Genomic DNA, 57,671 nt, shown 5'->3' with positions numbered 1-57,671 from the left:
CACACGGTGATCAGTATTGATCTGAGAAATCACGGCCTCTCTTTCCACTCCGAAGTCCATAACTATACCGATATGGCAAAAGATGTGGCTCAGCTCCTTCAGCACTTAAACGTTGAGCCATCTATTGTTATTGGTCACTCCATGGGCGGAAAAGTCGCGATGGCTCTTGTGGACATTGCTCCAAATGTAGTCAAGCAGTTAGTCGTTCTCGACATGGCGCCTGTAGCCTACACTACGAACCGCCACGATAATGTTTTTAACGGCTTACATGCTGTTATTAATGAAAAACCAGCAAATCGACAGCAAGCCATGGATATCCTAGCTCAACATATTGAACTCGATGGTGTAAGACAATTTCTCTCTAAATCACTGTACAAAAATGGCGATAAGATGGATTGGCGGTTTAACGTACCGAGCCTTTTTGAGAATTATGACCAAATTATTGGCTGGCAAGAAATCACACCAACAGATATCCCAACTTTATTTATCAAAGGCGGCGACTCTGACTACTTAATGCCAGAACATCAGCCGGCAGTGAAGCGACAATTTAACCATGCTAAAGCACACATTATCGCTGGCACTGGTCACTGGTTACACGCCGAGAAACCGACAGAAGTAATGAGAGTCATTCGAAAATACATTTCGAGTTAACAAATTCGAAAAGCAACACTAGATTATTGAAATAACCCTTCTTGTAGTGCATTAACTTTACCGTTTAACAGTGGTATAGTGCGCCCAAGATTTTTCGGCATGAAGGGCTAAAATGCTTTACGACTATATGGATATGCTCGAGTCTATTGGGCTCGATCTTCTTTTTGCTGCTATCTTTTTTTTCATCGGGATGGCGATAAAAGATGTGCTAAAGCAAGGCAATGTACCTGTTTTTGGTCGTCGTATTGTGTGGTTAGTCCTTTTCCTAGGCTGTGCTGGCTTTATTGCAAAAGGTGTAATTCAGCTAACTTGGGAAGGCTCAGGGTTAGGTTAAACCCTTAGTAACATCGCCAATAACAAACAATGTAAAGGTATAGACTCTATGGCAAGTGTAGGTATCTTCTTCGGTAGCGACACAGGTAATACTGAAGCCGTTGCAAAGATGATTCAAAAGCAACTAGGTAAACATCTAGTTCACGTTCAAGACATCGCGAAAAGCAGCAAAGAAGACATTGATAACTTCGATCTTCTTCTTCTAGGTATCCCAACTTGGTACTACGGCGAAGCACAATGTGATTGGGATGACTTCTTCCCTGAGCTTGAGCAAATCGACTTCTCTACTAAGCTAGTGGCTATCTTTGGCTGTGGCGACCAAGAAGACTACGCAGAATACTTCTGTGACGCGATGGGCACAGTCCGTGATATCGTTGAATCTAAAGGCGGCACAATTCTTGGCCATACCTCGACAGAAGGCTACGAATTTGAAGCGTCTAAAGCACTTGTTGAAGGTGACGAAAGCCAATTCGTAGGTCTATGTATTGATGAAGACCGCCAACCAGAATTGACTGACGAGCGTGTTGAAAGCTGGGTTAAACAGATCTATGAAGAGATGTGTTTAGCTGAGCTAGAAGGCTAATCAAATTGAATGATGCAAAGACCTCCACTTGGAGGTCTTTTTGTATGTATTGTCACACAGCATCGGTAAGTACTTCCTCTTCGCGATACTGAGGTTTCTTTCTTACATAAAGCTTGCGTTGAACCTCTGAAACCACATTCCCCTGTTTATCTTTTACATGAGTAATAAACTCAGGAAAACACTTTTCTCCATTCCGTGTCATTTGATAAATGTTTTCCAGCATCCCTTCAGTGACCTCAAATTCTGCAAACAAATCACTTTGCCCCGGCTTAATAAAGTTAATGCTTGCCTCTTTATCCCACACATAATATTCCTCTCGTAGAATCCCCATCAGCATCAACGAGTAAATAGGATCAGTTAAAGAGAAAATACTGCCGCCATATTGGGTGCGATTGGCATTTTTATTCCACCAGCGAAGCTTTAAACGTACCTTTACAGTACGGAAGTCTTGAGAAATATGTAAGATTTTAATACCCGCCCCCCAAAAAGGAGGCCAAATATTGAGTGCGAACTTTACAATTCCTGGTTTGTATATCTTCGCTAGTCGCCTATTCATCGCTATCCCTGCCCTCTCCAAGCTTAATGTTACACAATTGTAACTGGTCAGAGCTGTAATATAATGGACCTGTTTCTAATTTACAAAAAGATTCTATTAACCCTTTGAAGTTCGTGGTTTAATGTTCCGAACGCTTATCCTATAATGGTAGGAAGATTGAATTCTGTTAAATCGCTGCAGATGATCCAACGGGAAAGTATATGTCAGATAATAATCAGGCGCTGAAGGATGCGGGTTTAAAAGTAACCCTTCCGAGGCTAAAAATTCTAGAAGTACTTCAGCAGCCAGACTGCCAGCACATCAGTGCTGAAGATTTGTACAAAAAGTTGATTGATCTAGGTGAAGAAATTGGCCTAGCAACTGTTTACCGAGTTCTAAACCAGTTCGACGATGCTGGTATTGTAACTCGTCACCACTTTGAAGGTGGAAAGTCAGTCTTCGAATTATCGACTCAACATCACCACGACCACCTAGTGTGCCTAGACTGTGGTGAGGTAATTGAATTTTCTGACGATCTTATTGAAGAACGTCAAAAAGAGATTGCAGCTAAGTACAATGTCACACTAACAAACCACAGCTTATACTTGTACGGCAAGTGTAGCGATGGTGGTTGTAAAGACAATCCAGATGCACACAAACCGAAAAAATAAGGGTTTGTTAATTTAAAAAGTAAACGTCAGCACATGCTGGCGTTTTTTGTTTCTAGAAGTCAGTACCTTAGACGTCAGTACTTTGGTTACAGAACAAAAGCTACTAAACACCCATCTTTTTTCTCCACAGTTTTGCACATCTATATAGCACTCTGTGGGATTAGGTATAAAAAATGCCAGCGTTTGCTGGCATTTTTTCATCGTTCTCAGCATTAATTGAGATTATTGATTCTCAATTTTTGCCCAGGTATCACGTAGACCAACCGTGCGGTTGAATACTAGATTATCTGCTGAAGAGTCTTTCGAGTCTGCACAGAAGTAACCCATACGTTCAAACTGGTAACCTTTTTCTGCTTCTGCAGAAGCTAGGCTAGGCTCGACGAAGCCATTGATCACAACTAATGATTCAGGATTGATAGTAGAAGCAAAATCTTCCGCTGCGCCTGGGTTTGGCACCGTAAATAAACGATCGTACAGGCGAATTTCCGCTGGAAGAGCTTTATCAGCTGACACCCAATGAATAACGCCTTTCACTTTACGACCATCTGCTGGGTTTTTACCTAGCGTATCTGCATCGTAAGAACAGAAGATCGTTGTGATGTTGCCTTCGGCATCTTTCTCAACGCGCTCAGCTTTGATCACGTAAGCACCACGTAAACGAACTTCTTTACCTAGCACTAAACGCTTGTACTTTTTGTTCGCTTCTTCACGGAAGTCTTCACGCTCAATCCACAATTCACGCGTGAATGGCACTTCACGCACGCCCATTTCTGGTTTATTTGGGTGGTTGGCAACTGTCAAGTTTTCTACTGCGCCTGCTTCAAAGTTTTCGATAACAACTTTAACAGGATCCAGTACAGCCATTGCACGCGGAGCGTTCTCGTTTAGGTCATCACGAATACAAGATTCTAATGAACTAAACTCGATCATATTTTCTTGCTTCGTTACACCAATACGCTTACAAAACTCACGAATAGATGCAGGTGTGAAGCCACGACGACGCAGACCTGAGACAGTCGGCATACGTGGATCATCCCAACCATTAACCAGTTTTTCAGTAACTAGCTGGTTAAGCTTACGCTTAGACATCACTGTATATTCAAGGTTTAAACGACTGAACTCGTATTGATGTGGACGGCTTTCGATCGTGATGTTGTCTAGAACCCAATCGTACAGACGACGGTTATCCATGAATTCAAGCGTACAAATAGAGTGCGTAATGCCTTCTAATGCATCAGAAATACAGTGCGTAAAGTCGTACATTGGGTAAATGCACCACTTATCACCAGTTTGGTGGTGCGTAGCAAAACGCACACGGTATAAAACTGGATCGCGCATGACCATGAATGAAGAACCCATGTCGATTTTAGCACGAAGACACGCTTTACCTTCTTCAAATTCACCAGCGCGCATTTTTTCAAACAACGCCAAGTTCTCTTCAACAGAACGGTCACGGTATGGACTTGGTTTACCTGGCGCCTTTAGTGTGCCGCGGTATTCACGAATTTGCTCTGGACTTAGCTCATCTACGTACGCTAAGCCTTTGTTAATCAATTCAATTGCATATTCGTAAAGCTTATCGAAGTAGTTTGATGAGTAACATACTTCACCACTCCACTCAAAGCCCAACCAGTTTACATCTTTCTTGATAGACTCAACGTATTCGATGTCTTCTTTTTCAGGGTTTGTATCGTCGAAACGCAGATTACATTGACCCTGGTAGTCCTGAGCAATACCGAAGTTCAAACAGATAGACTTAGCATGACCGATATGCAGGTAGCCATTTGGCTCCGGCGGGAATCGAGTATGCACGCTAGTGTGTTTACCATCCGCTAGATCTTTATCAATGATCTGGCGAATAAAGTTTGATGGACGAGCATCAGCTTCACTCATCTATAGCACCTCAAAAATATTAGTATTGTCAGAGAAAACGGAACCCTGTATCCAAGTATGGTTTCACAGAGTACATTGTTCCTAATGATCCACAATTCTAAGCAATTAGACAACAAGAACTCGCTCTAAAACGACAATATTTATCGAGTTAGCGTGAAAGCAAAGCAGATTCAAAGGGCCTAAACGAAAAAAGGCCTCCTGCGGAGGCCTTTTGCGATGTTGTAGTATCAATTGTTTGCAATACCAATAACAAACAATCACACCACTATTAAACAGTTAAGCTGGTAGCTGAACACCACTTAAGTCTTCATCTTTAGATACATTCTTCATCTCACCAGCAACAATCTCTGCTAGTGGACCAAGAATAACTTGTAGGTTGTTTGTACCTAGCTTCACAACTCCCATAGCTCCAAGATCTTTCAGAGTTTTCTCATTGATAACGCTCATATCTTTCACAGAAAGGCGCAAACGAGTAATACAGGCATCGATAGAACTTAGGTTGTCATGACCGCCAAGTGCTTTCAAGTACTGACGAGCAAGCTCTGAAGAATTGCTTGATCCAGCCACGTTAGATGAAGCTTCTTCATCATCTTCACGTCCCGGTGTTTTAAGGCCAAACTTAACAATCACGGTACGGAACACGAAGTAGTAAACCGCAAAGAAACCAAGACCTTGTACAATGAGCATGTACCAGTTTACCGCTAGCGGGTTACGAGTCGACAATACTAAGTCGACTAAACCAGCAGAGAAACCGAAACCTGCAATCCACTGCATTGATGCCGCGATATAAACTGATAGACCAGTCAGCGCTGCGTGAAGAACGTACAGTCCTGGAGCAAGGAACATGAATGCAAATTCAAGTGGTTCTGTTACACCTGTAAAGAATGAAGCAAACGCAGCTGCAATCATGATAGATGCCACTTTCTCTTTATTCTTTGATTTCGCAGTATGGTACATCGCTAGAGCAGCGCCTGGTAAACCAAACATCATGATTGGGAAGAAGCCCGCTTGGTACATCCCCGTAACACCTACCGTTGCCGTGCCTTCAGCTAATGATTTCGCACCGCCAAGGAAGTTTGGAATGTCATTAATACCAGCGACATCAAACCAGAACACTGAGTTTAGTGCATGGTGCAGACCAACAGGAATTAGAAGACGGTTGAAGAATGCGTAAACACCTGCACCTGCTTCACCCATACCTTGAATGCTTTCACCAAAACTTACCAGACCGCCGTAAACTGATGGCCAAACGTACATCAGGATGAACGCAATAACGATACCAGCAAAAGACGTTAGGATAGGTACAAGACGCTTGCCAGAGAAAAACGCCAGTGCTTTGTGCAGCTCTACGTGAGAAAAACGGTTGTACAACTCAGCAGAAACAATACCAACCAAGATACCGACGAACTGGTTATTGATTTTACCAAATGCAGCAGGTACTTCACTTGGGTCAATGCCTTGAATTTGTGATACTGCACCAGGGGCCAAAAGCGTTGTGACAACTAAGAAGCCCACGAAGCCTGAAAGTGCAGCGGCGCCATCTTTGTCTTTAGACATTCCATAAGCAACACCAACAGCGAACAATACTGACATGTTGTCAATGATCGCTGCACCAGCTTTAATAAGAAATGCAGCAAGTGCATTGTTTGCGCCCCAGCCATTTGGGTCGATCCAGTAGCCAATACCCATGAGTATTGCTGCTGCAGGAAGTGTGGCAACCGGCACCATAAGCGCCTTACCCACCTTCTGGAAGTATCCGAGAATGTTCACCTTAAGTTCCCCCTATAGGATTAGATGTTATGTTGAATGACTTATTTCAGCCGTCCAATTTAGTCATCCTAAGTTTATGATATTAATTTTGCTCCGCAAATTAAAAGCTCACCGTTTGTGATCATAATCACCACAATTTGCCCTTTCGGAAGGTTTTTGCTAGCGAGATCATAAAACTTATTTTATTATACGAAAAAATGGCGTTTTAAAGATAATATTCTCGCACTTTATGCAAGGCAGAATCAGTGTTATTTTGGTATCTAGGCGGGTAAATCACTGTAACTTTGCTCTGAAAAAGAATCATAAAAAACCATACAATTATTACTTTTCAGTTAGTTACTATGACAATAACATCGATAAAACGCGACTTGCTGTATGTGACTCGTTATCTAATTCAGTGATACAAACTAAGTACCCATATGACTGAAGCAGTCTCTACTTAGATAACGATATAGAAATTGAATTCTCATCTATAAGGACTAGCTGACTATGTACGCGCTAAGTAACTGTAAAATTTATACCGGTAGTGATGTTCTTACCGATCATGCGGTCATCATCGAAAACGATCTTATTCAATCTATTGTGCCGGTTTCTGAGCTACCTCAAAGCATCGAAGTAAAAGACCTTGCAGGCGCTAATCTAAGTCCAGGCTTTATCGATCTGCAGTTGAACGGTTGTGGCGGTGTAATGCTAAACGATGCAATTACCCCTGAAACCATGCAAATCATGCACCAGGCAAACCTCAAATCTGGCTGTACTAGCTTCCTGCCAACACTCATTACATCATCTGATGAAGATATGCGAACTGCAATTGCCGCAGCTCGTGAGTACCACAACAAATATCAAAATCAATCGCTTGGTTTACACCTCGAAGGTCCTTACCTTAACGTCGCGAAAAAAGGCATCCATAACGTCGATTTTATTCGCCCATCAGACGAAAGCATGATCGACCTTATCTGCGCAAACGCCGATATCGTAGCGAAAGTAACACTAGCACCTGAGCATAACGACCCAGAGCATATTGCGCGATTAAAGGCTGCTGGCATCGTGGTTTCAATTGGCCACACAAATGCAACCTACGCCGAAGCACGTAAAAGCTTTGAAGCAGGCATTACTTTTGCTACACACCTCTTTAATGCAATGACACCAATGGTTGGTCGTGAACCAGGAGTTGTTGGTGCAATTTACGATACTCCTGACGTTTATGCTGGCATTATTGCTGATGGTTTTCACGTCGACTACGCAAACATCCGAATTGCTCATAAAATCAAAGGTGAAAAGCTTGTTTTGGTGACGGATGCCACAGCTCCAGCAGGTGCTAACATTGATCACTTTATTTTTGTCGGTAAGAAAGTATATTACCGAGATGGTAAGTGTGTTGATGAAAATGGCACGCTAGGCGGCTCAGCTTTGACAATGATTGAAGCAGTTCAGAATTCAGTTGAGCACGCGGGGATCGCTTTAGACGAAGCTCTACGAATGGCCACGTTATACCCAGCAACAGCAATTGGTGTTGAGGATCGCCTTGGCCGAGTTCGAAAAGGGATGGTTGCAAACCTGACTATTTTCGATCGTGACTTTAAAGTAAAAGCGACGGTTGTTAACGGACAATACGAGCAAAATTAAGCATGAATGGCGGACAGATTGGTAATGTAGATTTAGTAAAACAGCTTAACAGCGCTGCGGTATATAGGCTGATTGATCAGCAAGGTCCTATCTCCCGTATTCAAGTCGCGGACGTGAGTCAGCTCGCGCCTGCTAGTGTTACCAAAATAACCCGCCAACTTTTAGAGCGCGGCCTTATTAAGGAGGTCGCCCAACAAGCTTCAACTGGTGGTCGTCGTGCGATCTCTTTGACTACTGAAGTCAAACCTTTTCATTCGATTGCCGTTCGCTTAGGTCGAGATTACGTACAGTTCAGTTTATACGATTTAGGTGGTACCGCGCTGGCAGAAGATCAGCATGAACTGCACTACACTAACCAAGCAGACTTAATCGCAGGACTTATCGATTTATTAAAAGATTTCGTAAGCCGATGCGAAGACAAAATTGATCAACTCATCGCTATCGGCATCACTTTACCGGGCCTTGTTAACCCAACAACTGGCGTGGTCGAATACATGCCTAATACCGATATCGATAATCTTGCTCTCGGTGAAATTGTTGGAGAGAAGTTTAATACAGCATGCTTTGTTGGCAACGACGTACGTGGCATGGCGTTGGCTGAGCACTACTTTGGAGCAAGCCAAGACTGCCAGGATTCTATTTTGGTTAGCGTCCACCGCGGTACTGGCGCAGGTATTATCGTTAACGGCCAGGTTTTTCTTGGTTTTAACCGCAACGTCGGTGAAATTGGTCATATCCAAATTGACCCGCTTGGTGAGCAATGCCAATGTGGAAACTTTGGCTGTTTAGAAACCGTAGCTGCAAACCCAGCGATTATTCAACGAGTGAAGCAACTGATTACTCAAGGATACGAATCAAGCTTAACCGACCTTGAAAACATCACAATTGAAGCGGTATGTCAGCACGCAATGAATGGTGATGAACTTGCGAAACAGAGTTTAGTGCGAGTGGGCAACCAGCTAGGTAAAGCGATTGCGATTACGGTTAACTTATTTAATCCACAGAAAATTGTAATTGCTGGCGATATTACTGCAGCACAAGATATTGTTTTCCCTGCAATTCAACGCAACGTAGAGAATCAATCTCTTAAAACTTTCCATAACGACCTCCCTATCGTGGCTTCTCACATTGATAAGCAGCCAACGATGGGCGCATTTGCGATGATTAAACGCGCTATGCTAAACGGAGTTTTGTTACAAAAGTTACTGGAAGACTAAGTTTATACAACCAATTGAGTTACAATCTCGGGCTGTGTTTTCACAGCCCGTTTTTGTATATCAGGAATACAGCTCAACAGTATGGAAATTATTCTAATTACAGCCGCTTTTTTAGCTGGTTTTATTGCGCTTAAATGCAGCCTCCCTCCCCTCGTTGGTTTTCTACTAGCTGGATTTGGCTTGCATGCATTTGGTTACCAAAGCAATGACGTTATTGTCACTCTCGCAGATCTTGGTGTTACTCTTCTTCTGTTTACTATTGGACTCAAACTCGATGTAAAAACCCTGCTGTCCAAAGAAATATGGGGAGGGGCAACCGCCCACAACATACTCTCTACCGCTTTTTTTGCCCTAGCGTTATCCGGCTTAAAACTACTGGGCTTGACTTCGCTAGCCAGTATGGACGGCAGCCAAATCCTGCTTTTAGCTTTTGCACTATCGTTCTCTAGTACCGTTTTTGCCGTAAAAGCATTGCAAGAAAAAGGCGAAATGAACGCGACCTACGGCACACTCGCGATCGGTATCTTGGTTATGCAAGATATTTTTGCCGTAGTATTCCTGACTGCTTCAACCGGAAAAGTCCCAGAATGGTATGCCATCGGTTTGTTCGCACTGCCTTTCCTTCGTCCCCTATTCTATAAGCTGCTCGATAAAGTTGGCCACGGCGAAATGCTGGTGCTATTCGGTATTTTCTTCGCGCTTGTTGTCGGTGCTGGGCTATTCGAGTTGGTCGGGATGAAACCAGACTTGGGCGCGCTAATTTTAGGCATGCTACTCGCAGGTCACCCAAAAGCCTCAGAACTATCCAAGTCATTATTCAATATGAAGGAGCTCTTTTTAGTCTGCTTCTTTTTGAACATTGGTTTATCCGCCTCATTGAGCGTGAATGGCGTCGTTCTCGCCCTGCTATTTATCTTACTGCTACCAATCAAAGGACTCTTGTACTTCGTCACTATTAATCATTTTAAGTTTCGAGTACGTACCTCTTTGCTCGCCTCTTTATCACTATTTAACTACAGTGAGTTTGGTCTTATTGTTGCTGGGTTGGCCTATAAAATGGGCTGGATGCCAAGTGATATGCTTGCTGCGATTGCGGTTGCGGTGTCGGTATCCTTTGTAATTTCCGCGCCACTTAACCGCCTTAGCCATAAAATTTATCAACATTCAGGTAAGTGGCTGCAAGAGACAGCGGTAGAAAAGCTCAATCAACGCGACCAACTCATCAACCCAGGTCATGCCCAAGTATTGATCTTAGGTATGGGGCGTATTGGAACGGGCGCTTATGATGAGCTACGTTCACGCTATGGCAAAATTTCATTGGGTATAGAAATTCGTGAAGACGCTGCACATCATCATCGTTCAGAAGGAAGAAATGTGATTTCTGGTGATGCCACCGACCCGGATTTCTGGGAGCGAATTTTAGATACAGGTCATGTAAAACTGGTTCTGCTTGCAATGCCACATCATCAAGGTAACCAAACAGCACTTGAGCAGCTTAAACGCAGAAAATATAAGGGGCAAATTGCCGCTATCGCCGAATACCCAGATCAATTGGAAGGCTTACTTGAAAATGGCGTTGACGCAGCATTCAATATTTATAGTGAAGCTGGTAGCGGTTTTGCTCGACACGTCTGTAAACAACTTCAACCTAAATTCACACCAATTAAATAAGCAACAGCACTGATATTTTTCGGAAGGCTTTCTATTGATAGAAAGCCTTTTTTGTATAGTTTTTATACCAAACCTTGATCTCATTCACCAAAACAACGGTTGAGTTAAATATTTTCCATACAACAAGGCCTTTTATCATTTTTTTAATCACAAAACGTTGCTTTTTTTATTAGTAATGGCAAATTTAAACCATACCGATTAGAAATTGTTTAGTTTAGTAAGGATGTAGTATGTGTTCAGTATTTGGCATTTTAGACATTAAAAGCGATGCAGCCGCATTGCGCCCTATCGCATTAGAGATGTCGAAAAAACTTCGTCACCGTGGCCCAGACTGGTCTGGGATTTACTCTTCAGAGCGTGCTATTTTAGCGCACGAGCGCTTGGCGATTGTTGGTCTAAATAGTGGTGCACAGCCGCTATACAGCCCTGATAAGAAGCTCATCCTTGCCGTCAATGGTGAAATCTACAACCATAAAGAAATTCGTGCTCGTTACGAAGGAAAGTACGAATTTCAAACCGATTCAGACTGTGAAGTCATTCTTGCACTTTACCAAGATATGGGTGCAGATCTCCTTGAAGAACTAAACGGTATTTTCGCTTTTGTGCTCTACGACGAAGAAAAAGATGAGTATTTAGTCGGCCGTGACCATATTGGTATTATCCCTCTTTATCAAGGTCACGATGAGCATGGTAACTACTATGTGGCATCAGAGATGAAGGCTCTTGTTCCAGTATGTAAAACAGTAAGTGAATTCCCTCCTGGTAGCTACTACAGCTCTAAAGATACTCAGCCAACACGTTACTATGTTCGTGACTGGAACGAGTACGCAGCAGTACAAGGTAACAGCACTAGCAAAGAAGAATTGACGGAAGCGCTAGAAGCGGCTGTTAAACGCCAACTAATGACTGACGTGCCTTACGGTGTACTTCTTTCAGGCGGTCTAGATTCTTCTATTACATCTGCGGTAGCAAAACGCTTTGCAGCGATGCGTATTGAAGATGATGAAAAGTCTGAAGCTTGGTGGCCTCAACTGCACTCTTTTGCTGTTGGCCTAGAAGGCGCGCCTGACCTGAAAGCCGCTCGCGAAGTTGCCGACCAAATTGGTACCGTTCACCACGAAATGACGTACACGATTCAAGAAGGTTTGGACGCGATTCGTGACGTGATTTACCACATTGAAACGTATGACGTGACGACTATCCGCGCATCAACACCTATGTTCTTAATGGGTCGTAAGATCAAAGCGATGGGTATCAAGATGGTATTGTCTGGTGAGGGCGCTGACGAAATCTTTGGTGGCTACCTTTACTTCCACAAAGCGCCAAACGCGAAAGAGTTCCACGAGGAGACTGTGCGTAAACTGCTTGCTCTGAACATGTTCGACTGTGCTCGTGCTAACAAGTCGCTGGCAGCATGGGGAGTTGAAGGACGCGTACCTTTCCTAGATAAAGAGTTCATTGATGTAGCAATGCGCTTGAACCCAGCAGACAAGATGTGTGGCAACGGTAAAATGGAGAAACACATCCTTCGTGAGTGCTTCGAGCACTACCTGCCAGAATCGATCGCATGGCGTCAAAAAGAGCAGTTCTCTGATGGCGTTGGCTACAGCTGGATCGATACGCTGAAAGAAGTAGCAGAACAGAAAGTGACAGACCAGCAGATGGAAACAGCTCAATATCGATTCCCATACAACACGCCAACGACAAAAGAAGGCTACGTGTACCGTGAAATCTTTGAAGAGTTATTCCCACTTCCATCAGCAGCAGAGTGTGTACCAGGAGGCCCTTCAGTAGCGTGTTCTTCAGCGAAGGCGATTGAATGGGATGAATCGTTCCAAAACTGTGTTGACCCATCAGGTCGTGCAGTACAGACCGTTCACAACGACTCATACTAATTCTCTACGATAAAGATAAGGGTTGGTTCGTCCAACCCTTTTAAAACAGACAAAAAATTAGATACGATCAAAAAGAGGTGCTTTTGCACCTCTTTTTATGTTTGATGGAATTAGGCTATTTTAAATCTAAATCACTATTGTCTATGCTGACAGGCACACGCTTGGTGATCATCTGAACTAGCATAATTGAGCGTTTCTCACCATCTTGTTCTTGGAAGATGGCATCTATGCCCGCAAATTGACCGCTTTTAACTCTAATTTGATCGCCTGGTTTTGGCATACATTCAGAAACGGTATTGTCATTACAACACTTTTCTAGCTGCATCAATTCGAAGACCAAGTCACCTTGAACTTCTTTCGGTTGAGCACCAAAACGCACAAAGTCAACAACACCTCGAGTAGAGCGGACTGAGGTGAAGTTTGGCCCTTGCTCATAATCAAAGTAAGCGAATACGTAACAAGGAAACAGCGGTTCCTCGACTTTTTGTCTTTTACCGCGCAAAATCTTCTCAACTTCTACAGTTGGATAAAAGCACTCTACACCTTGGTTTTCAAGGTGTTGTTTCGCCCTAACCTGCTCCCCACGTTTACAATAAAGTAGATACCAACGTTTCATCTTTTTACTAGCCAATTCTATTTTGTTTTTATCCTAGCATTAAGCCAAAGTTGAGTCATTGATATTCAGTTTATCTATAAAAGTATGATTATACATCGCTCGCATTAACGAAATTTTTCAGCAACTTACGATAAAGAAGTCCATAGGCAAAAATGGAAATTAAGTTTGTAACACAACCAATACACCATCATATAATCTGCAAATCCAACCAAAAACAGCCACTTAACAAACAAAAATAGTTGAATGGCAAAATTTTATTATTTGTCACTCGTTGAATTGCATTGTATACGTAGAAGTCGTTAAAAAATGTAATAACTATTATTAGAAGAGCTTATGTCAAACCAACATCAATATTTTGGTCATCCACGTGGCCTGTTCTTATTGTTCGGTACTGAACTGTGGGAACGCTTTTCTTACTACGCAATGCGTGCCATTCTCGTGCTTTACCTTACTGATACAACAATGAATGGCGGCCTTGGCTGGTCAACCAAAGACGCATTAGACCTATACGGCATATACACAGGGCTTGTGTATATCACGCCTCTTATCGGTGGTTACCTAGCAGATAACTATTTAGGTCAACGTCGCTCAATTTTGCTTGGTGGCGCGTTAATGGCCATCGGCCAGTTTACTCTTGCACTTCCTGCTGATGCTTTAGGTATTGGTTCGCTACACAGTTTCTATTTAGGTCTTGGCCTACTTATCACTGGTAACGGTCTCTTTAAGCCAAATATCTCAACCATGGTTGGCGACCTTTATCAAGAAGGTGACAACCGTCGTGACGGCGCATTCACTATCTTTTATATGGGTATCAACTTAGGTGCATTACTTGCCGGCGTCGTTTCTGGCTCTGTGACAACCTCTTACGGTTGGAAAGCAGGCTTTGTTACCGCTGGTGTGGGTATGCTGGTTAGCCTAGTGATGCAAATGGTACTGGCTCAATCATGGCTTGGTGATATTGGTCGCGAACCAGCGGCGAAACGAGATCTAAATAACAAAAACGCCACCACGAAGCAGCCACTCACCAAAGAAGAAGTGAATCGACTAAAAGTAATTCTGGTCATGAGCTTGTTCACTATTGTCTTCTGGGCAGGCTTTGAACAAGCAGGTGGCCTGATGAACATCTACACTCAACAATATACTGATCGCATGATTGGTGGTTTCGAAGTTCCTGCTGCGTGGTTCCAATCACTAAACCCATTTTTCATTATTACTCTAGCGCCAGTTCTGGCTGTCCTTTGGGTAAAATTGGGTAAACGTGAACCTACTTCGCCAGTGAAATTTGCGATGGCACTATTTTTCTTGGCGATTGGTTTCCTTTGTATGGTTGGCGCAGTGCTAGAACAAGGTGGAGATACAACAGTAAAAACATCGATGTTATGGTTGGTCGGCGCTTTCTTCTTCCACACATTAGGCGAGCTGTGTTTATCACCAATTGGTCTTTCATTGGTGACTAAATTAGCACCGCTTCGCTTAGCTTCACTTATGATGGGTGCATGGTTTGGCTGTAATGCGATTGCTAACTATGTTGCGGGCTATGTGGGCTCTCACGTAGGCGAGTTAGGCGCTATGGCTATCTTTAGTGGTATTGCGGTCAGCGCAACCGTAAGTGGCGTAATTTTGCTCCTATTCTCTAATACACTCGTTCGCTGGATGCATGGCGCTGAAAATACGCACAGCACGGCAGAGCAAGTAGAAGAGCAGCAAGTACAAGTTGCTTGATCGCTCAACTAAACGTAGAAAGGGTCGCTATTGCGACCCTTTTTTGTATCTAAAGTTTAGATTGAACTAACTCAACCATCATCTCGATATGAAGTTCACTATCGTTCAAACAAGGGATGTAGGTAAAGTTTTCGCCACCAGCTTCAAGGAAAATCTCTTTACACTCTTCCGAGATCTCTTCCAACGTCTCTAAACAATCTGACGAAAATGCAGGGGTCACAACATTAATATTTTTCACACCCTTTGCAGGAAGTGCCTCTAGGGTCTTATCGGTATAAGGTTGAAGCCACTCTTCTCTCCCAAATCGGGACTGATACGTCATGCCAATTTGTTGTTCGCTTAAACCTAACGCTTCCCCAAGCAAGCGAGTCGTCTCTTCACAATGCTGTGGGTAAACATCACCATTGTCAGCATAGCGTTTTGGAATACCATGATAAGAACACAGCAGGTAATCTCCCTGACCATTCTTTTGCCAATGTTCACGAACTGAATGCGCTAACGCTTCAATATATTTCGGGTGATTGTAATAATCACGAATAAAGCTAAAGCCTGGCATCACCGGCAGGTTTTTAAATGCTTTAGTGATTCCGTCAGAAACCGCTGCCGTTGTTGTGCCCGAGTATTGCGGATACAAAGGTAAAACAATGACTTCATCAACGCCTTGCGCCAATAGGGCTTCAAAGCCTGATTGCAAACTTGGGTTACCATACGTCATACCAAGCTCTACAGGTATATCAAGCTTTTGTGCTAACTTTTCCGTTTGGCGTTGAGAGTACACCATCAACGGCGAGCCCTCTTCCATCCATACTGATTGATAGAGTTTGGCAACTTTAGGAGCTCGGATAGGAAGGATAACGCCGTGCAATAGTGGACACCAAAGCCATCGAGTCATGTCTACCACTCGGTGATCATGAAGAAACTGACTTAAAAAGCGCTTTACGGCAGGAGCGGTTGGTGCGTCAGGAGTTCCCAGGTTAACTAGGAGTACACCCTGTTTATTATTCTCTTTCATAACATCCTATTCATGGTAAACGGCTTGGTTCATATATTTAAGTAACCTCGAAGTAACGAATAGCCGAGCTGAAGTTAATTAGATATATGTTTACGAGTAAACTAAAAAAAGCGACCACTTGGGCCGCTTTCAATATATCAAAATATTAAATTTTTGACTTCAGCAAATTAAGATAGTGCTTTCTCAATATCCGCACTAACTTCAGCTACTTGCTTAGTACCATCAAACTTAAGGTACTTAGTCTTGCCTGCTTCAGCTTCTTTGCCGTAGTAGTTGATTAGCGGTGCAGTTTGCTCGTGGTAAACACCTAGACGAGCACGTACTGTTTCTTCTTTGTCGTCATCACGAACAACAAGATCTTCACCAGTTACATCATCTTTACCTTCCACTTTAGGCGGGTTGTAAACCACGTGGTAAGTACGACCAGAAGGAAGGTGAGCACGACGACCAGCCATACGCTCAACAATCACATCGTCTGCAACGTCAAATTCGATAACGTAGTCTACGTCTACGCCCATTTCTTTTAGGCCGTCAGCTTGAGGGATAGTACGTGGGAAACCATCTAGTAGGAAACCGTTTGCACAGTCTTCTTGAGCGATACGCTCTTTGATAAGACCAAGGATGATTTCATCAGAAACTAGCTGACCAGCGTCAATAACAGCTTTAGCTTGTTTACCAAGCTCTGTACCTGCTTTGATAGCAGCACGAAGCATATCACCAGTAGAGATTTGTGGAATACCGTATTTTTCCATGATGAAGTTTGCTTGTGTGCCTTTACCTGCACCTGGAGCACCTAGAAGAATGATGCGCATGATTTATCCTCTTTAATATTTAAGATTTATACCGAAGCTCACAATAGCTGACCTCTTAGACATCAAACCTGAGAAGCACCTGCAACGATAAGTTTCGGTATAACGTATATAGGCGAGCAAAAATACACGCCTTATTACTCACATTCAAGTCGCAGATTCTATCACAGGTTCTCTGAGCAAAGAGTGTATTAAGACTAAAGAATGTTAACAGTACCCTCTTTCACGCTCTATTGATTATTAACTCAGCACTTGAGATGCAAAATTTTGCGACAACAAACAAAAAGCTCGCGAAATGCGAGCTTTTTGATTTGCAGAGGTTATTACACCTTAGTCAAAAGTTGATTAACGGCTCCTAAGAACTCTGTTGGATCCTCAATAGAGCCTCGCTCCGCTAGCATTGCCTGACCAAGCAGAACTTCAACCCAGCGACCAAACGCTTCTTCATCGGCTTCGTCAGCCATACGCTTAACCAATTCGTGCTCAGGGTTTAGCTCAAAGATGTATTTCACTTCCGGCACAGCTTGACCAGCTGCCGCAAGAAGCTTCGCCATTTGAGTGCCCATTTCGTAATCGTCCGTTACCACAACAGCAGGCGTAGATGCGAGTTTGAAGGTCGTACGAACTTCTTTCACACGATCGCCTAGGTAAGACTTCGTGCGCTCTACAACCGACTTGAACTCTTCTTCGGTTTCTTTTTGCTTCTCTTTTTCTGCTTCATCTTCAAACTGACTTAGATCAAGCCCAGCCTTAGTGATTGACTGGAACTGTTTACCATCAAACTCAGTTAAGTAGTTCATCAGCCACTCATCAATGCGGTCGTACATCAAGATAACTTCAATGCCTTTCGCTTTGAACTGTTCTAAGTGAGGGCTGTTTTTCGCAGCTGCATAGCTGTCTGCCGTCAAGTAGTAGATCTTATCTTGACCTTCTTTCATGCGCTCAACGTAAGACGCCAAGCCCACAGTTTGCTCAGAAGAGTCCACTTCAGTTGAAGCAAAGCGCAATAAACCTGCAACTTTCTCTTTGTTTGCAAAGTCCTCCGCAGGGCCCTCTTTCATCACAAGACCAAACTCTTTCCAGAATGATTGGTATTTCTCTTCGTCATTCTTGGCCATACGCTCGAGCATCGTTAGCACGCGCTTAGTACAAGCATTACGTAGAGACTGAGTCACTTTATTGTCTTGTAAGATCTCACGCGATACGTTTAGCGGTAAATCGTTTGAGTCTATTAAACCACGTACGAAGCGTAAGTATGACGGCATAAATTGCTCTGCATCGTCCATAATGAATACGCGCTGTACGTAAAGTTTTAAGCCTGATTTGTGGTCGCGGTTCATCATATCCCAAGGTGCTTTCGATGGGATGTATAGTAAGCTCGTGTAGTCGTTTTTACCTTCTACACGGTTATGACTCCAGACCAATGGATCGGCAAAGTCATGTGATACGTGCTTGTAGAACTCTTGATACTCTTCTTCTGAAATATCAGATTTGTTACGCGTCCACAGTGCTTGGGCTTTGTTGATTTGCTCCCACTTTTTCTCATCTGTTTCCTTGCCTTCGTCATCACGAACGACAGTTTGGATTGAAATAGGAATGCCGATGTGATCAGAGTACTTACTGATAACGTCACGTAGACGCCACTCATTCAAAAACTCTTTACCCTCTTCACGCATATGAAGAATGATGTCGGTACCACGTGACTCTTTGGTAATGTTTTCGATGGTGTACTCACCTTCACCCGCTGAGTGCCATTGTACCGCTTCATCAGCGGCTAGACCCGCAGCGCGAGTGCGCACGGTAACGGCGTCAGCAACGATAAATGCCGAGTAGAAACCAACACCAAACTGACCAATAAGCTGAGAGTCTTTGCTCTGCTCTTCAGATAGCTTTGAGAAAAACTCAGCTGTACCAGATTTTGCGATTGTTCCTAAGTGCTCAATCACATCATCACGGCTCATACCGATACCGTTATCAGAAATGGTTAAGGTATTTGCGCTTTCATCAAACGACAGTTTCACGCAAAGGTCTGCATTACCTTCGTATAGATCTGGGTTAGATAACGCCTGAAAGCGCAGTTTGTCTGATGCATCTGATGCGTTAGAGATCAGCTCGCGCAAAAAGATCTCTTTATTTGAATAAAGAGAATGGATCATTAAATGCAGTAGTTGTTTTACTTCTGATTGAAAACCACGAGTTTCTTTATTTTGAGATACGGTTTCGCTCATGTGTGCTCCATAACATCTAAACTAATTGGCTTTTTCATAGGGACAAGTTTGTGACTTTCCCCTTGAAATCACCTTACCGAGATGTCATTTAACATGTGGCTGACAAATGTAAATTCAAGGTCAATATTGCTAAAAACGGTGTTTTTTTAGAAAATTTTAATTATCCTACCCGTCTAAAAGCATCTAAAATGTCGTGCGCACTCCAAGCGCCCCGGTAATTTTGTGACATAAATCACCATAATTACAACATCATCCATCTAAGAAGAACTAAATGACTAACATTGGCACCAAATTTCTACTTGCTCAAAGGTTCACCTTTGATCCAAATAGTAATTCGCTCGCTGACCAACAAAACGGCAACGACGTTGTACGATTAGGAAGCAACGAAAGCCGTATACTTCTGATGTTGGCAGAGAGACCAAACGAAGTTTTAACCCGTAACGAGCTTCACGAGTTTGTTTGGCGTGAGCAAGGTTTTGAGGTGGATGACTCAAGCCTGACTCAAGCGATTTCTACTCTGCGTAAGATGTTGAAGGATTCAACAAAATCTCCAGAGTTTGTTAAAACGGTACCTAAACGTGGCTACCAACTCATTTGTTCAGTGGAACGCTTGAGCCCATTTTCTACTGACTCTAACACTGACGTTGAAGAAACCGCTTCTGAACACGAAGCGCCAGCAGTGGAGTTAGAAGCGAGCGATACACCACCAACAGAGATAGTGACCGATACTACTGCTGATATTGAGCCTCAAGTAGAGCCGACTAAAACTCAGCCGAAGCCAGCATCTAACACGATTAACTGGCTACCGCGTGTCATTATCTTTTTGTCTCTGCTGCTTCCTGTTTGCGTATTGTTATTCACGAACCCTGCGGAATCCCAATTCCGTCAGATTGGTGAGTATCAAAGTGTACCGGTGATGACACCTGTAAATCACCCTCAAATCAACAACTGGTTGCCTTCAATAGAGCAATGCATTGAGCGCTACGTGAAGCACCATGCAGAAGACTCGTTGCCAGTGGAAGTGATTGCCACTGGTGGACAAAATAACCAGCTGATTCTGAACTACATTCATGACAGTAACCACTCTTACGAGAACGTAACACTGCGTATTTTCGCAGGTCAAAACGATCCAACAGACATCTGCAAATAAAGGAGGCCAATATGAAGATTAAATTAGCATCTGCGGTTTTGGCCGTATCCGTTCTTTTCAGTAGTTGGTTGTATTGGGGAAGTGACCTAAAAGTGGAGCAGCTCCTCACAGCAAACGAATGGCAGTCGACCATGGTGACAGTCATTACAGACAGCTTGCCTGACGATACTGTCGGCCCACTACGCCGAGTTAATGTTGAATCAAACGTGAAATATCTCCCTAATGGTGACTATATTCGCGTAGCAAATATCAAACTATTCGCTCAAGGTTCAACCGCAGAATCAACGATAAATATCTCGGAAAAAGGCCGCTGGGAAGTAAGTGACAACTATTTGTTGGTCTCGCCTTCGGAGTTTAAAGATATTTCATCTTCTCAATCAAAAGACTTTTCCGAAGCACAGCTACGTTTGATTACTCAAATTTTTAAGCTAGATGCGGAGCAAAGTCGTCGTATTGACGTCGTGAACGAAAAAACACTATTGCTCACTAGCTTGAACCACGGTTCTTCGGTACTGTTTAAAAACTAATTTTGATTGGATGATAAGGGGGCAAGACGCCCCCTTTGTTTTGCTTATGGATTGGCTAGATACCCTTACCCTTTTTTTCGGTTCACTAATCGCCAACACGCTGGCTTCACTTTCCGGTGGCGGAGCAGGCTTGCTTCAATTCCCTTTACTCATCTTTCTCGGCTTACCGTTCTCCGTTGCGCTAGGCACACATAAAGTGGCTTCGGTCGCTTTAGGCTTAGGCGCAGCAAGCACGCATTTAAGATCAGGCACTATTAAATGGAAAATCGCGCTCTACCTTATCTTGTCCGGTAGTATTGGCGTGATTTTAGGGGCTAACTTAATTGTACAGATCCCTGATGGTATCGCGGAAAAGATGCTCGGTACGATGATCCTAGCGCTAGGTATCTACTCGCGATTTAAGACATCGCTAGGCCAAGCTGAAGTAATACGCAACCGTCATCCTATTGGTTGGGTTATTGGTGGAATTGGCTTACTGTTTATCGGCATCATTAACGGATCTCTTACCGCAGGTTCTGGTTTGCTCGTGACACTATTTTTGGTGCGCTGGTTTGGTTACGACTACAAACAAGCCGTTGCTTACACCATGATTTGTGTCGGCCTGTTTTGGAATGGCATTGGAGGCATTGCCGTCGCACAGGCAGGGACCCCTATTCACTGGGCTTGGCTGCCTGTTTTATTGTTAAGCTCATTTCTAGGCGGCAGTTTAGGCGCATGGGCCGCGACTCGATACAGTAACAGAGTGATTAAAGTTGCATTCGAAATTCTCACGTTTGCCGTGGGCATCAAGTTGCTGGTTTAAAAAGATTAAAAGGAAAGTTTCATGGATAAAGCAATCATTGATATTTATTACTGCCGCCAGTGCAACTGGATGTTGCGTTCAACTTGGCTATCGCAAGAATTACTGCATACTTTTAGCGAAGAAATAGAAACAATCAGCTTACACCCAGACACAGGTGGTCGCTTCGAAATTTTCTGTAATGGCCAACAAATTTGGGAACGGAAAAAAGACAGCGGCTTTCCTGAAGCCAAGGTGCTAAAACAGCGCGTTAGAGACATTATCGACCCAGAACGCGATTTAGGACATTCAGACACAAAATAGGGAGCAATTCGCTCCCTATTTTTTTACTTAGTAAAACCGTTAAATCATGGTTTGTGCTAATACTTCGCCTTCTGGCGTTTTTACCGTTAGCTTATTGTCTTCTAGAGTACCAAAGCTTCTCGGTAAGCCATTACGTGGGAATGTCATCGAGCCTGGGTTGAATATAATGGCTCCGTCTTGCATCTCTGCGACGGGAACATGTGTATGACCGTGGGCGATGATATCACCTTCACGCAGTGGCGGCCGTTTTTCAGAGTTGTACAAGTGACCATGAGTCAAAAAGATTCTCTTGCCAGATTCAAGTAGCACCCATGAGTAATCCATCATCATTGGAAACTTCAATAGCATTTGGTCTACTTCACTATCACAGTTGCCACGTACAGAAATAATTTGATCACTGTATTGGTTCAATAAGTCTGCTACCTGTGGAGGGTTGTAGCCTTCCGGAATAGGGTTTCGCGGCCCATGGTTTAGCGTATCTCCTAGCAAAATCAGGTGGTGCGCACCAGAAGCCAAAAATAGATCAATGGTTTCTTTAGTTGCTGGCAAAGAGCCATGCAGGTCTGAGGCAAAAAATAGTTTCACGACATCGTCTCCTCAAAAAGTATGAGGTCATTCTACGGCATTTTTTTAGCAGCTCAACCTACGACGGTTTGAATACTACTGATAGCGCAATGATTCAATGACCATAGGCAAAACATAGAACCATGCTGCATACGCTGTTCCAACCAACACCAGTATCCAAAACACCATCGACATAAATTTTGATTTGGCTAGATGGTGCAGCGGATCGGGCTCTCCGCATCCTGGACATGCATGAGCGCGTTTTGAGATTTGTTTCTCACACACGGGGCAAGAGACTAAAGGCATGATACAGATTCCTCGACATTAGGCTTAGGGCGCAAAGAATAATGGTGAATTAACACATATGCAACCTAACATATATTAAATATTTTAGTTCTTTGTAACAGTCGCTGACTTGAGAAAAAATTCGTTGATTTTTCATTTATATCAACCTATTACACTTCTTCTCGCACCATACCATTGATGACAATATTGTTATAACTCACCATCCCAATGACCTCGCCACTTTCAATGACCGGCGCTCTGCTTATGCCAAATCGCTCAAACAAACGGGCACAATATTTTACGTTCATATCTGGTTCGACACACAAAGCGGGCTTGGTCATGATTTCATAAATATTTGTGCGCTGAGGAGAACGATTATTCGCCAGCACCTTTTTGGCGATATCATTCATCAACACGATGCCATATTCATCATTATCATCTCGCTTTTTCACCACCAGCGCTTTGACTTGGTATTTTTTCGCTAGCGTTATGCCTTCGTATACGGTCATCAGTCCATCAACCATTACATACGTTGCCGCCATAACATCTCGAACTCTAATTATCGTTTGATCACTCATAATTCATCCTCGACTACTTTGGTCAATGTCTCGACTTGATGCGCGACACCGACTGCATCTTCAATATCGATCTGAACAGCAATCCCCTGTCCCGACTCTCTGTCAAATTCACCAACCTCATTAATGGTCTCTAATATGTGTCGAGATAGATGTTCCTCGACCACAAACAGCAGCACATCTTTTTGCACTTCTAGCGTTAAACCAAAAAACGTTCGCTTTTGATTTAAACCTTGCCCGCGAGCATTGTTAATAACTGTTGCACCGGTCGCACCAGCATCGCGTGCAGCGTCCAACACCTTGTCTGTTTTGCTGTCTTCCACAAACGCAAGTATCAATTTAAAGCGCATTTTCTTCTTCCTCCGAGACGTTTTTATTCAGCCACTGGGTTATTTGCGCATAGCCCATCACAGATATCATAGGAAATAGACTGGCAAACGCGATCAAGCCAAAGCCATCAATCATTGGGTTTCTTCCAGGGACGGTCGAAGCAAGCCCTAACCCTAATGCAGTTACAAGTGGGACAGTGACGGTAGAAGTTGTTACGCCTCCAGAATCGTAGGCGAGTGGAACAATAAGCTTAGGAGCGTAAAACGTTTGAATCACAACGACGATGTAACCCACGATGATGTAATAATGAATGGGATCGCCCACGACAATCCGGTAACTCCCTAATGCAATACCAATTGCCACCCCAAACGCAACGGCTACGCGCAAGCCGTTAATACTGATACTGCCTCCAGAGACTTGGTTTGCTTTTATCGCTACAGCGATTAAAGAAGGCTCTGCAATCGTGGTACTAAAGCCTATAAAAAAGGCGAAGGTGTAAACCCAATAATAGTCGACCCACATTAAGGCTTTCCCTACCGATACTTTGAACTCTTGTAAAAACTCCGGCGCCGTTAATTGCACAGCCATCGTCTCCCCAAGTGGAAACAACGCCATTTCTAATCCAAGTAAAAAAAGAGCTAACCCGAAAATCACATAAACGAACCCAAGCAAAACTTTCTTAAGGTTGCTAACAGGACGCCTTAACACCGCTAACTGAAAACCAAAAATAATGCTGGCGATGGGAACGACGTCTCGAACGGTCGATAACAAAGTGTCTAGGAAATGATCAATTGAAATCATGTTACGACCATTCCGTAAACCATCACAAACATCATCGGTAACAGCGAGGCAAAAGCGATTAAACCAAAGCCATCCACCATAGGGTTACGCCCTTTAATAGAAGACGCTAAACCGACACCCAGTGCAGTGACCAAAGGTACTGTTATGGTGGACGTGGTTACACCTCCGGAATCGTAAGCAACGCCAATAATGGCTTCAGGTGCAAACCACGTCAGTATTACAACGCCGACGTAGCCGCCGATGATCATGTAATGAATTGGCCACCCTTTTAAGATGCGCAGAACGCCAATAACGATAGCGATCCCCACAGAAAGTGCCACCGTTACTCGTAGCCCTTGTCCATAATCCTGCATGGATTGCTCTGAGTTTGTGATCATCCCTCCTTCTGCCGCAACTTCTGATGCTTCTTCTGCTACGGCCGTTAATGCAGGCTCGGCGATCGTGGTGCCAAAGCCTAGACAAAACGCAAAAACTAACAACCAGAATACGCTGCCTTTTTTTGCAAAGGCTTGAGCCATACTCTCTCCGATAGGAAAAAGACCAAGTTCTAGGCCAAAGATAAAAAAGGTTAATCCTAAAACGACAAGCAACAAGCCAAAAAGAATGGAGACCAGGTTGGGCAGCGGCTCTTGCAAAACGACTAATTGAAAAAAAGTGATAACAATGATGATGGGTAATAAGTCACGAGCACTATTGAGGAGCGCTCGAAAAAGCGCAACAAATGCTTCCATGCCTATCCTCCTTGATTGTGCAAACTGATTACGCTCGTTCCAATGAGCGATAACTTCTAGTCTGGCATAGATTTCACTCTTCTACCGTGAATGCACTAGCGCCATCTATAACATTTAGTTACATATTTTCTAATATGTGAAGTTAATAGTATCTCTGCCAGCTTGTCACTATCCCAGAAATAATGGTGTTGAGATGATCAAGCTAAGCACAAAACGACTATAATGTTCTAATACGTGTACATTCAAAGAGATAACATGAAGATATTACTCACAGGTGGCACTGGGTTTATTGGCTCGGAGTTGCTCAAGCTGCTATCAACTCACCAAGTTATGCTACTTACACGCTCTCCAGAGCGAGCAAAACAACGCCTACAGCATGCTGATCTGGGTAATATCGAATACCTTGACTCGCTCGAATCGTTCGCCGATCTCAATCACGTTGATGCCGTCATTAATCTTGCAGGTGAGCCTATTGCGGATAAAAGGTGGACCAGCGAGCAAAAAGAAAAAATCTGCAAAAGTCGTTGGAAAATTACCGAGCAAATTGTTGAGCTGATCCACGCAAGTACCGAACCTCCCTCTGTTTTTATTAGTGGCTCGGCAGTTGGCTACTATGGTGATCAACAAGATCATCCGTTTGATGAGTGCTTACATGTTAATAGCGACGACTTTCCTCACGAGGTTTGTGCAAAGTGGGAGCAAATAGCTAAGCGCGCAGAGTCGGAACAAACACGGGTTTGTCTACTGAGAACTGGCGTGGTACTCGGCCTTAATGGTGGTGCGTTGGCAAAGATGCTATTACCTTACAAGCTTGGCGTAGGCGGCCCACTTGGGAACGGTAATCAGTACATGCCTTGGATTCACATCCTAGATATGGTCCGCGCCATCATGTACTTGCTTGAAACACCACATGCCCACGGTGCATTCAATATGTGCGCCCCCCACCCTGTGACTAATCGTATATTCAGCGGCACACTAGCTAAAACGCTAAAACGTCCGCATATCTTGTTCACGCCTAAATGGGCGATGGAACTCCTAATGGGAGAATCTTCCTGCTTGTTGTTTGATAGCATGAGAGCCAAACCCAAAAAACTCACCGAACTGGGCTTTAAATTTAGCTACTCCAGAATAGAGCCAGCACTCAAGCACTTGCTTCATGACCGGAGCTGATGAATGATGGCTCCAATCAATGTTTCTGAGTCTTAAATTAAATTATGAAAAAGTCGATTCTTATTACGGGTTGTTCAACCGGCATCGGTTACGTGTGCGCTCACGCCCTACAAAACAAGGGATTTAATGTCATTGCATCTTGTAGGAAAGAACAAGATGTCCAGCGCCTAATTAATGAAGGGCTAACCTGCATCAATCTAGACCTAAATAGCCCAGAAAGCATTTCTTCGGGCGTGAAGCAAGCGCTAGAGTTAGCAGAAGGTAAGCTTTACGCAGTGTTCAATAATGGTGCCTATGGTCAGCCCGGAGCACTGGAAGACTTACCCACCGAGGCTCTTCAAGATCAATTTCAGACCAACTTTTTTGGTTGGCACCAGTTGGTCAGAGAGGTGCTTCCTCATATGCGCCAGCAAGGCGAAGGACGCATCATACAAAACAGCTCTGTTCTTGGTTTTGCCGCAATGAAATACCGTGGTGCCTATAATGCATCAAAATTTGCCTTAGAAGGCTGGACAGATACGCTCAGGCTAGAGCTTGCGGATACGAATATCAAAGTGGCATTGATAGAACCAGGGCCGATCGAAACTCATTTTAGAAACAATGCATTACGAGCCTTTGAGAAGTGGGTTGATATTGAATCTAGCCCCCATCGTCATGCTTATGAAGGACAAAGAGAGCGACTCAACAACGACAAGTCTAATAATCGATTTGTTTTACCTGCAGAGTCTTGCATCGCACCAGTTCTTCATGCATTAACTAGCGTTTCACCGAAAATTCGTTATCGAATTACTACACCGACTAAATTATTCGCAGTCTTGAAAAGACTATTACCAACCCGTGCACTTGATAAAATTTTGCGACAGGCTGCATAAAAAAGTTTTGTCGAAATGTAATTTCATCGTAACAATGTGATGTCATTATGAACATGTAGGTTAAAAAAACCTCAACTAAACGAATCAATTTCTACGCAATTCAGCGGGGATTCTTTCGCCCAAAGTGATTGAGTTGCTTAGATTTGGTATCGCCACCCATTACGTTTTGTAGCAATGTTTATACTACTGCGAGGCAACAATGACATTAAATCGGCTTAACTGGCTTAGTGTGGGTGTAGTGTTGACCATGTTCATCCTATTTTGATACCGCACTAACAAATAGCATTAGAATTGCGCTGCTTCGGCAGCGTTTTCTTTTTATCTAACACCTGAGCAGCAATAACCTCACTCTGTTACCTCACGTTTTCTCAAAATAGAATGATTCATTATTGATGGTGAATGTCGCTTGAATTTCACCTAAATCAACTCCATATCTAATATCAACGACAAGACACAAGGCAAGGATACTCTGATGCAATCCCCATTTATCGTTGAGATAACAGAACAGAACTTTCGCGAAACGCTTGAAGGTTCAATGAACACGCCCGTTTTGATCCACTTTTGGGCCAACGCTCAGCCAGAAAGCGCACAGATACTCCCTGAGTTGCAATCTCTTGCTCAACAGTACAACGGTGCATTTACGCTTGCTCTACTAAATTGTGAAGATCAGCCCGCTTTAGCGTCTCAATTTGGCGTGCAAGTATTGCCAACTATCGCGCTGTTTATAAATGGTCAAGCCGTCGATGGTCTGGGAGGCCCCCAGCCAATTGATGCCATTGCTACCATGCTACAAAAGCATTTGCCAAGCCCAGATGAACAACTATTAAAACAAGTCAGTGAACTTCTTCAGCAAGGTGAGCATGCTCAGGCTTTGAGCATCATCCACACTTTGCCGCCAGAGCTGCAAGAGCGTGGTGATGTGAAACTCGCGATGGCTGATTGTTTGCTAGAAACCAAACAATTTGATATTGCCCAAGAACTACTGAACGCTATCCCTCTCGAGTATCAAGATAACTACTACAAGAGCCTAATAGCCAAGCTCGAGCTGCATTTGCAGGCTGCAGATAGCCCTGAGTTACAGCGACTAGAACAAGCATACGCAGCAGACATGGCAAACTTCGAACTCGCTTGTGAATTGGCGGTACAATACAACCAAGTTGGTCGGGATGAAGAAGCGTTGGAACTGCTGTGGAATATTCTTAAAAAAGACTTGGGCGCCCAAGACGGTGAAGTGAAGAAGACTTTTATGGATATTCTCAGTGCGCTAGGTCAAGGTAACGCATTAGCAAGCAAATATCGTCGCCAGCTTTACTCAATTTTGTACTAAGCGTCGCATTCTTCTAGGAAGAAGACAACAAAGGCCGGGATTTCCGGCCTTTGTTTTTTGTTAGAAGTCGCTATACAACGTTGGTGCTACTGGCGGATACTCTATTGGTTGCCAACGATCATTAAAGGTGTACTTGGCATAAAGCATGAAATGGTTTGGTGTATAAAACTCAGAACGTTGTACATCGACTAACGCACCAAGATACCAACGTTTGCTGACTCGCTTTTCCACCGCCGCTTGCAACGACGTACCAAAACCACCACCTTTGTCTGACTCCGCTACTGTCGATAAGTATGGCGCGTCTTCCTTAGTCCAAGAGTTAGAGACGGATGCACTCAATTGATATGACCAAGAACTGTTGTATCGGCCATAAAAGTTGATAGGTAAAGACACCGAGAAGTAACTTTGCGGACTGTAGTAGCCACCGTGACCTAGCGTGTACTCACCCAGATTTTTGTCGTAATCAAGGTACATTAAGTTCGTACCTATACTTAAACGCTGGTCATCCGTTGCAATTAACTTGTAGTACGCTCCACCTAGCACGCCTAAACGAGTGTTGTCCTCAACCTTTTCACCAGTCAAAACATGATACTGCAAGCTACTCCAAAAACCGTAAGGGCCACCAATGTCCCAACTTGAGCTCAACTTCACACCAGTACGAGCAACTCCGCCCCATTTAGTCCCTTGAGGGTCAGTCGTGCCGCTAGGGACAGACATTCCAGCATAAGAAAGCGCGCTACTGGTCTCAGGGCGACGCGAAGCTTCTGCCGTCCAACCGAACTCACCCAGGTCCCCATTGATGCGCACACCCCCAACCCATGTGGTATGGTCGAAACCAATTGGTGTCGTGCCGATATCGACCAACCAATCTTCAGCCTGCCAGCCCACTCCAAATGCCATACCTGATGCGTCATTTTGGAACGAAGTGCTGTCAGAATCGGTGGTTTTTTCATAATAGTCCAACTGACCTGAATCGATAGAAACATAATCGGCTTTTAGCAACAGGTGCCCATCCCAGCTCTCTATCGGGATTCGGGCTTCTATGGGCACTTGATTCGAAGTATTACGGCCATCTCGTGCACTGTAATCCCAGCCAATCATGACATGCCCATCACTCCGATCATGCAGTTTATCGATGTCCGATTTGACGTTACGAGTCAACCAGTAGTCGTCAGCAGTATCATATAGCTCGCGTAAGCTTAGGGGTTCTTTTTTCGCCTCTTCAGGTTCACGATTTTTATCCATTCGGTCACGATTTAAGGCTTGATAGGCGCGTGTTTCAGCTAAGGCCCACTGTTGATTTATCATTGCTATAGACATGCTATTGCGAAACGCTAATGCATCAGCATCAGGCATCGCATCCAACAACTGATTTAGCGCATTAGCGTCATTCCGATAGCCTTGTTGATTAAACACCGCGACCACTGTCATCAACTGTGCCGCAGTTAAGCTATCGCGCTTTTTATTCAAAATGAGGTGCATGTCGTGATACGTCGCTTCATCTCCAGTCAAAGCACTGGCTTGCAACATGCCAATTTCTGCTTGAGTTTTAAATGGCTCAGGCTTTAAAGAAACTTGTTCATACAAATCCAACGCAAGCTTAGGCTGTTGATTAACCAGCATCAGATCCGCTTGACTCAACAGTCGACGGGTTTTGAGTTCATCAAGCTGTAATGCTTCCGAAGCACTTAAATCTTGTCTTGCGGAATTTAATGCTAAGTCCGCGTACCAACGATCAAAATCTTCAAAGTGATTCAAGCTTACCATCATGCTGCCGTAAGCCAGTTTGTCATCGGTTGACCAATCTTCTGAAAGCGAAATGTTTTGGAAAATCCTCTCAGCTTCCTTAACTTCATCAATGTCTAACCACGTACTCACTAGACGAGCGAGCGGTTGAATTTGACCTTGATAATCCGACTCTAGCGCACGTAATGTCGCCATTACTGATTCGGGAGAAGCTAAGTAACGCGTTTGAATGTCTCTCAACTGAGCATCAAGCTTCAAGCGGGTTAAATTGCGCTGCATTGCGTCTGTCATGTCATGTTGTGCGATACTCTCTAGCTCAGCGATGGCCTCATTCACGTTGAAGTCCTGCGCGAGATAAAGCGCGTAAGCAAATTTCATTTCAGGGTCATTACTAGATGTAGCCCAATCGGACATCAGCGTATCCGCGCGTACTTTGTCGCCCATTGAATGAACCACGTCAGCAATATCAAGCCTTAACCATGGGGAGGTTGGCTGTAGCGCAATCAATTCCTCTACGGACGCTTTCATCGTTGCCTGATCATTTTGAGCGATTGCGATCCGCAGACGAGTCAAAATAACTTCCGACTTGATGCTCGCTATTTTTTCAGCGACCACTTTCTGCTGTGGGGCTGAGTAACTGCGCGCGAGTGCTTCCGCGCCAGACCAATCTTGCTGCTGAATGCGAACATCTAAGCGACCACGCAATGCAGAGCTATTGCTGCTATCCAGTTGCAAAGCTTGTTTGAAAACCTTCTCTGCCGCGGCATAATTTTCTTGTACCAGATACAAAGAGCCTAATGATGAATAAGCATAAGGTTGGGATTTATCTACTTGAATCGCTTTTTGATAAGCGCTTTCTGCTTGCTTAAACTGGCCTTTTTCGACCAAGACATCACCTTGATCAAGATACGCCCAATATTGAGAAGTCTCGATTAGCGCTGCCCATTTTGAGGCCGAGTCAGGATTATGATCTAAGTGCTGAGCCTGTTTAAAGTATCCGAGCGCTTTTTGTTGCTGCCCTCTACGTAGATAAACCTTACCCATAGCACCAAGCAATTCAGGATCTCGCGGACGAGTCGTCAACGCATAACGCAGCTGAGCTTCTGCTTGGTCGGTTTTATCTTCCTCGAGCAACGCTAACCCTTTGAGCTTGGCGAGATAAGTGGGGTCTTTGCGTAGTTCCTTTTCCTTTTTCCAGCGATCTTTCGCGCTTTGATTCGCTCTTTGTATCTCCATGTCAGACGGGTAGTAGCTAGCTAAGATGGCATATTGCTGAACAACTTGATCTGAAATAGGCAATTGATCCAATGCACGCAACCACGACGTTGCCGCATTTGTTCCAACCGAAGGAGCAAGCGCTAACTTTTTATAGGTATCGAGAATCCATGGATCAGCAGGATTCTCTTTGCGAATGTGGTTGGCTAACGCGAGTTGAAAAGACGGAACACTAGGATAATTTGCATTTAAACGTTCCAGTCCCTGTTTTACCGAGCTCCAACTGCCTGGCAAATTACTTTGCAACTGTAGGAATTCCAGTTGTAACGCTGGTGATGGCATTCCATTTGGGAAAAGGGCTTTGTAAGCTTGAATCGCTTCATCGTAACGACCAGATTTTGCAAGCAACTGAGCGCGCTGATAATCCGCTCTTTTCTCTCCCTGAATAGCCATAATCGATGACAAGTTTTTCGCTTGAGTCGAATGAGGCGCCTGTCTGATTAAGCGCTCAAATACCGGTTTTGCTAATTCTGGCTGCTTACGTTTCAGATACATATTCGCTTGATAGAAAAGCCCCGTTGGATTGCTTTCTTCAATCGCGAACAGCCTCTCCAGAGTACTCTCGACAATATCATCTCGGCCAATCGCATCCGCCAGTTTTAGCTGCTCAACCAACCACTCAACCGAGTCAACTCGTGCTAATGATGTGGAAAATTGAACCAGCTCGATAGGCTTGTAGACCTGTGCGAGCTGCGACTTTGTCAGAGGTTTTGAGCTAAAGCTTTCTGCATGCACAGTGCCGACGCCACCAGCCGCCAAAGCAACCAGTGGAATCCACCATAACACGTATCCTGTTACTGACATCTCTCGCTCCATACAGGAAGCAATTCACCTTGCACACCAAAACGGTAACGTTCTTCATGCCAACCAAGCCCAAATAGACTTAATACGTTGTCGTAATAATGATCGTTTTTGTCCACCACAAGTTCATTTTGAGCACGACGAAACTGCGTCTCCAACAGCGCAGATTCACCAGAAGCCGCGAGTAACGGAAGAGCCGCAGCAGAAAAACCTGCGCTTCCTGCTTGGGTATATTTACCCGTTTCAGTATTTACTTCTCTCGCTGGCGCACCAAGGGCTTTGGTTGCCGCGACAAACGGCTGCATTTTTTGTACTAATACTGCTTTTTCTGAAACTTGGTCATTTAGCATACCCGCCCAAAGATAAGTGCGGATCGCGTTGTAACTGCCCATCGGCCCTGTAACCACATCTGAGCTATAACGACCATTTCTCAATACTGCCCAGTCTGGGCTAAAGCCAGCTGGCATCGTTTTCTCTAGCATGTGAACACTTGCCTTATACATTGAGTCCCAGTTGTATTGCGGGTACAGCGACTGCATACGAGCAATCAGTTGTAACGGAACATAACTCGGATTCACACGGTACTGGCCGTCGGCATCAAAGCCCGTTGGAGCTGGCAACAATACCGTTCCAACTCCCGCTATGTTGACGGTTTCTTCACGTAAAATACGACTCGCGATCAGATGTCCAAGGGTCTGATAGTAGTAGTTATTCCATAATCTCCCCGCCTCAACAAGGGAGTAAGCTATCCACAAATCAGAATCTGACGCTGGGTTAGAATCCAAGACTCCGAACTGACCATTTTCTTTTCTTCCCCACAACCAAGCAGGAAGCCTTGCTGTCAAATCCCCACCAGCCAAATGTGATTGAGTCCATTTTAAAACCTGATCGAAGGTTTTAGGGTCATTGGCAACCAAGGCAAAGAACAATGCGTAAGATTGGCCTTCCGAGGTTGTAATCATACGCTCGTCACTGCCATCAACGACTCGGCCTTGCTCCATGTATACCGACTTAAATGTTTCCCATTGTGGCCACTCGCAGGTGTTAGCCCACAAGTAAGGAGACACGAACAACATAAGGAACGAGATGAGTTTTTTCATTATTCCTCTTCCTCAGTTTTTTCTAAACGTCTAGACGCGACTTGACGTAATACGCGCCAAAGCACAATGGTTACGATCACCACTAGCAAGGCGGCAAAGCACGCAACGATGACTGGGTGATTAGAGAAGTGATACCAAACGAGCTGCCACACAGGAAGCTTACCGACATAGTAGTGCGAACCCACGTTGTAGCTTGCTACTTCGTTATTTCTCAACGTCACCACCGAGCCAAACATGTGCTCCACTTTACCGGAGTCAGCCAACGCGCGATCAACCGACGAAAAATCTGACGGGTGAGCCGCCATAATAGAAATGACGCTGCGTTTTTTCGTAAATGGCGATTCTGCACCATAAATAGCAGCAAAAGAGCCTTCTGCCTCGACAGAAACATAATCTGCGGCGGCTTGACGAGCATCACTTGGACTCATCCAGTTCATTCCGAGCTGCTTTTCATTTTTGCTTGGTAGGCGAATTTGTCTCTGACCCTCTTTAACCACTAAGTTAACTTGGTCAGGATTATTAGCGGCTTCTTCTAATGCATCCACAACACCAATCGTCAGGATATCTTTATTTTTTAGTTGCTCAGCATTCCATTTATCTGTCAAAAGCACCTGAATACCTGGGTACCCAGAGTCACGTCCCAATGACCCCATGACGTTTAAGAAGGTTTGCAACACTTCTTTTGGAGCACTCTCTGGAACAACAATCGCAGTTTCTGACAAATCGGCCATGCGTGTGTAAGGGAAGCCAGAAGTAGCAAAAGCGCGCATATTTGGCATTTCGATGTAGTGAGGGAAACCACTAAAATCAACCGTAGAGTCACCATCAATGACCGCGTATTGCTTACTTGGCTGCGTCACCTGACATTGCCCATCAGTCACCGACGCAAAACCAAACTCAAACTCGATTCGGTTTTGACTACCCACCTTAAAAGCCGGAATGCGAACAAACGTATCACCACTTAGAATGCCATCATCTAACAAAGGAACACGTATACGGTTAGATTCTCCACCTTGACCTTTTGTGGTTAGGTTGAACGCCTCAATGAATTGGTCATTAATACTCAAAGTCAGACGAGAGCCGGAATGATCCGCAGCAGGCGGTGAATAACGATAGTTAAGAACCATCGGTATACCACGGCTTTGCCAAGTAAAGAGATCGGGTGGTAAACGCAAACTTACGTTGATTGGTGGAGGCGTTCGGCCTTCCACTTGCAGCATGCTTTTTTGTTCGACTAACTCAGACAATGCAACAGGACGAGCCGTACTCACCCAGTTTGGCGCATCGTACGGGACTCGTGGTTTGATTTGTTTGACTTCATTAATCTTCGCGATTGGTCCAGTAAGAAGTTGGTTTCCCAACGCCAAACCTTGCACCGCAATGTTAAGATCCTTACTGTCACGGCCTGTCACCAGAAGAAGCTTCACGTACGGGTCTGTTGGATGAGTGATGACTTGAAGACGAGGGCCATCCGTGTCTGGAAAATCTCTCAGAAACTCAGGTTTGTTGTCATTGGTAACAAAGACAATGGCGTTGCGCTTAGGTAACGTGTCGACACTAAAAGGGAATTGAGCACCACGCCAACCCGCAAGAGCACCAAAGTAAGAGCTCAAGACACCGGCAGCCTTGACATCATCTAAATCGTATTTGCTACCCATCACGACAGGCAGATCTAACTGGCTGAAATCACGGACATCAAAAAAAGGAGCCGGTAACAAACTCAAGTCACTTTCCAGCACTGTCTTTTGAGCAAGCATCTCAATTCGACTACTTTGGCTAATCTCAGCCCAAATGCTCGAGTCATTGGGGTTAGCACAGTCTTTCTGAGTATTCCCTATTAACTCAAAGCGAATTTGGTTGTAATTACTAAAGTAACGAGTGTCCAGCGGCATAGATAAGCTCAACTTTTTGCCTTGCTGGCCATCGACGATTGACGCTACTCCCATAAGTTCGTTGTTCAAATACACTTTGACGTGAGAAACCAAAGAGAGCAACGCTGGCGAAGGTGTGATATCAAAGTGCAACTTTGCTTTAGATACCACCTCATCGAGTCGCGAACCGAAACCAATATAAGCACTGGCCTCACTACCTTGGATAGCAATTGAACCACTGTAACCTAATTGACTAAATGGGATGACGCGCTTAAACACGGTCGAATCTTCAGCATCTTGCTGTGCCAAAGGCGTTGCTTGTTGCTGACTTACTTCTTGTGCCGCGAGACTGCACGACATACACATGAGAGTGATAGCCGTTGTCAACGCTGTTAGTTTTTTATTATTTAGCATGACTTGAGGTCCTGATTGGGACATAACGAGGTCTTAGTGACCAAATAAATTCGATACAAAATAAAAGTGCATCCACACTGACCTGAACAAACTTAGGACAATGTTGCAGCAAGCGTTTGTATCCATTAAAGCCGACTTGCAGTACAGCCTGCATACTCGATAGAGGTTTATCTGATTGATAACCTTGTTGCCATTTCGCCCATGTATCTGCACGTGCAAATGTACATTGGACGTATTGGATTCGTTGTTGATGAGACAATTCGTTGAGTTGTAAACCAAATATCCCCTTATGAGCATAGGCAACCGTCATAGGGAACACGAATTCTTGGCCACCTCGATTGAGGATCACTTCTAAGGTTTGACCGAGTAAGTAAGCACAGGTTGGTTCATCGACCCCGTCAATTTCTATGCGCACGCCCCCCAAAGAGAAATCCTTCATCTGCGCTTGTATTAAATGCCCAGAATTAAGCCTAACCGCGACAGGAATCGCCACCTCTACTCGGTGATCTTTTCGCACTTGTTTAGCTTCTACTGCAACCGCAACGGCAGCACCTAAAATCAACAGGTTGTACATCGTCCATACGAGATTCACGATAACTGTACCGATTTCATTTTGAGGCCCCCACCCCATTCGGTAAATCCCTACAGCGAAGCCCAAAATGTTGAGTGCAACCAAAACCAAATATGGTCGAGAGATCACCCAATCGTAGTGAGACTTTTCAACCAAACCGCCTTTTGCCGTTACGTTGAATGTCCCTTTATGGGGCGCAAACAAAGCCACCGTTGTTGGCCTTGCGATATACCAAGCAAGCACGGTTTCGTATACCTCACCCCAAAACGAATAACGGTAGTCACCCTGCATACGAGAGTTGGTCATGCTGGCGTGAATCATGTGGGGTAATACGTACAAAATGATCGCCAGCGCTGGTGCATAAATCACGTAGGAATGCAGCAACAAATAAGCCAAGGGTGCGATCAGGAATACAATCCTCGGGATACCAGATAGAAAGTGCAGCATGGCATTGACGTAACAAAGCCGTTGAGAGAGCTTAAGCCCCTTTCCAGTCAATGGGTTATCTACCCTAAATATCTGCGCCATCCCGCGAGCCCAACGAATGCGTTGCCCAACATGTGCAGACAATGTTTCTGTCGCCAAACCAGCAGAAATCGGCTGCTTAAGATATGCAGAACGATAGCCTAAACGGTGCATGCGCAGAGACGTGTGCGCATCTTCCGTCACGGTTTCGACTGCAATACCACCGACTTCCTCTAAAGGCTCTCGACGTAAAATAGCGCACGAGCCACAGAAGAAAGTCGCATCCCATAAGTCGTTACCATCTTGAATCAGGCCGTAAAACAAGTTGCCTTCGTTTGGCACGTTACGAAAGTTCGATAAGTTACGCTCAAAAGGATCCGGTGAGAAAAAATGGTGCGGTGTCTGAATAAGCGCCAACTTTGGATCTTTCAGGAACATCCCCATTGTGAGCTGAAAAAATGCTCGTGTAGGAATATGGTCACAGTCAAAAATCGCAACAAACTCACCGCTGGTCTGCTTCAACGCATAGTTAATGTTACCGGCTTTCGCATGTTCATTCGTTGGGCGGCGGATGTAGTTCACCCCTACACTTTTGGCGAAATCTCGGAAGCTACCACGCTTGCCGTCATCCAGAATGTGGATGTTAAGTTTGTCTTTCGGCCAATCGACACCTAACGAGGCATAAACCGTCGCTTTCACAACATCGAGATCTTCGTTGTAAGTAGGGATCATCAAGTCAATGGTTGGCCAAGTTGACTGATCCGGTGGCATCGATACTGGTTTGCGATTCAATGGCCAGATATTTTGGAAATAGCCAAGCATTAGCACAATCCAAGAATACGTCTCAGCTAGAAGTAAAACGCCCCCTAGAAACAAAGCAACAGGATCGTCCCAGTTCAGGGTAGACGAATAACGCCACCACAAGTATCGACATGAGGCCGTAACCGACAAGATGATCAAAAGCATGGTAGGAAAACGACCCGGCATGCGACGGACCATCATCGCTAATGCCCAGAGTAACAGCACAAAGACAGTCTGAGCCTGATAACCAAATGGCACCGTAAAACAAAGCAAAGCGATTAACACCACGAAAAACAGCAAAGTGTAGTTCAACGCCATCGCGGACTTACTTGCTTTAATACGCTCTCGAACTTGTGGATCTTTGATGTTGTTCGCTGTCTGTTCTAACCAGCGGACGCCTTTTGCAACCAATTCAAATGGCAAGTAGAACGCATTGCGAATTTGCTCGGCTAAAGTCATCGCTAAGCTGCTGGTTTTTTTGGACCATGCTGTATTTACGTTTTGCCTGAAGCAAAGCAACCACACGCTTTGGATAATAAAACGTACAGGATCAAACCATCTTGGCGCAGCAAAATTAACGTTTGGATAGTAAACCAAAGGCAGTTTCCATGAGGGAACACCCGAAATAACCGGCTTTAAAAATACAAAACTCAATGAAAACCAAAAAGACAAAGCACACTCACCAACCCAGTTTGTTTTACAATTCCAGGCTTGCTCGTAAGCGTTCTTCTGCAGTCTGAATTGATCCACTACCCAACGTTGGAAAATCAGATTAAGACTTCGCATAAATTAGCTTTGGTCCTGAGCGCTTGATAACGCTGATACACACCAAAAAGCAAAAGACTGAAAATCTTTTGCGGCTTGGCTCGATGGCGAATAGTGTTGAACGGTCGTCAGGTTTGCCACACATTCAAGCAATGCCGTATCTCGATGAATCGAAACAGGAATCAAGGATTCGCTAAGTTCCTTTTTCAGCACCAACATGAAATCACGACCAATTTCGGTTTCTGGCTGATACTTATTCACCAAAAAACGTAATTTGTCAGAGCGAAGCAATCTCGATAGCTCTTCATGTTGTAGCCAAGATTGAAGAGTGAGATAACTCAGGGCGTCTGCCGTTACCACCACCACAATCATATCCATTGAGTCGACAAAAGATCGCACTTCAGGATCAGTAAGCTCTGCTAAGTCGGCGTGAAAAAGCAGCCACTGCTCACCACGGTTTTCGCTCACTTGCAACGTCATTTCACCTAGCATTGATAGATAGTGAGAACGCTCATTAAAAAACGCTTTTAACTGCTCAGAATTCAGATGGCCAAACGGTAAAAAAAGTGCACCTTGTGGGCTTTCATAACCAGCCTGGGTCCAAGGCTTATCTAAAAGAAGTTGTTTCGCCCAGCCTCCTTGCTCTTCCCTCGGCAAGCCAAGATGAGCTTGCAGTAAACTGTTAGGCACCACCTCAATGGCCAGTACCTGTTTGTTTATCTTAACTAACGCTTGTGCCAAATTCGCAGCGACGGTCGTTGAGCCACAGCCGCCTTTTAAACTAACAAATAGAAGGCGCTTCATATCGCTTCCGTTTCTGAATTTTTCTGCGTATTACGTACCAAAGATAGAACATTACGAGCACCGTTGGCTTTGAAGACTTGCCACTTATTTTTAACTTGTACGTAAGACTCGTTTTCTGTTGTTTCAATATACGTGTATTGAGTTAAGTTATAAGAAGAGTAGATCGAATTAATATCTTTTGCAGACTCAGTCATAGAATTTTTCACAATGTAACGGAGCTTAAACTGAGATAACAGCAATCCCGCCACTATCATTTTCAGTATAAATTCCATTGTTAAAAAATTGACGCATCGACCTATGCGTCTCATATTTATAGAACGATGATGAATGTGAATAAGTTTATTTATAGCCCATATAAATAACAAAGGCCTAAATAATATTTAACTTCAGAAAAAAGGATTACAATAATGAATTGTTACCATCCATTTAATACATATAAGAAATTTAAATATTTTAAATGAGAATCATAGACTTAGAGACTATTGATTTTAAACTCATAAACATCATGTGAAGCACATGCTATAACTATTTTAATTTCTGATCAATTTCGTTTAATATCTTAGCGTCATTTTCTTGTCACTAAGAAAATCAAAATTGTAACGATTAGCATACAACGGATTGTGAGCTTCACAAAACACATTAAGTTATTGATTTAAGGCTCTTTATGTCATCACTCTCTGAATCATCTGCTATTAAAAACGAACGAGAGATAAACTCTGTTTATGTAAACTTATTTACTCATAAACAGATGCTTATTGATTATTTGTTCAGTACACTACCGGAAAATGACAACACTTCACTTACAAGCTTTACAGACAAAGAAACTTTTTTGTCCACATTGAATGATGAAGCCTTAATGAAATTCAATGACTTATCTAAAACCCACCTTGAACAGTGTTTTTTTCTTAGTCATAAATTCACAAAAAAAACGCCCAAAGCTATAAATCTTGCTAAAGACATTCACAAAACGAACATAAAGAAGTTTTCTACATGTCTATTAGTTGTTCCAGACTCGCTACTATCATCAACTAATGATGATTTTATAAGTGTCTTTCTACAAAGCTTAAATGAGCTGGCAAATAATAAAAAAATCACTATTAGTGTTTGTATATATGGGCATCTGACGACTTCACTATTAAAGCCCATTCTTATTTCTCACAATAGACACATTGCAGGTTTGGCGACCATGACATCATTAGATGACGCTCGCTACTGCTATCTTGTGGATTTTTGGTCCAATAAACACGGTGTAATTACCCAACACGAATACATTCTCACTAAAACTAAAGATAAAACACTAAAAGCAACGTCTTACGAAACGCATCAATCTCATGTCATGCCAGAAGACAAATCGGATAGCGATAGAATCTATGTCAGCAGAAGAGCTTTCAGAGAAAGCGTGAAAGCCCCAAAAGGGATGCGTGTGGCAGAGAGCAATCAAGGACTCATAGAGATGCTAGACAACCCTCGCTCTTCAACGATTATTTTCAGCTGCGATAACCAAAGCGAAGTTCAACAGATCGCGTTAGATTGCTACCGTTTAAGGTCCGCATATGGCCGTCGACTAAAGATTATTGTCAGGGAGACCCAACAATGTCTGAGATATGCAGATGAAAAGTTCTTGCTTCGCGCGGGGGCAAACTTCATTTCTCACGCGCAAATCCCCCACATGCGCTTTATGACTCAGGTTGAGGCAATTCAAGGCCAAATGCTTACACGCCCAATTCCTGAAAGTTTAGAGGCGCTCTTAAAATATGACTTTGAGTTTGGTAGCAAAGGCTACTTACAAAACCAGGACTTTAGTCAATACTGTATTGACGTCATTTCCCACTCAACACACTCAAGTGTGAACTTTGCACTTATAAAGCTGAACTTATTGCCAGGTATGACTGCAGAGGAATGTTTACGTCTTTGTCATATTCGAAGAGATGGCGACGTTGTGACAGCCTGCAACAAAGCTCTATATGTCGTGTTCAGTGCTATTCGACAAAGCGATATTGATATTGCGCTAAACAATATATTTGAGTTCCCAGTGAGAGACCTATTTCACTCGACCCACACGTTTGATACCCAATTAGATATCGAAACAGAGTTAAAATTCATCGTTCAAGATGCCGCTGTCATATCCGACGACGTTTCAGCTCTGGCGACAGAGAGGAAAATATTCCATACCGCCACTAACTCCATTACTGATGTTCCTCCTTTGTTTGCTGTGAAAAAAACCATCGAGCTCAAGGAGCGTTCATGAATATTAACGATTTTTTACTGACCGTGATTATCAGCTCAGGTATTGGCCTACTCCTAGGATACTTTATCCGTGACCTAGTAAACGCTACCCGACGCTTTTACCACAAGCACTTAAAACGCTCGCGCTATTTTGAGCTAGATACATCAGCCACTAACACTAAGAAGCTTAAGTAATGATATCGCATTCTCATGACTCTACCCCCTCTACTATAGGATTGGGCTGGTGGAACATTTACTTTATCGCAAAAACAGCGCTCTATTTTCAAGGAATCATCGATTTCCATCCAATGGAAAACTTTGCGCTGTTGATCTTCATCCTGCTTCCTATCTCGATGAAAAGCCTAAATGCGGTACGTCATATCGTTGTGTTTGTCGCCGCAGCCTGGCTCTTGCATTACGATTCTTACCTACCTCCTCTAGACCGTCTTTGGGCTCAAGCGGGACAGTTAATGCAGTTTGAATTGAGTTATCTGGTCGAGCTTTTGGGACGATTTTTATCATTCCAAGCAATACTCGGATTGCTCGCTTTGTGTGGTGCGTACTTTATTTTGAGCAAGTTCGTTAGAGTTTCAGTCTTTGTGGTTATTGCGATGGTCTATATAAGTATTCCTATGACGACTGAACCTCAGACAACAGTGGCTGCAGAAGTAGCTCAACAACAGCCGACAACCGAGGTTACTGCTAGCAAACAACCTCAAATAACGGAAATTAATGATGCCAGTCTCAACACGTTAACTGCAGATTTCTTTTCTAAAGAAGCTTCTCGACGTGTGGCATTCGATACCAACAGCGCAATGGATGCTCCTTTCGATTTGTTGTTCTTGAGTATTTGCTCGGTCGCGTGGGATGACATCGAAATTGCAGGACTGGCCGATCATCCTCTATTCAAAGAATTTGACATCATGTTCGACAACTTTAGCTCTGCAACGTCATACAGCGGGCCTGCGGTCATTCGTCTGTTACGAGCCAATTGTGGTCAACAGGAACACAGTCAACTGTTCCAGCCAGCACCATCAAAGCAGTGCTACTTGTTCGAAAGTTTGAAAGAGCTAGGCTTCACAGAAAATTTACTGATGAACCACAATGGTGTCTTTGATAGCTTCCTTGAATTGATCAAAAAAGACGGCGACTTACAAGCGGCTCTTATGTCTCAAGAAGACTTAACTCCTTACCAAAAATCTTTTGATGGCTCTTCGATCTTCCGCGATAAGCAAGTATTGGATAACTGGTGGCAGCAAAGACTTAACAGTAGTGACGACAAAGTCGTGGCACTCTACAACTCAATTTCATTACATGATGGCAACAGGATCATCAATGCGAATTCAAGCACATCTATTGCTAGCTACAAAATGCGCCTTAAGAATTTGCTTGATGATCTCCACGCGTTCTTTAAAACCTTAGAGTCCTCAAAACGCAACATCGTTGTCGCTTTGGTACCAGAACATGGTGGTGGTATGCGAGGAGACCGCATGCAAATTTCAGGTATGCGAGAAATTCCTGCACCGACAATCATTCATACACCGGTAGGAATTAAAATCTTCGGAGAAGGAATTCAGCGTCAGGGCGACACCGAGCACGTAAGCGAGCCATCTAGCTATCTGGCATTGTCGCAGCTCGTTTCGAATATCTTGGATAAAAACATTTATCAAAGTAAGACGTTTAGCCCTTCAATATTGACAGAGAACCTACCAGAAACACTAGTTGTCGCGCAGAACTCAGGCTCTACTGTGATTGAAGTACAAGGGAAGTATTATGTTTCTCTTGATGGTTCAAGTTGGATTGAATACCCCGCGAAATAGCGAGAATAAAACCATGCAATGACAAAGGCCGGTGTTTCCGGCCTTTGTCATATAAAAAACCAATAACCTCTCAAAGGTCTCAGAACTTCAATTGTCTATTGTCTATAAATAGGTAAAAATGGATCGAATATTATGCACTTAAGGGAATAACTCATGCCAATTGATTCACTGATCACCATCGGTATTTTCGTCGTTCTTGCTGTCGTTATCTTATCTTCAGCCATTAAAACGGTTCCGCAAGGAAACAACTGGACAGTTGAACGCTTCGGACGCTACACCCACACATTAAAGCCGGGTTTAAACTTGATCATTCCATTCGTTGATAAAGTTGGTCAAAAAGTAAATATGATGGAGCGCGTTCTCGATATTCCTGCGCAAGAGGTCATTTCAAAAGATAACGCTAACGTGGTTATTGACGCTGTCGGATTTGTTCAAGTGATCGATGCTGCAAAAGCGGCTTATGAAGTCAACGATTTAGAACACGCTATTAGAAACTTGACCCTTACCAACATTCGTACCGTTTTAGGTTCAATGGAACTGGACGAAATGCTGAGCCAACGCGACATGATCAACTCTAAGCTGTTGGCGATCGTTGACCAAGCAACAAACCCTTGGGGCGTAAAAGTCACACGAATTGAGATTAAAGATGTCCAGCCACCAGCCGATCTGACCGCTGCAATGAATGCGCAAATGAAAGCCGAGCGTAATAAGCGTGCGGAAATTCTTGAAGCAGAAGGGGTTCGCCAAGCTGAGATATTAAAGGCCGAAGGTCATAAACAATCAGAGATATTAAAAGCTGAAGGCGAAAAGCAGTCTGCTATTCTCCATGCAGAAGCACGTGAGCGTGCCGCGCAAGCAGAAGCAAAAGCGACTTACATGGTTTCCGAAGCCATTGCAAAAGGTGACATGCAAGCCGTCAATTACTTCATTGCACAGGGTTATACCGAAGCGATCAAGAGCATTGGTCAAGCCGAAAATGGTAAAATAATTATGCTTCCATTAGAAGCAACCGGACTAATGGGCTCGGTTGCAGGGATAGCAGAGATGTTTAAACAACAAGATAAAGATTAATTTATGGACTTTTTTAGTTTGTTGGAAGGTATCTCTTTCTGGCATTGGCTAGCGTTTGGCTTTGCTCTTTTAGCAGTTGAGCTACTTGGTACCGCAGGGTATTTTCTCTGGCTCGGGATGTCTGCACTTATCGTTGGAGCAATCATGACCGTTTTGCCAATGAGCTGGCAATTGCAATGGCTTTGCTTTGCAAGCTTCAGCTTAATCACCACCTGGCTTTGGTGGCGACGACAATGGTCTAAAGACAAGCAAGAAGACCAAGAAAGAGATCTGAACCAAAAGTACAAGCAGTTAATTGGGCGTACTCTTATCCTTGAAGAAGACTTTTCCGTCGGGCTCAATCGCATCAAGGTAGCCGATACCACATGGTCCGCACAATCGGATCAAGCACTTCCAGCCGGTACCCGCGTAAGAATCACCGATGTGGAAGGTATTATTTTAATCATTGAGCCTGATTCTAATTAATTTATGCCAAAGTAATGGGGCAAATCATGCTCCATTACTTTAATCTAAACAACTGCTTTATTTTCATTACCTTAATTAAAATCGAGAAAAAAATAAGTAGTAGTAATATTATTAATACCCTACCTCCCATTTCCTATCATTTAATTATTCAACACACGACAATCAATAAGATAGAAATATATCTAGGTAAATTATCGCTCTAAATTTATTTTAAAAAATAAAACTTTATTGAATTATTTTTTGATCTTTTTATCCTCGGATACATACTTAACGCATAAGCATTTAAGTTGAGTGCTTTTTATTTGGTAAGTAAGAGGATGTACTATGAATAAGCTTCTCTTTTTAATGTTGTGCGGTATTTTTTCTTTTTCTTCCTTTGCCTACAACAACGGAAACGGCGGTACAACTAATTTGGGACCTATAGTCGAATGTAAGATGCCAAGTGGCGACGTTACGAATATTCCAAGTGAAATGTGTCGATTTAGAGGTGGGGAATGGGAATAGTAAAGAAGTAAGAGCTTAGTTTGATATAAGAGCCCTATTCAACCTTGCCTTTCTGCGTAGTCACGGTTTATACAAGTACGTAGATATTTAAAGTTTATATTAAGGTGATGATTATGAGATTTTTATCTGGTCTATTAGTAATATCTTTTGCCATAATTCCGTTAACCACTCATGCTAATGGTGCATCCGGTGGTCGTACGTTAGGCCCAGAGATAAAGTGTGAGTTGCCAAACGGTAATGTACATATGTTGCCACCGTTATATTGCAAAATATACGACGGCCGAGAAGTGAAATAGAAAAGGAGCCTAGCGGCTCCTTTTATTATTTCACTAAGTATTAGTGGAAGCTGTAAGGGATAAGAACTTGTAGACGTAAGTCTGTCTCATCCGCATCGCCTGCACCTGCGTACTCATCACGTTCTAGGATTGTACCGTGTAAACGAATGGTAGAACCTTTAAGCGCGCCACTTTGTAGTGAGTAAGATACGGTTGCGTTAACTGCGTATTCGCTTTCGTAATCCCAGTCACCTGATGCTCCGCTTGCTGCAGAGTCAGCGCCAGTACCGTAACCAAAGCCTAGGTAGTAGTTCCAGCCGTTACCTTGGTTGTAAGATAGACGGTTGTACCATGCTAGCTCACCCGCTTTGTTCCAGTCAGATAGCGCATCCCACCACTGAGACCAAGTACCATTGTTCATACCATATGTATGAATAGTACGAGGAACGAAGTCCGCACGGTTATCTGTGTCTGTGTAGCGCAACTCAGACATCCAAGCTAGCTTGCCGAAAGATTGGTTCAAAGACAGACCAGTGTGGAAACCTAGACCATCGTATTTCACATCATCGTCAACACCGTAGAAATCAAATGCTAGAGTTGTACGATCGCTCACTGTGTACTTCAAATACGCTTTGTAAGATGTGTTATCAGTCTCGTTGTGGTAGCTAGTCACTTGACCTGCACCCCAGTCAACACCATTTGCATATTGAACGCCAGTTGCTTGGCCTAGGCCAAGTTGCATAAACAGGCTGTCAGTTAGGTTACCATTTAGACCTAGAGAGTGTAGGTAGCTCCATGACGTGTCAGACCAAAGCGCTGGTGCGTAATCATCTTCGTGAAGCAGCCAAGGTGCTGTAAATTGGTCTGCACCAAAGTAGCTTAGGTTGAAATCACCAAGCTTAGCGTTCAGTTCGAAACCACGGTAAGTACCAGGTACAAAGCTCCAAACGTTACCGATTGTACCGTTACCACCAGCCTGTAACATACCGAAACGAGCATTAAAGTTTTCGTTTGCTTTGAATTTCAGCGCTGCTTTGTAAACTTTAAGCTGCTGACCATCACCTGCACCCCAGTCTAGGTTGTTACAAGTTGAGATTTCGTTACATAGGTAGCCTTCGTTTGAATTGTAAAGACTATCGTTGTAAAGATCGCCAGAGTAGTAAGCCGCAACATCTGCGCCCACCCAACCATCGTGGTAGCCAGAAGTGAAGTCTAAAATTGCGTTGTAAGAAGAGTAGTTTAGACGACTCCAACGGTCACCATTTTCACCGCCGGGCTTACCTGTTGTACGAGTTCGTGAACGAGTATCAACTATGAATAATGCATTCAGACTTGAGTCTTGCATAAATTCGTTCACTTTCTCTACGTACTCGCCACCTGCTGCACTTTCAGTAGACGCTGTAGCTGGAGCGACAGCAACAACACCAAACATTGCTGCGGTTAACGCTGAAACCTTAAAAAATTTGTCCATGGAAAAACTCCTAAAAATGGATATAGCTGTATTTTTCTATCTCACCTTTAGTTGGCCGCCGAAGGAGAGAAGTAAATTCCTGATCAAACCTCATTATTTCTAATTTGGCTTTTTTTAGTTCCTGCATACACACCGTGTATCCACGTGATTAAGACTAACTTCGCAGCTAAAAACATCCAAATGGAACTTATTTTTTTTCTAAAAAAATATGAGCCACTCCAAAGTTCCATATAACTTATTGATCCAGATCTTATTTTTAACAACATCAACACAACACAACAAATTATTATTTAAAATCAAACACTTAAATTGAACTTAAAAGTATCAACTTGAAGTCACTCGCAGACTAAAAAAGCCAAAAAAACCAATAACCCAAGGTTCGATCTTGATCACTGAAATGAACAAAGGCATCAATTACTCAATAAAAAAACACTTAATTATGAACAATAAAAAGCCCCGCATGCTTACCATACGGGGCTTTTAGTTATTTTTTAGCTTTTTTGAGAAGACTTAATTCATCAGTTCGAGTAAGTCTTGTTCGGTTTTAATTTCGATACCCAGTTCTTGTGCCTTTGCGAGCTTCGAACCTGCATTTTCACCAGCAAACAAAATATCGGTTTTCTTAGAAACACTACCCGTCACTTTAGCCCCCAGTGCTTGGAGGGCTTCTTTGGCTTCTGTACGCCCCAGTTGAGAAAGTGTTCCCGTTAATACTACTGTTTTACCTTCTAATGGTAATTCCCCCACCTGCTCAGTAGTATTAATCTCTGGCCAATGAATTCCTTGTTCAAGCAAATCTTTAACCACCGCTTGGTTCTGTTCTTCACTAAAGAAAGTCGTAATATGTTGAGCAACCACAGCACCGATGTCTTGCACTTCAATCAACTGCTCTTCGGTAGCATTTTGGATCGCTCCCAACGTTTTAAAGTGCATTGCTAAGTTTGCTGCGGTTGCCTCGCCAACTTCACGGATCCCCAGTGAATACAAAAACCGAGGTAACGTTGTCTCTTTGGATTTTTCTAACGCATTCACAATATTCTGCGCAGACTTTGGCCCCATGCGATCTAGTACGGTTAAAATCCCCGCTGATAACTTAAATAAGTCAGCAGGAGTTTTCACCATCTCACGGTCAACAAGCTGCTCGATCACTTTATCGCCTAAACCGTCAACGTCTAACGCTTTACGAGAAACAAAGTGTTTTAGCGCTTGTTTGCGTTGGGCTTGGCAAACTAAGCCCCCCATACAACGTGTTACCGCTTCTCCTTCGATCCGCTCAACATGCGAACCACAAACAGGACACTGAGTTGGGAAAACAATATCTCGAGCTGTTTCTGGTCGACGCTCTTTGATGACAGATACGACTTGGGGAATAACATCGCCAGCACGGCGGATCACAACGTGATCACCAATCTTAACTTGCAGACGTTCTATCTCATCTGCGTTATGAAGCGTCGCATTACTTACCGTTACCCCGCCAACAAATACAGGCTCTAGCTTAGCAACAGGTGTAATCGCACCAGTGCGACCGACTTGGAACTCCACTTCATTCAGTGTCGTCATTTCTTCCTGAGCTGGAAATTTGTAGGCAATCGCCCAACGTGGAGCGCGAGCAACAAAACCCAGACGCTCTTGCACGGCAATATCGTCAATTTTAATAACGACACCATCGATCTCATAAGGGAGGGCATCACGACGCTGCAATATATCTTGGTAGTAAGCTTTTACATCCGCCAAGCTTTCAACTCGCTTAGTTTCCGGACACATTGGCAGTCCCCAAGATTTGATTTGCAAAAAGCGTTCGTAATGACTTGCTGCCAATTCTGCACCTTGCACCACGCCTACACTGTATGCATAGAAGCTAAGCGGACGAGAAGCCGTAATACGTGAATCCAATTGTCGTAAGCTACCTGCCGCAGCGTTACGTGGATTAACAAAGATTTTCTCGCCTTTCTTCCTTGCTAATTCATTGAGCTTTTCAAACCCAGCTTTCGGCATAAAGACTTCACCACGAACTTCAAGACGATTTGGCCAGTCATTACCTCTGAGTTTTAAAGGAATAGCTTTAATCGTACGCACATTCTCTGTGATGTTTTCACCCGTAGTACCATCGCCTCGAGTGGCCGCCTGAACTAAAACGCCATTCTCATATAACAAACTTACGGCGAGTCCATCCAATTTAGGCTCACAACAGTATTCTTTCACACTCTGGCTGCCCACGCGCTCTTGTGCGCGCTTGTGGAAACTATCGAGTTCACTATCATCAAACGCGTTATCAAGCGAAAGCATCGGTACTTCATGTGTCACTTGGCTAAACGCAGAGAGAGGTTGCCCACCGACACGTTGGCTTGGCGAGTCTACGGTTATTAAGTCAGGGTTCTCAGCTTCAATATCCAGTAACTCTCGCATTAAACGGTCGTACTCGGCATCAGGGATCTCTGGGTTATCTTCCACGTAGTAACGCACAGCGTGGTAATGCAACGACTCTTTTAGTTCTTCTAGTCGCTGAAGTACTGATTCAGACATAGTAAAGCCCCGTGTATTTTCAATCGGTGAGGTTGGGAAATCCAAGAAAAAGGGCTCCATCCGGAGCCCTATTATTATTTGCTGTTAAGATTATGCGTTAGCGGCATTAAACTCAACTATTTGACGTCGATAAGATGCTAAACGATCTGGCGTCATTAAGTTGCGCTGGTCATCAAGTACGTTACCACCTAAGTCATCAGCAATTTGCTGCGCAGTTCGGAGCATTAAGTTGAAGTTCTGTTCAGCCTCGCCATAACAAGGCAATGTCATGAAGAATGAAATACCCTTCGTTGTAAACTCAGCAGGATCAGCATGCTCAAACGTACCAGGGTGCATCATATTAGCGACGCTAAACAGCACTTTGCCGTTACCGGACAAGTCGACATGACGATGGAAAATATCCATCTCGCCATAAATTAGACCGTTTTGTTGCATACTTTCAAATAAAGCAGTACCAACAAATGGCTCTTCACCAGCACAGTGCACATTCAATACAATCACTTGCATTTCAGGTTCTGGCTTTGGCTCTTCCTTAGGCTCTGCAACGACAGGCTCACTAACCGTTTCGACTTGCTGTTCTTTCTCCGTAATATCAAACGCGGCGGGAATAACGTCTTCTTCCACAGCAGGCTGGAATGGCTCTTCAGCTACTGTTGCTTGAACAACAGGCTCAACGTCCTCTTCTTTATCTTTTTCTGCAACAAATGAAGGGATGTCATCCGGCTCCTGCTGCGTCTGTTTGACTTCAGATGGACCACCGAATAACGGGTCAGATTCAAACTTGTTGTCGAAAGAGCTCGCCATCCCAAAATCTGGTTCTTTGCGATCTTTGCGAATGATCTCAAAGTCATCTTCAGGAGCGGGAGCGAAGTCTCGCTCTTTCTCAACAAGATCATTTTTGTCTTCTTGGTCAACATCCAGCTTACCAAGTGGCTTGTTACCAAACTTTGCTTTGCCTTCTTTTTTACTGCTCCATAAACCATGAAACAGTAATGCCGCGATGGCTAATGCGCCAACAACAATGAGTACGAATCGCAATTCCTGCATTATTTACTCTCAATATACTTGTTTTTACTACTCGCAGTTCCTTGAGCAGCAACCCAAGTGCAATAAATCTGAATGATACGTTTACTTTACCAAAACTATATGTAGATTTAGAACAACTTAATGCAAGAAGTTCCGTTTTTTGTTGTGATTCTTGCCACGATTCCACTTAACAAGACGTCATTTGTCAGGGCATTGAAAGAAAAGTCCTCACAGGTACAATGAGTTTTCATTTACACGAAGCCAAAATAGACATGAAGCAAAACAATCAGCAGAGAACCGGGTTCGGTTATTTTCTATACGGGATACAATTGGCACTTGCCCCTAAAATCAGACGCTTTGTCATCTTACCTCTACTTGCAAATATCTTGCTTGTGGGTGGTGCCATCTTCTATCTATTTTCAAACCTTAATATATGGATCGAAGACTGGATTGGGCAGCTGCCTGAGTTTTTATCCTGGTTAACTTACATTCTTTGGCCTTTACTCGCTCTGACAATACTCGCTACCTTCTCCTATTTTTTCAGCACACTCGCGAACTTTATCGCCGCGCCATTCAATGGCCTCTTAGCTGAAAAAGTGGAAGAGTACTTAACGGGACAAAAAGTAAATGATGATGGTTTCACTGCCGTCCTGAAAGATGTTCCTCGCGTTTTAGCTCGTGAGTGGAGAAAGCTCCTTTACATCTTACCTAAAGCAATAGGCCTATTCCTGTTATTGCTCATCCCTGCCCTTGGACAAACAGTAGGACCATTTTTATGGTTTATCTTTACCGCCTGGATGCTCGCGATTCAATATTGTGACTACCCGTTTGATAATCACAAAATCCCATTTAACGACATGCGTTACAAATTGAAACAAAAGCAAGGTAAGGCCTATGGCTTTGGGGTATTGGTGTCTGTGTTTACGACGATCCCAATTTTGAACCTCATTGTCATGCCTGTAGCAATATGTGGTGCAACCGCTATGTGGGTCGCGGAGTTTAAGCACCAACGATAGTCGACTAGAGATTAAGGAAAGGGATCAGCGCCAGCTTTTCCCTTTTCTTTTATCAAGTTCTGGGCCAACCTAATAAGATATAACTTTTTAATCCTTTTCCCTTTTTTTCATACCGCATATTCTTCTATCCATATTCACACAACGTGTAATGAAGGAACATCACTATGAGCAAAATCTACGAAGATAACTCTCTTACTATTGGTAATACACCTCTCGTTCGTCTAAACAAAGTAAGCAACGGCAAAGTTCTTGCGAAAATTGAAGCGCGTAACCCTAGCTTCAGTGTTAAGTGCCGTATCGGTGCAAACATGATTTGGGAAGCAGAGAAAGCGGGGCTTCTTAAGCCAGGTGTAGAGCTTGTAGAACCTACCAGTGGTAACACAGGTGTTGCTCTAGCATTCGTAGCGGCCGCTCGCGGTTACAAGCTAACATTGACCATGCCTGAATCAATGAGCCTAGAACGCCGTAAGCTACTTAAAGCACTGGGCGCCAACCTTGAGCTGACTGAAGCGGCGAAAGGCATGAAAGGGGCGATTGCTAAAGCAGAAGAAATCGTAGCAAGCAACCCTGAGAAATACCTACTTCTTCAACAATTTGACAACCCTGCGAACCCAGAGATCCACGAAAAGACTACGGGCCCTGAGATTTGGGAAGCGACAGACGGTGAAATCGACGTATTCGTTGCTGGTGTCGGTACGGGCGGTACTATCACAGGTACAAGCCGTTACATCAAAGGTGAAAAAGGCAAAGCCATCACTTCTGTCGCAGTTGAGCCAGCAGAGTCTCCAGTTATTGCACAAGCACTTGCTGGCGAAGAAATCCAACCTGCTCCGCACAAAATCCAAGGTATCGGTGCTGGTTTTATCCCAGGTAACCTCGATTTAGACATTATTGACCGTGTTGAGCAAGTTACCTCAGAAGAAGCGATTGAGATGGCTCGTCGCCTAATGGAAGAGGAAGGTATCCTAGCTGGTATCTCATCAGGCGCAGCGGTTGTTGCAGCGAACCGACTTGCGGAACTACCTGAATTTGAAGGAAAAACAATTGTAACTGTCTTGCCAAGTTCCGGTGAGCGTTACCTAAGTACAGCACTCTTTGCAGGTATCTTTACCGAAAAAGAGAACCAACAATAATATGTGTTCAAATCAATTTTTAGTTTAAAAAAGCCCCGTTTAGGGGCTTTTTTGTTGATCCCTGCCCTACCTTTGGTAATATCAGGGTGTTTTATTTCTAGCTTCAAAATAAAGAAGCAGAACACAAAAAGGTTTCAAAGTGATTACGCACGCAAACAGTTGCGTAGTTACCAAACTTTTGACTAGTATCAGAACTGACGCGCTTTGAACTCTTCCCGTGCTAGCGCACAAGATGTAAAGCAGTTAAGCTAAAATCTGGTCACAAACTAACAAAAAAATACATTTATTGGGGTATATCACATGTACGAGAAGCAAGTAGAAATCACAGCAGAAAACGGCCTTCACACTCGTCCAGCTGCACAGTTTGTTAAAGAAGCGAAAGCATTCGACGCAGACATCACTGTGACTTCTAACGGTAAAAGCGCTAGCGCTAAGAGCCTGTTCAAACTACAAACACTAGGCCTAGTAAAAGGTACTCAAGTTACTATTTCTGCTGAAGGCCCACAAGCTCAGCAAGCAGTTGACCACCTAGTTGCTCTAATGGACCAACTACACTAATCCGGTCTCCTACTCCAGAAGCCATTTTGTGAAAGCAAAATGGCTTCGTTGGAAATAGGCTCAAAACTAAGCTAAAACTATTCGTTAGCGCACCCATTATTCTCCCGTTTTATAAAGTTGACCAAACTTAAGGTAAGGCTATGATTTCAGGCATCCTAGCATCTCCTGGTATTGCAATCGGTAAAGCACTACTACTTCAAGAAGATGAAATTGTCCTAAACACAAACACTATTTCTGACGATCAAGTAGAAGCTGAAGTTCAGCGTTTCTTTGACGCTCGTAACAAATCTGCAGCTCAGCTAGAAACTATCAAGCAAAAAGCGCTTGAAACGTTTGGCGAAGAAAAAGAAGCGATCTTTGAAGGTCACATCATGCTTCTTGAAGACGAAGAGCTAGAAGAGGAAATCCTAGCACTTATCAAAAACGACAAGATGACTGCTGATCACGCTATCCACTCAGTGATCGAAGAGCAAGCATGTGCTCTTGAGTCTCTAGACGACGAATACTTAAAAGAGCGTGCAACTGACATCCGCGATATCGGTTCTCGTTTTGTTAAGAACGCACTAGGCATCAACATTGTTTCGCTTAGCGATATCAACGAAGAAGTAATTCTTGTTGCTTACGACCTAACGCCATCTGAAACTGCACAAATCAACCTAGACTACGTGCTTGGTTTTGCTTGTGATATCGGCGGTCGTACATCTCACACTTCAATCATGGCTCGCTCACTTGAGCTTCCAGCTATCGTTGGTACTAACGACATCACGAAGAAAGTTAAGAATGGCGACATGCTGATTCTTGACGCAATGAACAACAAGATTGTTGTTAACCCATCAGAAGCTGAGCTAGAAGAAGCGAAAGCGGTTAAAGCAGCATTCCTAGCTGAAAAAGAAGAGCTAGCGAAACTGAAAGACCTACACGCAGAAACGACTGACGGTCACCGTGTAGAAGTTTGCGGTAACATCGGTACAGTGAAAGACTGTGACGGTATCCTTCGTAACGGCGGTGAAGGTGTTGGTCTGTACCGTACTGAATTCCTATTTATGGACCGTACTGCGCTACCAACTGAAGAAGAACAGTACCAAGCGTACAAAGAAGTTGCGGAAGCAATGAACGGTCAAGCTGTGATCATCCGTACTATGGATATCGGCGGCGATAAAGATCTCCCATACATGGATCTTCCAAAAGAGATGAACCCATTCCTAGGCTGGCGCGCTGTACGTATCAGTCTAGATCGTCGTGAAATCCTTCGTGATCAGCTACGTGGCATCCTACGTGCTTCTGCACACGGCAAACTGCGTATCATGTTCCCAATGATCATCTCTGTCGAAGAAATCCGTGAGCTTAAGAAAGCGATCGAAGAGTACAAAGAAGAGCTACGCGCTGAAGGCCACGCGTTCGACGAAAACATCGAAATCGGTGTTATGGTTGAAACTCCTGCTGCTGCTGCGATCGCACACCACTTAGCGAAGGAAGTGTCTTTCTTCTCTATCGGTACAAACGACCTAACTCAGTACACGCTAGCGGTTGACCGTGGTAACGAGATGATTTCTCACCTATACAACCCATTATCACCAGCTGTACTTACTGTGATCAAGCAAGTTATCGACGCTTCTCACGCAGAAGGTAAATGGACTGGTATGTGTGGTGAACTTGCAGGTGACGAGCGTGCAACACTTCTACTTCTAGGTATGGGTCTGGACGAGTTCTCAATGAGCGGCATTTCAATCCCTAAAGTGAAGAAAGTAGTTCGTAACTCTAACTTCGCAGAAGTGAAAGCAATGGCTGAAGAAGCCCTTTCTCTACCGACAGCAGAAGAAATCGAAGCCGTGGTAGAAAAGTTTATTGCTGAGAAAGCTCAGTAATCGGTAGTACCAAGTAATTCAATACTTAATGGCCATTAGACGGCGAAAAAAGTCGTCTAATGAGCTATATTGGTATACTATAATTCGACAGAATAAAACCAAACCTTAGGAGCATGACACAATGGGTCTGTTTGACAAACTTAAGAAGCTTGTATCTGATGACAGCGCTGACGCTGGTGCTATCGAAATCATCGCGCCACTTTCTGGTGAGATTGTAAACATCGAAGACGTGCCAGATGTTGTTTTCGCTGAGAAAATCGTTGGTGACGGTATTGCTATCAAGCCAGCAGGCAACAAAATGGTAGCTCCTGTAAACGGTACTATCGGTAAGATCTTCGAAACTAACCATGCGTTCTCTATCGAGTCTGACGACGGTGTTGAGCTTTTCGTTCACTTCGGTATCGACACAGTTGAACTAAAAGGCGAAGGCTTCACGCGTATCGCTGAAGAAGGTCAAACTGTTAAAGCTGGCGACACTGTAATTGAATTCGATCTAGCTCTTCTAGAAGAGAAAGCGAAGTCAACGCTAACTCCAGTTGTTATCTCTAACATGGACGAAATCAAAGAGCTAAACAAGCTTTCTGGTTCTGTAACTGTTGGTGAAACTCCAGTTCTACGTGTAACTAAGTAATTTTTACTTAATCGAACACGAAAAAACGCTGCCATTGGCAGCGTTTTTTATTACCTGAAATTTTGTTTCTAATCGACTTACATCAATGAAATCCGCTCAGCTAAGTAATCCAAGTGCCGAACTCGGCCTTTGCTTTGCCTGAGCCAATAACGCTGTTGTCGCATCTTGGAGCACTTGAGAACGCACCATTTCCGTAGATTCTCTTGCGAAGTCTGTATCTCTTATTCGACTCTTGGATTCTGTAACACTCCGATTCACAGTATTTAAGTTATCCATCGAGCCGTTTACACGGTTCTGAAAGCTGCCAATTTCACTTCGGTGCGAATCAACGTACTTAATTGCTGCATCAATCACCCCAACTGAAAGCTGAGCCTTACCTGCCGTCGACATATCGATGTCATCCATTGTGACTAATTGACCAGCGCTCACATCAAGCTCATCCGCTAAACTCCCTTCGAGAACCACACCCTCTGGCGCCTTCATCGTAGAAGCGAAGAATTGCAGTTCGTTGTTTTCCGTTACTGAAGCATTCACTATCGATTGTTGAGCATTGATGTAAGTGGCGACCTGTTCTATACGGTCACCCAATTTGAGTCCAATGGATTCCGTTTGGGTTTGCCCTTTACTGTCTTGATATTCGACTTTTAGGGTTTGGTTATCTTTAGTGACTCGCCAATCTTTATCGACCGCATCACCAACATAATGCTGCCCTCCCATCTCTGGGATATGGCTACGCATGTTACGTAACGTCAAAGAGATTGAATTAGCGTTCGCGCCAATATGGAAACTTTGTGAACCGTAAGATCCATCAAACAGGTTTTTATCCGCAAATGTTGTCGTGATCGCGACACGATCAAGCTCATCTTGCAGCGCTACGACCTCATATTGAATACTTTGCCGATCACTTGAGTCATAACTGCCGTTTGCTGCTTGAAGCCCCAGAGAGCGTAAGCGTTGCAATATGTCACTGCTTTCGTGCAATGCTCCCTCCGCTGTTTGAGCAACAGAAAAAGCGTCGTGCGCATTTCTTAAGGCGACATCAAGCCCTCTCGTTTGTACATGGAGAGTATTCGATATCTGTAAACCTGCCGCATCATCGCTCGCCGAGTTGATTCGAAACCCCGAAGTTAGGTTGCGTTGTGACTCAACATTTTGCGCAGCTGCTTGACTCAGGTGTCTCTGCGCCACCATCGCAGAAACATTGGAATTTAAAGAGATCATCTAATCGATATGAATGCCTTATCGAACATACTGTCAGGACACATCTGAATCGTTATAGCCAATAAGCAAAAAGCCAGGGATGAGCCTGGCTTTGGTTTCTTGCTTTGTTAAATTGATTAACCTAGCAGACTTAGCGCTGAGTTAGGCGCTTGTTTCGCTTGCGCAAGGATTGAGCTTGACGCTTGCGATAGAATTTGTGATTTGGTCATTGCCGTCGTTTCTTTCGCGAAGTCAGTATCTTTGATACGGCTCTTCGACGCGTTAACATTCTCGTTAATGTTGTCCAAGTTGCTGATTGCGTGGTTGAAACGGTTCTGGAAAGCACCTAGCTCTGCGCGGTGGCTGTCTACGTATTTCAGTGCCGCATCGATGATAGCAACAGATTCTTGTGCGCCACCGACTGAGGTTACGTCAATAGTATCTACCGTTACTTTTTTACCTTCGCCCAAACCTAGCTCGCCAGATAGGCCGCCTGAAAACTCGACTTCGCCCTCAACTTTGTTGTTGCCAGCGAAGATTTGCAGTTTACCGTCTTGGTCTACTGAGGCTTTCACTAGGTCAGTTTGACCGTTAATGTAAGTCGCAAG

At 43.8% G+C, this 57,671-nt stretch carries 52 protein-coding genes (1 of these 52 running past the window's edge); 28 read left to right on the top strand and 24 right to left on the bottom strand.

The window, feature by feature from the left end:
* The 3 genes from KJB35_RS09440 to fldA form a co-directional block, all read left to right on the top strand.
* Positions 1–651, top strand: the 3' portion of a protein-coding gene (locus tag KJB35_RS09440; RefSeq protein ID WP_017819953.1) for an alpha/beta fold hydrolase. It extends 117 nt beyond the left edge of the window; 651 of the gene's 768 nt are visible here — the last part of the coding sequence; the start codon falls outside the window, past its left edge; its stop codon occupies positions 649–651.
* Positions 652–763: 112 nt separating this feature from the next.
* Complete coding sequence (locus tag KJB35_RS09435) at positions 764–985, top strand: DUF2788 domain-containing protein (protein ID WP_005393038.1); 222 nt, start codon at positions 764–766, stop codon at positions 983–985.
* Positions 986–1,033: 48 nt separating this feature from the next.
* On the top strand, positions 1,034–1,567 hold the full coding sequence (fldA, locus tag KJB35_RS09430; RefSeq protein ID WP_005382146.1) for a flavodoxin FldA: 534 nt from the start codon (positions 1,034–1,036) through the stop codon (positions 1,565–1,567).
* 52 nt (positions 1,568–1,619) lie between these two features.
* Here the strand turns inward: fldA and KJB35_RS09425 are convergent, their stop codons facing one another.
* Complete coding sequence (locus KJB35_RS09425; protein ID WP_005382144.1) at positions 1,620–2,123, bottom strand: DUF4442 domain-containing protein; 504 nt, start codon at positions 2,121–2,123, stop codon at positions 1,620–1,622.
* 200 nt (positions 2,124–2,323) lie between these two features.
* On the opposite strand from KJB35_RS09425, the gene fcrX reads away from it, so the two are divergent.
* Positions 2,324–2,773, top strand: coding sequence for a ferric iron uptake transcriptional regulator FcrX (fcrX, locus tag KJB35_RS09420; RefSeq protein WP_005382141.1), 450 nt, complete (start codon positions 2,324–2,326; stop codon positions 2,771–2,773).
* 222 nt (positions 2,774–2,995) lie between these two features.
* On the opposite strand, the gene glnS is transcribed toward fcrX, so the two are convergent.
* Positions 2,996–4,666: a glutamine--tRNA ligase gene (gene glnS, locus KJB35_RS09415; protein ID WP_005382124.1), complete on the bottom strand. Its 1,671-nt coding sequence runs from the start codon at positions 4,664–4,666 to the stop codon at positions 2,996–2,998.
* A 276-nt stretch (positions 4,667–4,942) separates the two neighbouring features.
* Positions 4,943–6,436: an N-acetylglucosamine-specific PTS transporter subunit IIBC gene (gene nagE, locus KJB35_RS09410; protein ID WP_285357741.1), complete on the bottom strand. Its 1,494-nt coding sequence runs from the start codon at positions 6,434–6,436 to the stop codon at positions 4,943–4,945.
* Positions 6,437–6,925: 489 nt separating this feature from the next.
* On the opposite strand from nagE, the gene nagA reads away from it, so the two are divergent.
* The 4 genes from nagA (at position 6,926) to asnB (ending at position 12,845) form a co-directional block, all read left to right on the top strand.
* Complete coding sequence (nagA, locus tag KJB35_RS09405; protein WP_005384983.1) at positions 6,926–8,062, top strand: N-acetylglucosamine-6-phosphate deacetylase; 1,137 nt, start codon at positions 6,926–6,928, stop codon at positions 8,060–8,062.
* Between the two features lie 2 nt (positions 8,063–8,064).
* Positions 8,065–9,279: an ROK family protein gene (locus tag KJB35_RS09400; protein WP_005382105.1), complete on the top strand. Its 1,215-nt coding sequence runs from the start codon at positions 8,065–8,067 to the stop codon at positions 9,277–9,279.
* An 81-nt stretch (positions 9,280–9,360) separates the two neighbouring features.
* Positions 9,361–10,950, top strand: coding sequence for a cation:proton antiporter family protein (locus KJB35_RS09395; protein ID WP_005384981.1), 1,590 nt, complete (start codon positions 9,361–9,363; stop codon positions 10,948–10,950).
* Positions 10,951–11,180: 230 nt separating this feature from the next.
* Positions 11,181–12,845, top strand: coding sequence for an asparagine synthase B (gene asnB, locus KJB35_RS09390; RefSeq protein WP_005382100.1), 1,665 nt, complete (start codon positions 11,181–11,183; stop codon positions 12,843–12,845).
* A gap of 115 nt (positions 12,846–12,960) precedes the next feature.
* On the opposite strand, the gene rfaH is transcribed toward asnB, so the two are convergent.
* Complete coding sequence (gene rfaH, locus KJB35_RS09385) at positions 12,961–13,461, bottom strand: transcription/translation regulatory transformer protein RfaH (RefSeq protein WP_005382098.1); 501 nt, start codon at positions 13,459–13,461, stop codon at positions 12,961–12,963.
* 333 nt (positions 13,462–13,794) lie between these two features.
* Here rfaH and KJB35_RS09380 point away from each other — a divergent pair, with 333 nt between their 5' ends.
* Positions 13,795–15,183 (top strand): peptide MFS transporter, encoded by a 1,389-nt coding sequence (locus KJB35_RS09380; RefSeq protein ID WP_238842780.1) that lies wholly within the window; start codon positions 13,795–13,797, stop codon positions 15,181–15,183.
* A gap of 49 nt (positions 15,184–15,232) precedes the next feature.
* Here KJB35_RS09380 and hemH read toward each other — a convergent pair whose 3' ends face one another.
* The 3 genes from hemH to htpG all read right to left on the bottom strand — a co-directional run bounded on the left by hemH (position 15,233) and on the right by htpG (position 19,232).
* Positions 15,233–16,195: a ferrochelatase gene (gene hemH, locus KJB35_RS09375; protein WP_213893637.1), complete on the bottom strand. Its 963-nt coding sequence runs from the start codon at positions 16,193–16,195 to the stop codon at positions 15,233–15,235.
* Positions 16,196–16,362: 167 nt separating this feature from the next.
* Positions 16,363–17,007 carry an adenylate kinase gene (gene adk / locus KJB35_RS09370; protein ID WP_005382094.1) on the bottom strand — a complete coding sequence of 215 codons (645 nt, stop codon included), beginning with the start codon at positions 17,005–17,007 and terminating at the stop codon, positions 16,363–16,365.
* Between the two features lie 320 nt (positions 17,008–17,327).
* Positions 17,328–19,232 carry a molecular chaperone HtpG gene (htpG, locus tag KJB35_RS09365; RefSeq protein ID WP_285357733.1) on the bottom strand — a complete coding sequence of 635 codons (1,905 nt, stop codon included), beginning with the start codon at positions 19,230–19,232 and terminating at the stop codon, positions 17,328–17,330.
* Positions 19,233–19,503: 271 nt separating this feature from the next.
* Between htpG and KJB35_RS09360 the strand changes: the two genes are divergently transcribed.
* Genes KJB35_RS09360 through KJB35_RS09345 form a run of 4 tightly spaced genes read left to right on the top strand, consistent with a single transcriptional unit; the run spans position 19,504 to position 22,011 of the window.
* A complete protein-coding gene (locus tag KJB35_RS09360; RefSeq protein ID WP_064353705.1) occupies positions 19,504–20,382 on the top strand; it encodes a transcriptional regulator in 879 nt (292 codons plus the stop codon).
* A gap of 11 nt (positions 20,383–20,393) precedes the next feature.
* Entirely contained in the window at positions 20,394–20,909 is a 516-nt protein-coding gene (gene toxS / locus KJB35_RS09355) for a transmembrane regulator ToxS (RefSeq protein ID WP_005382091.1), read from the top strand.
* Between the two features lie 46 nt (positions 20,910–20,955).
* Positions 20,956–21,711 carry a sulfite exporter TauE/SafE family protein gene (locus KJB35_RS09350; protein WP_031781351.1) on the top strand — a complete coding sequence of 252 codons (756 nt, stop codon included), beginning with the start codon at positions 20,956–20,958 and terminating at the stop codon, positions 21,709–21,711.
* 21 nt (positions 21,712–21,732) lie between these two features.
* Positions 21,733–22,011, top strand: coding sequence for a SelT/SelW/SelH family protein (locus KJB35_RS09345; RefSeq protein WP_005382088.1), 279 nt, complete (start codon positions 21,733–21,735; stop codon positions 22,009–22,011).
* A 39-nt stretch (positions 22,012–22,050) separates the two neighbouring features.
* Here the strand turns inward: KJB35_RS09345 and yfcE are convergent, their stop codons facing one another.
* The 6 genes from yfcE to KJB35_RS09315 form a co-directional block, all read right to left on the bottom strand.
* Positions 22,051–22,596 carry a phosphodiesterase gene (yfcE, locus tag KJB35_RS09340; RefSeq protein WP_005389637.1) on the bottom strand — a complete coding sequence of 182 codons (546 nt, stop codon included), beginning with the start codon at positions 22,594–22,596 and terminating at the stop codon, positions 22,051–22,053.
* A gap of 75 nt (positions 22,597–22,671) precedes the next feature.
* Positions 22,672–22,881 carry a hypothetical protein gene (locus tag KJB35_RS09335; RefSeq protein WP_005382086.1) on the bottom strand — a complete coding sequence of 70 codons (210 nt, stop codon included), beginning with the start codon at positions 22,879–22,881 and terminating at the stop codon, positions 22,672–22,674.
* 149 nt (positions 22,882–23,030) lie between these two features.
* Positions 23,031–23,438, bottom strand: a complete 408-nt coding sequence (locus KJB35_RS09330) for a CBS domain-containing protein (protein WP_005382085.1) — start codon at positions 23,436–23,438, stop codon at positions 23,031–23,033.
* Positions 23,435–23,785: a P-II family nitrogen regulator gene (locus KJB35_RS09325; protein WP_054578025.1), complete on the bottom strand. Its 351-nt coding sequence runs from the start codon at positions 23,783–23,785 to the stop codon at positions 23,435–23,437. Before KJB35_RS09325 ends, KJB35_RS09330 begins: the two co-directional genes overlap by 4 nt.
* Positions 23,775–24,566, bottom strand: coding sequence for a DUF1538 domain-containing protein (locus KJB35_RS09320; RefSeq protein WP_025766994.1), 792 nt, complete (start codon positions 24,564–24,566; stop codon positions 23,775–23,777). Before KJB35_RS09320 ends, KJB35_RS09325 begins: the two co-directional genes overlap by 11 nt.
* Positions 24,563–25,297, bottom strand: a complete 735-nt coding sequence (locus KJB35_RS09315; RefSeq protein WP_017634823.1) for a DUF1538 domain-containing protein — start codon at positions 25,295–25,297, stop codon at positions 24,563–24,565. The genes KJB35_RS09320 and KJB35_RS09315 overlap by 4 nt, the downstream gene beginning before the upstream one ends.
* A gap of 255 nt (positions 25,298–25,552) precedes the next feature.
* Here KJB35_RS09315 and KJB35_RS09310 point away from each other — a divergent pair, with 255 nt between their 5' ends.
* From KJB35_RS09310 to KJB35_RS09300, 3 genes are all read left to right on the top strand, one after another.
* Complete coding sequence (locus KJB35_RS09310; RefSeq protein WP_005382076.1) at positions 25,553–26,467, top strand: TIGR01777 family oxidoreductase; 915 nt, start codon at positions 25,553–25,555, stop codon at positions 26,465–26,467.
* 44 nt (positions 26,468–26,511) lie between these two features.
* Positions 26,512–27,339 (top strand): SDR family oxidoreductase, encoded by an 828-nt coding sequence (locus KJB35_RS09305; RefSeq protein ID WP_285357724.1) that lies wholly within the window; start codon positions 26,512–26,514, stop codon positions 27,337–27,339.
* Positions 27,340–27,811: 472 nt separating this feature from the next.
* Positions 27,812–28,666 carry a co-chaperone YbbN gene (locus tag KJB35_RS09300; RefSeq protein WP_054578026.1) on the top strand — a complete coding sequence of 285 codons (855 nt, stop codon included), beginning with the start codon at positions 27,812–27,814 and terminating at the stop codon, positions 28,664–28,666.
* Positions 28,667–28,726: 60 nt separating this feature from the next.
* On the opposite strand, the gene KJB35_RS09295 is transcribed toward KJB35_RS09300, so the two are convergent.
* From KJB35_RS09295 to KJB35_RS09270, 6 genes are read right to left on the bottom strand one after another with little or no spacing between them, the layout of a single operon-like run.
* Positions 28,727–32,491, bottom strand: coding sequence for a cellulose synthase subunit BcsC-related outer membrane protein (locus KJB35_RS09295; RefSeq protein WP_054578027.1), 3,765 nt, complete (start codon positions 32,489–32,491; stop codon positions 28,727–28,729).
* Positions 32,482–33,588 carry a cellulose synthase complex periplasmic endoglucanase BcsZ gene (gene bcsZ / locus KJB35_RS09290; RefSeq protein ID WP_054575226.1) on the bottom strand — a complete coding sequence of 369 codons (1,107 nt, stop codon included), beginning with the start codon at positions 33,586–33,588 and terminating at the stop codon, positions 32,482–32,484. The genes KJB35_RS09295 and bcsZ overlap by 10 nt, the downstream gene beginning before the upstream one ends.
* Positions 33,588–35,873: a cellulose biosynthesis cyclic di-GMP-binding regulatory protein BcsB gene (gene bcsB, locus KJB35_RS09285; RefSeq protein ID WP_285357720.1), complete on the bottom strand. Its 2,286-nt coding sequence runs from the start codon at positions 35,871–35,873 to the stop codon at positions 33,588–33,590. The genes bcsZ and bcsB overlap by 1 nt, the downstream gene beginning before the upstream one ends.
* Positions 35,863–38,496 carry a UDP-forming cellulose synthase catalytic subunit gene (gene bcsA / locus KJB35_RS09280; protein WP_085569968.1) on the bottom strand — a complete coding sequence of 878 codons (2,634 nt, stop codon included), beginning with the start codon at positions 38,494–38,496 and terminating at the stop codon, positions 35,863–35,865. Before bcsA ends, bcsB begins: the two co-directional genes overlap by 11 nt.
* Before the next feature lie 3 nt (positions 38,497–38,499).
* Positions 38,500–39,279, bottom strand: coding sequence for a cellulose biosynthesis protein BcsQ (gene bcsQ, locus KJB35_RS09275; protein ID WP_005382068.1), 780 nt, complete (start codon positions 39,277–39,279; stop codon positions 38,500–38,502).
* The gene (locus tag KJB35_RS09270; RefSeq protein ID WP_021034149.1) at positions 39,276–39,473 is read right to left on the bottom strand and encodes a hypothetical protein; all 198 of its coding nucleotides are present in this window, start codon (positions 39,471–39,473) and stop codon (positions 39,276–39,278) included. The genes bcsQ and KJB35_RS09270 overlap by 4 nt, the downstream gene beginning before the upstream one ends.
* A gap of 470 nt (positions 39,474–39,943) precedes the next feature.
* Here KJB35_RS09270 and bcsE point away from each other — a divergent pair, with 470 nt between their 5' ends.
* From bcsE to KJB35_RS09235, 7 genes are all read left to right on the top strand, one after another.
* Positions 39,944–41,527 carry a cellulose biosynthesis protein BcsE gene (bcsE, locus tag KJB35_RS09265; protein ID WP_213908058.1) on the top strand — a complete coding sequence of 528 codons (1,584 nt, stop codon included), beginning with the start codon at positions 39,944–39,946 and terminating at the stop codon, positions 41,525–41,527.
* Positions 41,524–41,700: a hypothetical protein gene (locus KJB35_RS09260; protein WP_017819966.1), complete on the top strand. Its 177-nt coding sequence runs from the start codon at positions 41,524–41,526 to the stop codon at positions 41,698–41,700. The genes bcsE and KJB35_RS09260 overlap by 4 nt, the downstream gene beginning before the upstream one ends.
* Entirely contained in the window at positions 41,700–43,325 is a 1,626-nt protein-coding gene (gene bcsG / locus KJB35_RS09255) for a cellulose biosynthesis protein BcsG (RefSeq protein ID WP_054575230.1), read from the top strand. Before KJB35_RS09260 ends, bcsG begins: the two co-directional genes overlap by 1 nt.
* 153 nt (positions 43,326–43,478) lie before the next feature.
* Positions 43,479–44,396: an SPFH domain-containing protein gene (locus KJB35_RS09250; RefSeq protein ID WP_054575231.1), complete on the top strand. Its 918-nt coding sequence runs from the start codon at positions 43,479–43,481 to the stop codon at positions 44,394–44,396.
* Between the two features lie 3 nt (positions 44,397–44,399).
* Positions 44,400–44,861 carry an NfeD family protein gene (locus tag KJB35_RS09245; protein ID WP_005382058.1) on the top strand — a complete coding sequence of 154 codons (462 nt, stop codon included), beginning with the start codon at positions 44,400–44,402 and terminating at the stop codon, positions 44,859–44,861.
* Between the two features lie 324 nt (positions 44,862–45,185).
* Positions 45,186–45,365: a hypothetical protein gene (locus KJB35_RS09240; RefSeq protein ID WP_021707680.1), complete on the top strand. Its 180-nt coding sequence runs from the start codon at positions 45,186–45,188 to the stop codon at positions 45,363–45,365.
* Positions 45,366–45,478: 113 nt separating this feature from the next.
* Complete coding sequence (locus tag KJB35_RS09235; protein ID WP_021707681.1) at positions 45,479–45,661, top strand: hypothetical protein; 183 nt, start codon at positions 45,479–45,481, stop codon at positions 45,659–45,661.
* A gap of 40 nt (positions 45,662–45,701) precedes the next feature.
* On the opposite strand, the gene KJB35_RS09230 is transcribed toward KJB35_RS09235, so the two are convergent.
* The 3 genes from KJB35_RS09230 to zipA form a co-directional block, all read right to left on the bottom strand.
* Entirely contained in the window at positions 45,702–47,111 is a 1,410-nt protein-coding gene (locus KJB35_RS09230) for a hypothetical protein (protein WP_005382055.1), read from the bottom strand.
* A gap of 510 nt (positions 47,112–47,621) precedes the next feature.
* A complete protein-coding gene (ligA, locus tag KJB35_RS09225) occupies positions 47,622–49,634 on the bottom strand; it encodes an NAD-dependent DNA ligase LigA (RefSeq protein ID WP_017819968.1) in 2,013 nt (670 codons plus the stop codon).
* Positions 49,635–49,724: 90 nt separating this feature from the next.
* A complete protein-coding gene (zipA, locus tag KJB35_RS09220) occupies positions 49,725–50,681 on the bottom strand; it encodes a cell division protein ZipA (protein WP_042523140.1) in 957 nt (318 codons plus the stop codon).
* A 251-nt stretch (positions 50,682–50,932) separates the two neighbouring features.
* On the opposite strand from zipA, the gene cysZ reads away from it, so the two are divergent.
* The 5 genes from cysZ (at position 50,933) to crr (ending at position 55,863) form a co-directional block, all read left to right on the top strand.
* On the top strand, positions 50,933–51,676 hold the full coding sequence (gene cysZ / locus KJB35_RS09215) for a sulfate transporter CysZ (RefSeq protein ID WP_031780324.1): 744 nt from the start codon (positions 50,933–50,935) through the stop codon (positions 51,674–51,676).
* Positions 51,677–51,840: 164 nt separating this feature from the next.
* Positions 51,841–52,809 carry a cysteine synthase A gene (gene cysK / locus KJB35_RS09210; RefSeq protein ID WP_047009545.1) on the top strand — a complete coding sequence of 323 codons (969 nt, stop codon included), beginning with the start codon at positions 51,841–51,843 and terminating at the stop codon, positions 52,807–52,809.
* A 300-nt stretch (positions 52,810–53,109) separates the two neighbouring features.
* The gene (locus KJB35_RS09205) at positions 53,110–53,367 is read left to right on the top strand and encodes an HPr family phosphocarrier protein (RefSeq protein WP_005382043.1); all 258 of its coding nucleotides are present in this window, start codon (positions 53,110–53,112) and stop codon (positions 53,365–53,367) included.
* Between the two features lie 140 nt (positions 53,368–53,507).
* Positions 53,508–55,232, top strand: coding sequence for a phosphoenolpyruvate-protein phosphotransferase PtsI (ptsI, locus tag KJB35_RS09200; protein ID WP_005389298.1), 1,725 nt, complete (start codon positions 53,508–53,510; stop codon positions 55,230–55,232).
* 121 nt (positions 55,233–55,353) lie between these two features.
* Positions 55,354–55,863: a PTS glucose transporter subunit IIA gene (gene crr, locus KJB35_RS09195; RefSeq protein ID WP_005382041.1), complete on the top strand. Its 510-nt coding sequence runs from the start codon at positions 55,354–55,356 to the stop codon at positions 55,861–55,863.
* Positions 55,864–55,959: 96 nt separating this feature from the next.
* Here crr and KJB35_RS09190 read toward each other — a convergent pair whose 3' ends face one another.
* Both KJB35_RS09190 and KJB35_RS09185 read right to left on the bottom strand, forming a co-directional pair.
* A complete protein-coding gene (locus KJB35_RS09190; RefSeq protein ID WP_137281775.1) occupies positions 55,960–57,084 on the bottom strand; it encodes a flagellin in 1,125 nt (374 codons plus the stop codon).
* 116 nt (positions 57,085–57,200) lie between these two features.
* On the bottom strand, positions 57,201–57,671 hold a 471-nt coding region (locus tag KJB35_RS09185; RefSeq protein ID WP_285385236.1), incomplete at its 5' end, for a flagellin.

Source organism: Vibrio sp. D431a (genome assembly GCF_030248655.1).
GTDB classification, from domain to species: domain Bacteria; phylum Pseudomonadota; class Gammaproteobacteria; order Enterobacterales; family Vibrionaceae; genus Vibrio; species Vibrio alginolyticus.
This window is presented reverse-complemented; position numbering and strand designations above follow the sequence as displayed.

Coding starts and splice junctions, on each gene's coding strand:
- KJB35_RS09435 (WP_005393038.1), top strand. CDS start 764: ATGCTTTACGACTATATGGATATGCTCGAGTCTATTGGGCTCGATCTT.
- fldA (WP_005382146.1), top strand. CDS start 1,034: ATGGCAAGTGTAGGTATCTTCTTCGGTAGCGACACAGGTAATACTGAA.
- KJB35_RS09425 (WP_005382144.1), bottom strand. CDS start 2,123: ATGAATAGGCGACTAGCGAAGATATACAAACCAGGAATTGTAAAGTTC.
- fcrX (WP_005382141.1), top strand. CDS start 2,324: ATGTCAGATAATAATCAGGCGCTGAAGGATGCGGGTTTAAAAGTAACC.
- glnS (WP_005382124.1), bottom strand. CDS start 4,666: ATGAGTGAAGCTGATGCTCGTCCATCAAACTTTATTCGCCAGATCATT.
- nagA (WP_005384983.1), top strand. CDS start 6,926: ATGTACGCGCTAAGTAACTGTAAAATTTATACCGGTAGTGATGTTCTT.
- KJB35_RS09400 (WP_005382105.1), top strand. CDS start 8,065: ATGAATGGCGGACAGATTGGTAATGTAGATTTAGTAAAACAGCTTAAC.
- KJB35_RS09395 (WP_005384981.1), top strand. CDS start 9,361: ATGGAAATTATTCTAATTACAGCCGCTTTTTTAGCTGGTTTTATTGCG.
- asnB (WP_005382100.1), top strand. CDS start 11,181: ATGTGTTCAGTATTTGGCATTTTAGACATTAAAAGCGATGCAGCCGCA.
- rfaH (WP_005382098.1), bottom strand. CDS start 13,461: ATGAAACGTTGGTATCTACTTTATTGTAAACGTGGGGAGCAGGTTAGG.
- KJB35_RS09380 (WP_238842780.1), top strand. CDS start 13,795: ATGTCAAACCAACATCAATATTTTGGTCATCCACGTGGCCTGTTCTTA.
- hemH (WP_213893637.1), bottom strand. CDS start 16,195: ATGAAAGAGAATAATAAACAGGGTGTACTCCTAGTTAACCTGGGAACT.
- adk (WP_005382094.1), bottom strand. CDS start 17,007: ATGCGCATCATTCTTCTAGGTGCTCCAGGTGCAGGTAAAGGCACACAA.
- htpG (WP_285357733.1), bottom strand. CDS start 19,232: ATGAGCGAAACCGTATCTCAAAATAAAGAAACTCGTGGTTTTCAATCA.
- KJB35_RS09360 (WP_064353705.1), top strand. CDS start 19,504: ATGACTAACATTGGCACCAAATTTCTACTTGCTCAAAGGTTCACCTTT.
- toxS (WP_005382091.1), top strand. CDS start 20,394: ATGAAGATTAAATTAGCATCTGCGGTTTTGGCCGTATCCGTTCTTTTC.
- KJB35_RS09350 (WP_031781351.1), top strand. CDS start 20,956: ATGGATTGGCTAGATACCCTTACCCTTTTTTTCGGTTCACTAATCGCC.
- KJB35_RS09345 (WP_005382088.1), top strand. CDS start 21,733: ATGGATAAAGCAATCATTGATATTTATTACTGCCGCCAGTGCAACTGG.
- KJB35_RS09335 (WP_005382086.1), bottom strand. CDS start 22,881: ATGCCTTTAGTCTCTTGCCCCGTGTGTGAGAAACAAATCTCAAAACGC.
- KJB35_RS09330 (WP_005382085.1), bottom strand. CDS start 23,438: ATGAGTGATCAAACGATAATTAGAGTTCGAGATGTTATGGCGGCAACG.
- KJB35_RS09325 (WP_054578025.1), bottom strand. CDS start 23,785: ATGCGCTTTAAATTGATACTTGCGTTTGTGGAAGACAGCAAAACAGAC.
- KJB35_RS09320 (WP_025766994.1), bottom strand. CDS start 24,566: ATGATTTCAATTGATCATTTCCTAGACACTTTGTTATCGACCGTTCGA.
- KJB35_RS09315 (WP_017634823.1), bottom strand. CDS start 25,297: ATGGAAGCATTTGTTGCGCTTTTTCGAGCGCTCCTCAATAGTGCTCGT.
- KJB35_RS09310 (WP_005382076.1), top strand. CDS start 25,553: ATGAAGATATTACTCACAGGTGGCACTGGGTTTATTGGCTCGGAGTTG.
- KJB35_RS09305 (WP_285357724.1), top strand. CDS start 26,512: ATGAAAAAGTCGATTCTTATTACGGGTTGTTCAACCGGCATCGGTTAC.
- KJB35_RS09300 (WP_054578026.1), top strand. CDS start 27,812: ATGCAATCCCCATTTATCGTTGAGATAACAGAACAGAACTTTCGCGAA.
- KJB35_RS09295 (WP_054578027.1), bottom strand. CDS start 32,491: ATGTCAGTAACAGGATACGTGTTATGGTGGATTCCACTGGTTGCTTTG.
- bcsZ (WP_054575226.1), bottom strand. CDS start 33,588: ATGAAAAAACTCATCTCGTTCCTTATGTTGTTCGTGTCTCCTTACTTG.
- bcsB (WP_285357720.1), bottom strand. CDS start 35,873: ATGCTAAATAATAAAAAACTAACAGCGTTGACAACGGCTATCACTCTC.
- bcsA (WP_085569968.1), bottom strand. CDS start 38,496: ATGCGAAGTCTTAATCTGATTTTCCAACGTTGGGTAGTGGATCAATTC.
- bcsQ (WP_005382068.1), bottom strand. CDS start 39,279: ATGAAGCGCCTTCTATTTGTTAGTTTAAAAGGCGGCTGTGGCTCAACG.
- KJB35_RS09270 (WP_021034149.1), bottom strand. CDS start 39,473: ATGACTGAGTCTGCAAAAGATATTAATTCGATCTACTCTTCTTATAAC.
- bcsE (WP_213908058.1), top strand. CDS start 39,944: ATGTCATCACTCTCTGAATCATCTGCTATTAAAAACGAACGAGAGATA.
- KJB35_RS09260 (WP_017819966.1), top strand. CDS start 41,524: ATGAATATTAACGATTTTTTACTGACCGTGATTATCAGCTCAGGTATT.
- bcsG (WP_054575230.1), top strand. CDS start 41,700: ATGATATCGCATTCTCATGACTCTACCCCCTCTACTATAGGATTGGGC.
- KJB35_RS09250 (WP_054575231.1), top strand. CDS start 43,479: ATGCCAATTGATTCACTGATCACCATCGGTATTTTCGTCGTTCTTGCT.
- KJB35_RS09245 (WP_005382058.1), top strand. CDS start 44,400: ATGGACTTTTTTAGTTTGTTGGAAGGTATCTCTTTCTGGCATTGGCTA.
- KJB35_RS09240 (WP_021707680.1), top strand. CDS start 45,186: ATGAATAAGCTTCTCTTTTTAATGTTGTGCGGTATTTTTTCTTTTTCT.
- KJB35_RS09235 (WP_021707681.1), top strand. CDS start 45,479: ATGAGATTTTTATCTGGTCTATTAGTAATATCTTTTGCCATAATTCCG.
- KJB35_RS09230 (WP_005382055.1), bottom strand. CDS start 47,111: ATGGACAAATTTTTTAAGGTTTCAGCGTTAACCGCAGCAATGTTTGGT.
- ligA (WP_017819968.1), bottom strand. CDS start 49,634: ATGTCTGAATCAGTACTTCAGCGACTAGAAGAACTAAAAGAGTCGTTG.
- zipA (WP_042523140.1), bottom strand. CDS start 50,681: ATGCAGGAATTGCGATTCGTACTCATTGTTGTTGGCGCATTAGCCATC.
- cysZ (WP_031780324.1), top strand. CDS start 50,933: ATGAAGCAAAACAATCAGCAGAGAACCGGGTTCGGTTATTTTCTATAC.
- cysK (WP_047009545.1), top strand. CDS start 51,841: ATGAGCAAAATCTACGAAGATAACTCTCTTACTATTGGTAATACACCT.
- KJB35_RS09205 (WP_005382043.1), top strand. CDS start 53,110: ATGTACGAGAAGCAAGTAGAAATCACAGCAGAAAACGGCCTTCACACT.
- ptsI (WP_005389298.1), top strand. CDS start 53,508: ATGATTTCAGGCATCCTAGCATCTCCTGGTATTGCAATCGGTAAAGCA.
- crr (WP_005382041.1), top strand. CDS start 55,354: ATGGGTCTGTTTGACAAACTTAAGAAGCTTGTATCTGATGACAGCGCT.
- KJB35_RS09190 (WP_137281775.1), bottom strand. CDS start 57,084: ATGATCTCTTTAAATTCCAATGTTTCTGCGATGGTGGCGCAGAGACAC.